The organism is Ruminococcoides intestinihominis (assembly GCF_040096285.1).
Lineage (GTDB): Bacteria > Bacillota > Clostridia > Oscillospirales > Acutalibacteraceae > Ruminococcoides > Ruminococcoides intestinihominis.
In genome coordinates this window covers 1-52,703 of sequence record NZ_JBBMEY010000014.1, presented here as the reverse complement: position 1 = coordinate 52,703, position 52,703 = coordinate 1, and the positions used below count along the sequence as shown (strand labels likewise).

General features: G+C 37.2%; 51 protein-coding genes and 1 other annotated feature. Of the genes, 43 read left to right on the top strand and 8 right to left on the bottom strand.

The window, feature by feature from the left end:
- The first annotated feature begins 268 nt into the window (after positions 1-268).
- The 12 genes from WMO18_RS05355 to WMO18_RS05300 all read left to right on the top strand — a co-directional run bounded on the left by WMO18_RS05355 (position 269) and on the right by WMO18_RS05300 (position 14,035).
- Positions 269-1,303 (top strand): hypothetical protein, encoded by a 1,035-nt coding sequence (locus WMO18_RS05355; protein ID WP_211148058.1) that lies wholly within the window; start codon positions 269-271, stop codon positions 1,301-1,303.
- Entirely contained in the window at positions 1,300-1,716 is a 417-nt protein-coding gene (locus WMO18_RS05350) for a restriction endonuclease (protein WP_211148057.1), read from the top strand. Before WMO18_RS05355 ends, WMO18_RS05350 begins: the two co-directional genes overlap by 4 nt.
- A 402-nt stretch (positions 1,717-2,118) precedes the next feature.
- Positions 2,119-2,313, top strand: a complete 195-nt coding sequence (locus WMO18_RS05345) for a hypothetical protein (RefSeq protein WP_211148056.1) — start codon at positions 2,119-2,121, stop codon at positions 2,311-2,313.
- A gap of 179 nt (positions 2,314-2,492) precedes the next feature.
- Complete coding sequence (gene kdpA / locus WMO18_RS05340; protein WP_211148055.1) at positions 2,493-4,304, top strand: potassium-transporting ATPase subunit KdpA; 1,812 nt, start codon at positions 2,493-2,495, stop codon at positions 4,302-4,304.
- A gap of 12 nt (positions 4,305-4,316) precedes the next feature.
- Positions 4,317-6,386 (top strand): potassium-transporting ATPase subunit KdpB, encoded by a 2,070-nt coding sequence (gene kdpB / locus WMO18_RS05335; RefSeq protein WP_211148054.1) that lies wholly within the window; start codon positions 4,317-4,319, stop codon positions 6,384-6,386.
- Between the two features lie 12 nt (positions 6,387-6,398).
- Positions 6,399-7,001: a potassium-transporting ATPase subunit KdpC gene (gene kdpC, locus WMO18_RS05330; RefSeq protein ID WP_211148053.1), complete on the top strand. Its 603-nt coding sequence runs from the start codon at positions 6,399-6,401 to the stop codon at positions 6,999-7,001.
- A 149-nt stretch (positions 7,002-7,150) separates the two neighbouring features.
- On the top strand, positions 7,151-7,696 hold the full coding sequence (locus WMO18_RS05325) for a potassium channel family protein (RefSeq protein WP_248004717.1): 546 nt from the start codon (positions 7,151-7,153) through the stop codon (positions 7,694-7,696).
- 22 nt (positions 7,697-7,718) lie between these two features.
- Positions 7,719-8,237, top strand: a complete 519-nt coding sequence (locus tag WMO18_RS05320) for a type 2 periplasmic-binding domain-containing protein (protein WP_211148052.1) — start codon at positions 7,719-7,721, stop codon at positions 8,235-8,237.
- A gap of 51 nt (positions 8,238-8,288) precedes the next feature.
- On the top strand, positions 8,289-9,200 hold the full coding sequence (locus WMO18_RS05315; RefSeq protein WP_211148051.1) for a magnesium transporter CorA family protein: 912 nt from the start codon (positions 8,289-8,291) through the stop codon (positions 9,198-9,200).
- Positions 9,201-9,215: 15 nt separating this feature from the next.
- Positions 9,216-11,918: an ATP-binding protein gene (locus WMO18_RS05310; RefSeq protein ID WP_211148050.1), complete on the top strand. Its 2,703-nt coding sequence runs from the start codon at positions 9,216-9,218 to the stop codon at positions 11,916-11,918.
- Complete coding sequence (locus tag WMO18_RS05305) at positions 11,911-12,612, top strand: response regulator (RefSeq protein ID WP_211148049.1); 702 nt, start codon at positions 11,911-11,913, stop codon at positions 12,610-12,612. Before WMO18_RS05310 ends, WMO18_RS05305 begins: the two co-directional genes overlap by 8 nt.
- Before the next feature lie 331 nt (positions 12,613-12,943).
- The gene (locus tag WMO18_RS05300; RefSeq protein ID WP_367286407.1) at positions 12,944-14,035 is read left to right on the top strand and encodes a hypothetical protein; all 1,092 of its coding nucleotides are present in this window, start codon (positions 12,944-12,946) and stop codon (positions 14,033-14,035) included.
- Positions 14,036-14,117: 82 nt separating this feature from the next.
- Here the strand turns inward: WMO18_RS05300 and WMO18_RS05295 are convergent, their stop codons facing one another.
- From WMO18_RS05295 to WMO18_RS05285, 3 genes are all read right to left on the bottom strand, one after another.
- Positions 14,118-14,420, bottom strand: a complete 303-nt coding sequence (locus WMO18_RS05295) for a hypothetical protein (RefSeq protein WP_211147553.1) — start codon at positions 14,418-14,420, stop codon at positions 14,118-14,120.
- A gap of 32 nt (positions 14,421-14,452) precedes the next feature.
- Positions 14,453-14,998, bottom strand: coding sequence for an ImmA/IrrE family metallo-endopeptidase (locus tag WMO18_RS05290; protein ID WP_211147554.1), 546 nt, complete (start codon positions 14,996-14,998; stop codon positions 14,453-14,455).
- Positions 14,999-15,295: 297 nt separating this feature from the next.
- Entirely contained in the window at positions 15,296-15,712 is a 417-nt protein-coding gene (locus WMO18_RS05285; protein ID WP_021882711.1) for a helix-turn-helix domain-containing protein, read from the bottom strand.
- Between the two features lie 60 nt (positions 15,713-15,772).
- Between WMO18_RS05285 and WMO18_RS05280 the strand changes: the two genes are divergently transcribed.
- The 13 genes from WMO18_RS05280 to WMO18_RS05220 all read left to right on the top strand — a co-directional run bounded on the left by WMO18_RS05280 (position 15,773) and on the right by WMO18_RS05220 (position 24,695).
- Positions 15,773-17,008, top strand: coding sequence for a DNA polymerase Y family protein (locus WMO18_RS05280; RefSeq protein ID WP_211147555.1), 1,236 nt, complete (start codon positions 15,773-15,775; stop codon positions 17,006-17,008).
- 10 nt (positions 17,009-17,018) lie between these two features.
- Positions 17,019-17,309, top strand: a complete 291-nt coding sequence (locus WMO18_RS05275) for a hypothetical protein (RefSeq protein WP_211147556.1) — start codon at positions 17,019-17,021, stop codon at positions 17,307-17,309.
- A 2-nt stretch (positions 17,310-17,311) separates the two neighbouring features.
- Positions 17,312-17,566, top strand: a complete 255-nt coding sequence (locus tag WMO18_RS05270; protein ID WP_021882714.1) for a hypothetical protein — start codon at positions 17,312-17,314, stop codon at positions 17,564-17,566.
- Positions 17,567-17,579: 13 nt separating this feature from the next.
- A complete protein-coding gene (locus tag WMO18_RS05265) occupies positions 17,580-18,302 on the top strand; it encodes an ImmA/IrrE family metallo-endopeptidase (protein WP_211147557.1) in 723 nt (240 codons plus the stop codon).
- A 461-nt stretch (positions 18,303-18,763) separates the two neighbouring features.
- Entirely contained in the window at positions 18,764-19,282 is a 519-nt protein-coding gene (locus tag WMO18_RS05260; protein WP_211147558.1) for a sigma-70 RNA polymerase sigma factor region 4 domain-containing protein, read from the top strand.
- 76 nt (positions 19,283-19,358) lie between these two features.
- Complete coding sequence (locus WMO18_RS05255; protein ID WP_211147559.1) at positions 19,359-19,925, top strand: type II toxin-antitoxin system PemK/MazF family toxin; 567 nt, start codon at positions 19,359-19,361, stop codon at positions 19,923-19,925.
- A complete protein-coding gene (locus WMO18_RS05250) occupies positions 19,867-20,124 on the top strand; it encodes a helix-turn-helix domain-containing protein (protein ID WP_211147560.1) in 258 nt (85 codons plus the stop codon). Before WMO18_RS05255 ends, WMO18_RS05250 begins: the two co-directional genes overlap by 59 nt.
- A 91-nt stretch (positions 20,125-20,215) precedes the next feature.
- Entirely contained in the window at positions 20,216-20,623 is a 408-nt protein-coding gene (locus WMO18_RS05245; protein ID WP_211147561.1) for a helix-turn-helix domain-containing protein, read from the top strand.
- Positions 20,613-20,822, top strand: a complete 210-nt coding sequence (locus tag WMO18_RS05240; RefSeq protein ID WP_021882721.1) for a helix-turn-helix domain-containing protein — start codon at positions 20,613-20,615, stop codon at positions 20,820-20,822. The genes WMO18_RS05245 and WMO18_RS05240 overlap by 11 nt, the downstream gene beginning before the upstream one ends.
- A gap of 4 nt (positions 20,823-20,826) precedes the next feature.
- Positions 20,827-22,200: a tyrosine-type recombinase/integrase gene (locus tag WMO18_RS05235; RefSeq protein WP_211147562.1), complete on the top strand. Its 1,374-nt coding sequence runs from the start codon at positions 20,827-20,829 to the stop codon at positions 22,198-22,200.
- 669 nt (positions 22,201-22,869) lie between these two features.
- Positions 22,870-23,346: an RNA polymerase sigma factor gene (locus tag WMO18_RS05230; RefSeq protein ID WP_211147563.1), complete on the top strand. Its 477-nt coding sequence runs from the start codon at positions 22,870-22,872 to the stop codon at positions 23,344-23,346.
- Between the two features lie 4 nt (positions 23,347-23,350).
- The gene (locus tag WMO18_RS05225) at positions 23,351-23,980 is read left to right on the top strand and encodes a zf-HC2 domain-containing protein (protein WP_211147564.1); all 630 of its coding nucleotides are present in this window, start codon (positions 23,351-23,353) and stop codon (positions 23,978-23,980) included.
- Positions 23,981-23,990: 10 nt separating this feature from the next.
- Positions 23,991-24,695, top strand: a complete 705-nt coding sequence (locus WMO18_RS05220; RefSeq protein WP_211147565.1) for a hypothetical protein — start codon at positions 23,991-23,993, stop codon at positions 24,693-24,695.
- A 370-nt stretch (positions 24,696-25,065) separates the two neighbouring features.
- Here the strand turns inward: WMO18_RS05220 and WMO18_RS05215 are convergent, their stop codons facing one another.
- The 3 genes from WMO18_RS05215 to WMO18_RS05205 form a co-directional block, all read right to left on the bottom strand.
- Positions 25,066-25,383 carry a hypothetical protein gene (locus tag WMO18_RS05215; protein WP_211147566.1) on the bottom strand — a complete coding sequence of 106 codons (318 nt, stop codon included), beginning with the start codon at positions 25,381-25,383 and terminating at the stop codon, positions 25,066-25,068.
- Positions 25,384-25,406: 23 nt separating this feature from the next.
- The gene (locus WMO18_RS05210; protein WP_211147567.1) at positions 25,407-26,027 is read right to left on the bottom strand and encodes a YczE/YyaS/YitT family protein; all 621 of its coding nucleotides are present in this window, start codon (positions 26,025-26,027) and stop codon (positions 25,407-25,409) included.
- A gap of 131 nt (positions 26,028-26,158) precedes the next feature.
- Entirely contained in the window at positions 26,159-26,947 is a 789-nt protein-coding gene (locus WMO18_RS05205; protein ID WP_211147568.1) for a putative ABC transporter permease, read from the bottom strand.
- A 292-nt stretch (positions 26,948-27,239) separates the two neighbouring features.
- Between WMO18_RS05205 and nrdR the strand changes: the two genes are divergently transcribed.
- A complete protein-coding gene (gene nrdR, locus WMO18_RS05200; RefSeq protein ID WP_022504777.1) occupies positions 27,240-27,695 on the top strand; it encodes a transcriptional regulator NrdR in 456 nt (151 codons plus the stop codon).
- 80 nt (positions 27,696-27,775) lie between these two features.
- On the opposite strand, the gene rnhA is transcribed toward nrdR, so the two are convergent.
- Positions 27,776-28,213, bottom strand: coding sequence for a ribonuclease HI (gene rnhA / locus WMO18_RS05195; protein WP_022504776.1), 438 nt, complete (start codon positions 28,211-28,213; stop codon positions 27,776-27,778).
- Between the two features lie 337 nt (positions 28,214-28,550).
- Here rnhA and WMO18_RS05190 point away from each other — a divergent pair, with 337 nt between their 5' ends.
- The 8 genes from WMO18_RS05190 (at position 28,551) to uvrA (ending at position 40,922) form a co-directional block, all read left to right on the top strand.
- Positions 28,551-30,425: a ribonuclease J gene (locus tag WMO18_RS05190; RefSeq protein ID WP_211147569.1), complete on the top strand. Its 1,875-nt coding sequence runs from the start codon at positions 28,551-28,553 to the stop codon at positions 30,423-30,425.
- Positions 30,426-30,474: 49 nt separating this feature from the next.
- Positions 30,475-32,433 carry a DHH family phosphoesterase gene (locus WMO18_RS05185; RefSeq protein WP_211147570.1) on the top strand — a complete coding sequence of 653 codons (1,959 nt, stop codon included), beginning with the start codon at positions 30,475-30,477 and terminating at the stop codon, positions 32,431-32,433.
- Positions 32,430-32,876: a 50S ribosomal protein L9 gene (rplI, locus tag WMO18_RS05180; protein ID WP_022504773.1), complete on the top strand. Its 447-nt coding sequence runs from the start codon at positions 32,430-32,432 to the stop codon at positions 32,874-32,876. Before WMO18_RS05185 ends, rplI begins: the two co-directional genes overlap by 4 nt.
- A 9-nt stretch (positions 32,877-32,885) precedes the next feature.
- Positions 32,886-34,253 (top strand): replicative DNA helicase, encoded by a 1,368-nt coding sequence (dnaB, locus tag WMO18_RS05175; RefSeq protein ID WP_211147571.1) that lies wholly within the window; start codon positions 32,886-32,888, stop codon positions 34,251-34,253.
- Complete coding sequence (gene tilS / locus WMO18_RS05170) at positions 34,246-35,574, top strand: tRNA lysidine(34) synthetase TilS (protein WP_211147572.1); 1,329 nt, start codon at positions 34,246-34,248, stop codon at positions 35,572-35,574. Before dnaB ends, tilS begins: the two co-directional genes overlap by 8 nt.
- A gap of 8 nt (positions 35,575-35,582) precedes the next feature.
- Positions 35,583-36,131: a hypoxanthine phosphoribosyltransferase gene (hpt, locus tag WMO18_RS05165; protein ID WP_211147573.1), complete on the top strand. Its 549-nt coding sequence runs from the start codon at positions 35,583-35,585 to the stop codon at positions 36,129-36,131.
- Positions 36,132-36,148: 17 nt separating this feature from the next.
- Complete coding sequence (gene ftsH / locus WMO18_RS05160) at positions 36,149-38,035, top strand: ATP-dependent zinc metalloprotease FtsH (protein ID WP_211147574.1); 1,887 nt, start codon at positions 36,149-36,151, stop codon at positions 38,033-38,035.
- 61 nt (positions 38,036-38,096) lie between these two features.
- Positions 38,097-40,922 carry an excinuclease ABC subunit UvrA gene (gene uvrA / locus WMO18_RS05155; RefSeq protein WP_211147575.1) on the top strand — a complete coding sequence of 942 codons (2,826 nt, stop codon included), beginning with the start codon at positions 38,097-38,099 and terminating at the stop codon, positions 40,920-40,922.
- A 124-nt stretch (positions 40,923-41,046) separates the two neighbouring features.
- Here the strand turns inward: uvrA and WMO18_RS05150 are convergent, their stop codons facing one another.
- The gene (locus WMO18_RS05150) at positions 41,047-42,126 is read right to left on the bottom strand and encodes a hypothetical protein (RefSeq protein ID WP_329978894.1); all 1,080 of its coding nucleotides are present in this window, start codon (positions 42,124-42,126) and stop codon (positions 41,047-41,049) included.
- Positions 42,127-42,498: 372 nt separating this feature from the next.
- On the opposite strand from WMO18_RS05150, the gene thyX reads away from it, so the two are divergent.
- The 9 genes from thyX to alaS all read left to right on the top strand — a co-directional run bounded on the left by thyX (position 42,499) and on the right by alaS (position 52,389).
- Positions 42,499-43,299: an FAD-dependent thymidylate synthase gene (gene thyX / locus WMO18_RS05145; RefSeq protein ID WP_211148152.1), complete on the top strand. Its 801-nt coding sequence runs from the start codon at positions 42,499-42,501 to the stop codon at positions 43,297-43,299.
- Positions 43,289-43,954: a dTMP kinase gene (locus WMO18_RS05140; protein WP_022505487.1), complete on the top strand. Its 666-nt coding sequence runs from the start codon at positions 43,289-43,291 to the stop codon at positions 43,952-43,954. Before thyX ends, WMO18_RS05140 begins: the two co-directional genes overlap by 11 nt.
- An 8-nt stretch (positions 43,955-43,962) precedes the next feature.
- Entirely contained in the window at positions 43,963-44,853 is an 891-nt protein-coding gene (locus WMO18_RS05135; protein WP_211148153.1) for a DUF2156 domain-containing protein, read from the top strand.
- Positions 44,850-45,683 (top strand): GNAT family N-acetyltransferase, encoded by an 834-nt coding sequence (locus WMO18_RS05130; RefSeq protein ID WP_211148154.1) that lies wholly within the window; start codon positions 44,850-44,852, stop codon positions 45,681-45,683. The genes WMO18_RS05135 and WMO18_RS05130 overlap by 4 nt, the downstream gene beginning before the upstream one ends.
- An 11-nt stretch (positions 45,684-45,694) precedes the next feature.
- Positions 45,695-46,237: a DJ-1 family glyoxalase III gene (locus WMO18_RS05125; RefSeq protein ID WP_211148155.1), complete on the top strand. Its 543-nt coding sequence runs from the start codon at positions 45,695-45,697 to the stop codon at positions 46,235-46,237.
- Positions 46,225-46,788 carry a 5-formyltetrahydrofolate cyclo-ligase gene (locus tag WMO18_RS05120; RefSeq protein ID WP_022505484.1) on the top strand — a complete coding sequence of 188 codons (564 nt, stop codon included), beginning with the start codon at positions 46,225-46,227 and terminating at the stop codon, positions 46,786-46,788. The genes WMO18_RS05125 and WMO18_RS05120 overlap by 13 nt, the downstream gene beginning before the upstream one ends.
- A 13-nt stretch (positions 46,789-46,801) precedes the next feature.
- The gene (mltG, locus tag WMO18_RS05115) at positions 46,802-48,205 is read left to right on the top strand and encodes an endolytic transglycosylase MltG (protein ID WP_211148156.1); all 1,404 of its coding nucleotides are present in this window, start codon (positions 46,802-46,804) and stop codon (positions 48,203-48,205) included.
- Entirely contained in the window at positions 48,205-49,434 is a 1,230-nt protein-coding gene (locus tag WMO18_RS05110) for a peptidase U32 family protein (RefSeq protein ID WP_022505482.1), read from the top strand. The genes mltG and WMO18_RS05110 overlap by 1 nt, the downstream gene beginning before the upstream one ends.
- A 38-nt stretch (positions 49,435-49,472) precedes the next feature.
- Positions 49,473-49,675 (top strand) — a binding site (T-box leader).
- Positions 49,676-49,740: 65 nt separating this feature from the next.
- Positions 49,741-52,389 (top strand): alanine--tRNA ligase, encoded by a 2,649-nt coding sequence (gene alaS / locus WMO18_RS05105; protein WP_211148157.1) that lies wholly within the window; start codon positions 49,741-49,743, stop codon positions 52,387-52,389.
- The last annotated feature ends 314 nt before the right edge of the window (positions 52,390-52,703 follow it).

Sequence of the window (52,703 nt, the reverse complement as noted above, 5' to 3'; positions counted from 1 at the left end):
ACAGTTTTAAGAGGGATGTTGTATTCTTTTGCAGTTCTACTTGTAGATTTGCCTAATTCACATATATCATATACTACACTTGCTTTTAATCGCTTATCATATTTTCTGCTCATGGTTTCCTCCATTGGAATATTGATTTTATTATATCATATTCCCCCTGTTACTCTATCAAAAATATGATAAACTCTCTAATCCAAATGTTTTTGTTCTTGTTACTATCAAAGAAACAGGCAGCGACATTGCAAAAAAGCAAGAGGTCGGACGTGGCTTGCGCTTACCTGTTGATGTATCCGGTGCAAGGTGTTATGACAGTGCTATCAATGAATTGACAATCGTAGCAAATGATTACTATGACCATTTTGCTGATTCCTTACAGAATGACTATAATCAGTCATCAGGATTCAATAAAGAAGAAGTTACTGCCGATATTATCAAAAGGACAATCATTGAAGCAGGTGTACCTGAAGATAAGGTCGAGGACGCTTATGACGCTTTCAAGCGTGAGCTTGTTGCTTCCAAATATGTCAAGGTAGATAAATCAGGCAAAATCATTATGCAAACATCAGAGGTTGACTTTACCAATATTGAATTTAATGATCCTGTTCTTATTGAACACGCAGAAATGATAAAAGAAACCTTTGTAAAGGCAATGAAGGAAAAAGGCAGCAAAAAGATTGAAATTGCTAATGGTGACGAGCCGCCCTTTGAAAACAAAACGCAGAAATATGTAACCGAAGCAGAGTTTTACAATATGTATCAAAAGCTCTTGTCAATCTTGCAAAAGCGTTCTGTATATCGCTACAAACTCGACAAGGACGAGTTTATACATAGGGCAACAGCCGGAATTGAAAACCAACTCTTACGCAAGAATGATTTTATTCAGTTTGAGATAACAAAAGCCGAGGTGGATTTCAACGATTCCCGAAAAATGAAGATGGCTAATGCACAAAAGCAGGTCGAAGATAGTGACACTCACACAATAACCTATGAGCCAAAGCCCTTGTTCGATCTTGTGAATGTTATAATGGCAAATACGATGCTGCCGAGATTAGCTATCATCAGGATAATAAAAGGTTTATCAGCAGAAGCAAGGAACAAAATTAACAATCAGGATTATCTTGAAGAAGCGATTAAAACAATTAACAAGCTGCTCAAAGAATTCAAGAGTAAGGAGTTTTTGACAGCCGAACTTATTGAGGGTGTTGGTGCTCTTGAAAAGGATATTTTCGAGGTAGATAAGATTGTCAACGAGGACGAGATTAAATATCTATTCACGCCAAATCCAGCTCACAAAAAGCGATGAACTTAAAATACAAGTTTGACAGCGAAGGCGAATTGAAGTTTGCAAAAGCTCTTGACGATGATTCGAATGTAATGCTATACACTAAGCTCAAAAAAGGCGGTTTTGTTCTTGAAACTCCGGCAGGAAATTACTCTCCTGACTGGGCGATTGTCTATCAAAAGGACAACGAGAACTTTGCTATGTATTTTATCGCAGAAACAAAATGGGATAAGGAAGCTGATGGACTTAATGATGATGAACGAATCAAAATAAAGTGTGCTACGAAACACTTTGAAGCAATCAATCAAAGTGTAAAAGAGGTCGTTAAGTATGCGTGGGTAAACGCTTACAAAGACACCACAAAGGGGCAGCCTTTCCCACAGGTGTTTACAGATGAGCGATACAAAGACACACTAATCCTTGAAAGATTATAAAATTTTCAGCGTTACGGCGATTATTCTCCGTAACGCTGATTTTTTAATATCAATTATTCTTTATAAATTAGCAAAAAGCGGCGGCAGGAAGATTCTATTCTTTCTGTCGCCGCTTTCCTTTTTGGTAGGTATGTTCCGCTAATTTAGGCTTTATTTTTTCTTAACAGTAATCAATGAGGTCTTTTTCCCGTTTTTATTTCTCCTGTGCTAATCTATAACTGTCATAGGTGGTCGAAACAGTGCTTAAATGCACTATTTCGCCCCCAAATCTTTGATTTGGGAGCAAATTTTCAAAGAAAATTTGACTATGCCCATTGCAATGAATATCGAGTGAATTCAAATGAACATTCATTTGAATTCACTTAAACCAATAGTCATTATAAGCGTAAGGAGGAATTAAATATGTCAACCATATTTAAAGCTATACACGAATTTGATAAGCGCATTGAAGCACGGGCGGAACATTTCGCATTCAAGCATCCGTATCTGTCCTTTTTTGCGGTATTTATCGGTATGCCGATTTGTGTTCTCGCTGCCGTGTTTTTCTTCACCGTAATTATTACGGTTCCGATTGCTTTGATTTTCGGATGGCTGTAAGCGTCTTAATATAGTTTTAATGTGCTGTATATTCTGCTAATCCCGATTTAATCTTTTTGCTGTTAAAATATCAAACAAGGAGGTAAGACTATGAATATTATAATCGGATTTATCGGTCTTTGTGCTGCGGCACTGCTGATCTACTATGTTTACATACTGATGAAAGGGGATGAGCAAAAATGAGTGCGGTAATACAATACATACTCTATCTTGCCGTTCTTATTGTTTTGGCGATTCCGCTCGGCGCTTATATCAAGAAAGTAATGAACGGAGAGAAAACCTTTCTTTCCAAAATTCTAACGCCCTGTGAAAACGCTGTGTATAAGGTTATGCGCGTCAAAAAGGACGAGCAAATGAACTGGAAAAAATATGCCGTTTCCGTTCTGATTTTTTCAGGCATCGGACTTATTTTTTTGTTTTTGCTTCAGATTTTGCAGGGAGTTCTTCCCGGAAATCCGCAGGGGATTTCGGGTGTAAAATGGGATTTGTCCTTTAATACCGCAGCCAGTTTCGTAACCAATACAAACTGGCAGGCATACAGCGGCGAGTCCACATTAAGCTATCTGACCCAAGCACTCGGACTTACCGTGCAGAACTTTGTTTCCGCAGCTACGGGTATTGCCGTGCTGTTTGCCCTGATACGGGGATTTATAAAAGTAAAAGCCGATGGATTAGGCAGCTTTTGGGTTGATATAACAAGAATCATCATTCATATTTTGATTCCGCTGAATCTTATCATCTCCCTTTGCCTTGTGGGCGGCGGCGTGATTCAGAACCTGAAAGGCGCTGAAACCGTATCGCTCGTTGAACCGATTGCGGTAAGCGCAGACGGCGAAATTCTTGAAAACGCCGAAATTGACCTTGATACAAATACCGTAACAGTTGACGGCAAAAAAATAGAAGACGCCGAAATTGTTACCGAACAGTTTGTACCTATGGGTCCTGCGGCAAGCCAGGTCGCCATTAAGCAAACTGGTACAAACGGCGGCGGTTATATGGGCGCTAACTCCGCTCATCCGCTCGAAAACCCGAATGCTTTTACAAATTTGATTGAAATGCTTTCAATTTTGCTTATTCCTGCGGCGCTGTGCTTCACCTTTGGCAAGGCGGTAAAGAATAAAAAACAGGGCGTTGCAATTTTTATGGCGATGTTTATATGCCTTGCGCTGGCGCTGGGCACGATTGCCGTCAGCGAACAGGTTGCAACGCCGCAACTTGCACAGGATGGTGTCAATGTCTCAATGACCAACCAGGCGGGCGGCAATATGGAAGGTAAGGAAACCCGATTCGGTATTGCAACATCCTCTACTTGGGCGGCATTTACAACGGCGGCTTCCAACGGCTCTGTAAACTCCATGCACGACAGTTACACACCGCTCGGCGGTATGGTGACAATGCTCCTGATGCAGCTCGGCGAGGTTATCTTCGGCGGCGTTGGCTGCGGTCTTTACGGTATGCTTGCCTTTGCCATTCTGACGGTATTTATAGCCGGACTTATGGTCGGCAGAACGCCGGAGTTTTTAGGCAAAAAGATTGAACCTTATGAAATGAAATGGTCTGTGCTTGTTTGCCTTGCAACGCCGATTGCTATTCTTATCGGCAGCGGACTTGCGGCGGTCGTTCCGAGTGTGGCGGATAGCCTAAACAACGGCGGAGCGCACGGCTTTTCCGAAATACTGTACACATATTCTTCCTGTGGCGGTAACAACGGCTCTGCCTTTGCCGGCTTTAATGCAAACACCGTATTTTTGAATGTTTCGCTCGGTCTTGTCATGCTGTTTGCCCGTTTCCTTCCGATCATAGGAACACTGGCGATTGCGGGCAGTCTTGCCGGCAAAAAGAAGATTGCAACAAGCTCAGGTACACTTTCCACAACAAACGGTATGTTTGTATTCCTGCTGATTTTAATCGTCCTTATTATAGGCGCACTCAGTTTCTTCCCGGCGTTGGCGTTAGGACCGCTCGCTGAATTTTTCAGTAATGTTATTTAAGGAGGCACTGTTATGGCATCAAATAATAAAAATGCTTTTGCCGATAAAAAGATGCTCGGCAGAGCCATAAAAGATTCATTTGTAAAACTAAATCCCAAAACACAGGTGCAAAACCCCGTTATGCTTTTGGTATATATTTCGGCGATCCTCACAAGCGGACTGTGGATTGTATCCCTATTCGGACTAAAGGACGCTTCAAGCGGATATACCTTGGCAATCGCAGTTATTCTGTGGTTTACCTGTATTTTTGCCAATTTTGCCGAAGCGATTGCCGAGGGCAGAGGCAAGGCGCAGGCGGACGCTCTGAGAGCTTCAAAAAAAGATGTGGAGGCACACAAGATACCCTCTGCCGATAAGAAAGAACAGATAACCGCTGTTTCTTCCGCATTGCTTAAAAAAGGCGACATTGTCATTGTGAAAGCAGGAGAGCAAATTCCGGGCGACGGTGAGGTTATTGAAGGAGCCGCTTCCGTAGACGAAAGCGCTATCACAGGCGAATCCGCACCCGTTATCCGTGAGGCAGGCGGCGACAGAAGCGCAGTAACTGGCGGTACTACTGTACTTTCCGATTGGATCGTTGTGCGGATAACAAGCGAAGCGGGCGAAAGCTTCCTTGATAAAATGATTGCCATGGTCGAGGGCGCTTCCCGTAAAAAGACGCCAAACGAAATCGCATTGCAGATTTTTCTTGTCGCCCTTTCCATTATCTTTATTCTTGTTACGGTATCGCTTTATACCTACTCCATATTCTCGGCAAAACAGGCAGGAATTGATAACCCCACCTCTGTTACTACCTTGGTAGCCTTGCTTGTCTGCCTTGCCCCTACCACCATCGGCGCATTGCTTTCCGCTATCGGTATTGCGGGAATGAGCAGACTGAACCAAGCAAATGTACTTGCTATGAGCGGAAGAGCTATTGAAGCCGCAGGCGATGTGGATATATTGATGCTTGATAAAACCGGAACAATTACGCTCGGTAACCGCAAGGCGAACGCATTTATTCCCGTAGACGGTGTAAGTGAACAAGATCTTGCCGATGCGGCACAGCTATCCTCTCTTGCCGATGAAACGCCCGAAGGCAGAAGCGTGGTTATTCTCGCAAAAGAAAAATTCAATATTCGCGGCAGAGAGCTTTCCGACAAGAACATGACATTTATTCCCTTTACGGCGAAAACCCGTATGAGCGGCGTCGATTATCACGGCAACGAAATCCGCAAGGGGGCCGCAGATACCATGGAAAAATATGTAACCGAAAGCGGCGGAATTTATTCGGAGGAATGCGACCGAATCGTTAAAGAGATTGCGAACAAAGGCGGAACTCCCCTTGTTGTAGCGAAAAATCATAAGATTTTAGGCGTTATTCATCTGAAAGACATTATCAAGCAGGGCGTTAAGGAAAAGTTTGCGGATCTTCGTAAAATGGGCATAAAAACCATTATGATTACAGGCGATAACCCGATGACCGCCGCCGCCATTGCGGCAGAAGCGGGCGTGGATGATTTTCTTGCCGAAGCAACTCCCGAAGGCAAGCTTCAAATGATACGCGATTTTCAGAGCAAAGGACACCTTGTGGCAATGACGGGCGACGGCACGAACGATGCACCCGCACTTGCACAGGCTGATGTGGCAGTTGCGATGAACACCGGCACACAGGCGGCAAAGGAAGCGGGAAATATGGTTGATCTTGATTCGTCACCGACAAAGCTTATTGATATCGTCCGTATCGGTAAACAGCTTTTGATGACAAGAGGCAGTCTGACCACCTTCTCCATAGCGAACGATATAGCAAAGTATTTCGCCATTATTCCCGCATTGTTTATGGGACTGTATCCGGGTCTTTCGGCACTTAACATTATGGGACTTCATTCCCCGCAAAGCGCTGTTTTATCGGCAATCATCTACAATGCGCTGATTATTATTGCGCTGATTCCACTGGCACTCAAAGGTGTGAAATATCGTGAGGTTCCCGCAGGCAAGCTTTTGTCCCGCAACCTGTTAATTTACGGTCTCGGCGGTTTGGTGGCACCCTTCATCTTTGTTAAGCTGATTGATATGCTGCTTGTACTGTTCGGATTGGCATAAGGAGGTTTTATAATGAAAACATTAAAAAATATATTGCCGAAAGCGGCTGTCATTTTCATGATTTTCACGGTAATTTGCGGTATTGTTTATACGGGTGTTGTAACAGGGATAGCACAGATCATTTTCCCTGATAAAGCAAATGGTAGCATTATAGAGGTTGACGGGAAAAAATACGGCTGTGAGCTGCTCGGTCAGCAATATACAGATGACGGACATATGTGGGGACGCATTATGAACATTGATGTTTCAACCTACAAGGATGAAAACGGGAAAACTCTGATGTATGCTTCTCCGTCAAACCTTTCTCCTGCAAGCGAAGAATATGAGGCTTTGGTAAAAGAGCGTGTGGAAAAATTGCAGGCGGCAAACCCAGATATGGGCGAAACAACAATACCCGTTGATCTTGTAACCTGTTCCGGCAGCGGACTTGATCCGCATATTTCCCCCGCTGCTGCCGAATATCAGGTGGCAAGAATAGCAAAAGCCAATAATATGACAGAGGATGAAGTGCGGGAAATTATTGATGAATGCACGGATGGCAGATTTTTAGGTATCTTTGGTGAAGAAACAGTAAATGTTCTTAAAGTAAATTTGATGCTGGACGGAATTCTGTAATAGTTTTAAGGCGGAAGAGTTTCGGCTTTTCCGCCTCTACCTTTATGCAATCTTAATATCGTCTTTATCTTGCTTACGCCGATTTAATGCAGATTAAGATAAAACAAAGATAGTCTAAATTTGATATTAAGATTGCGAAGGTATCCGTTATGATAAAACGGCAAAATCCAAAACACAAGCACATTACATCGTTCCAGATTATTATATTAGGCTTTCTGTCTGTGATAATTTTAGGCAGCATACTGTTAATGCTGCCCGTTGCAACAAGGGTCGATTTTCAAAGCTCGCTTGAAACGACATCTCTATTAAAGAAATTGGATGCCAAAAAGATAGTTTCCCGTGCGACACGGGATGTACACGCAAAATTCCTTCTGCGAAACGGTGCGGATGAAATCGTATATCCCGAAAGGCAGCTTGCGGATTGGACGGCTATCCGCTATACTGCCGACCATATCCTCGATTACATAGAGTTGGACAGCGATCATGCAATTTTTGAAATTGCCGTACCCGAAAAATGGATCGGAAAAACCGTTATTGAAGCAGATGTGCGTAAAAAGCACGGTATCAATATTATGGCGATTAAACGCGACGGTAAAATGAATCTAAATTTTGTGCCTGAAACAAGCTTTATACCGGGTAACACTATTTTGGTGCTGGGTGATACCAAAAACATACAAAAGTGTTTTCACATATAAATTACGAAAGAAGACGAAAAGCATGAAAAAATTATTGTTAGTGTGCGCAGTGGCTGTCATGATTGTGTTCGGTTACTTTATAATGAAAAGGCTTGACGATTTTTTAGCAAATAACCACCACTTAATTGACGAAGAAATTGCAGAAAACAGCCTTTTTATTGCGTTTGATAATCCTATGATCTTGGATTCGCTGATACCGCTATTTGAAAAGTTTTCAAAAGGAAAGCCGAATTGTCAGCTTCATTTCCTGTTTGGAAATACAGAGGATATATATGATAAGCTAAACAAAAATCGCATTGACTTTGGCTTTATTGAAAACAATGCTTCTGCAAATGACGATACATACCGCTGTCTTATCATTTCTACAAAGCAAAATAGTATTATCTGTGAGAAAGCAGGATGTACGATAAAACCGCTGGATCCTTCCGTAATTCAGACCGCTGTGATATGGAAAAAGGCTTCAAATAATGCCTTTGCAAATAGCTTCTCTGATTTTCTCTTTTCAAATCAAGCGGTGATCAATGCGGAATATGTAAAGTAGAAAATACTTTTATACTTGTGATATAATAAAAAGTAGAAAGGGGGAGTTGTAATGCAATACTTTATAAATTCAAAAGACGGAAGTCTGCAAGCCGCCCAAAACTGCGGCGATAAAAAGCCGTTTTTTACATTTATGAGTACGGCGGAATTTCACGAATGTAAAAAACAACTACCGTATTATAAAGAACTTCTTCACTGTCTTGGATCGATTCGTTATTGTAAAGCAGAGGTTTTCAAAAACTGCATCATCGGAACATTACGCCTGCCTCAAAAAAGCGAACAGCGTTCACCGCAGCTTTCCTTCAGCTTTTATTTGACGGGACAGTCGCTCTTATTTGTGGAAGATGTAGGCGATTTGAAATTATGGGTAGACAAACGGATAAGTATGTTTCAGGAGCTGAACAGTCCGGCTCATCTTCTTTTGCAGTTTATGGAGCAAATGATAGAGGATGATGTTCTCTATCTTTCTCACATCGAGTCAGAAACAGAAAAAATGGAAGAAAATATCGGCTCCGGCGGTTCGGCAGACTTTTTCCCGTTGCTTACAAAACACAGGCAAAAGCTGTCCGAATTAAATGCTTACTATGAACAATTGACAGATATCGGAGAGTTGTTTCAATCCCGCGCGTGTTCTTCATTTGCAGACGATACCGGGGACTGGGAAAAATTTACCCACCGTGCCGAGAGATTGCAAAATCATGTTCAGTTGCTTCGTGAAAATATGCTTCAGCTTCGTGAGCTTTATCAGTCAAAGCAGGATGCACGGCAAAATAAGATTATGGGCATTCTCACAATCGTCACCACCTTTTTCCTGCCTCTTACTTTAATTACGGGATGGTATGGAATGAACTTTGCTTATATGCCGGAGCTTGAGTGGCGATACGGTTATCTGTCGGTGATTATTGTTTCTCTTATTATCGCAATAGGAGAAATCATCTACTTCAAAAAGAAAAAATTCTTTTAATCAGGAGGTGTTTTTATGGACGAAACAAGGCAAAGCCCGGAACAGATTTTAAAGCAAATTGAAAAGGAAGAGCAAACTCTTAATCGCGGGCATTTGAAGATATTTTTTGGATATGCCGCAGGTGTAGGTAAAACCTATGCAATGCTGAAAGCCGCACATTCGGCAAAAAGGCGAGGTATTGATGTCGTTGCGGGTTACATTGAGCCCCACGCCCGTCCGCAGACCTCCGCGCTTGTAAACGGATTGGAATGTCTTCCGAATCTTGTTTCGGAATATAACGGAATTACTCTTTCAGAATTTAATCTGGACGCTGCACTTGCCAGACATCCACAGTTAATTCTTGTGGATGAGCTTGCCCATACCAATGCCCCCGTGTGCCGACATACAAAGCGTTATCAGGATATTGAAGAGTTACTTAATGCGGGAATAGACGTTTATACCACGATAAACGTTCAGCATATTGAAAGTATAAATGACACCGTTGCATCTATAACGGGCATTATGGTACATGAGCGAATCCCCGATTCGGTATTTGATAACGCAAGTCAGGTTGAGCTTGTTGATATTGAGCCGCAGGAATTGATTGAACGGCTGCAAGCGGGCAAAGTTTATAGCCCGACTCAGGCTGAGCGTGCTACAGAGAATTTCTTTACCGTAGAAAATCTAACGGCGCTTCGTGAAATTGCTTTGCGACGCTGTGCAGACAGGGTAAATCTTCTTACCGAAGCCGTAAAAATAAAAAGCCACAGTGATTATCATACGGATGAGCATATTCTTGTATGCCTTTCGTCGTCACCGTCGAATGCAAAAATAATTCGCACTGCCGCCCGGATGGCGAATGCCTTTAAGGGCGCTTTTACCGCGCTGTTTGTGGAAACTCCTGATTATCAGGTTATGCCTGAAGAAGATGTAAAACGCCTGCGAAGCAATATGCGTCTTGCAGAACAATTAGGCGCTAAAATTGAAACCGTGTACGGTGAAGATGTTTCCTATCAAATTGCCGAATTTGCAAGGCTTTCGGGAGTCTCAAAAATTGTGATAGGAAGAAGCTCCGCAACCCGAAAGAGCATATTTTCTAAACCTACTCTTACAGAAAAACTGATTGCAAACGCACCGAATTTAGATGTGCATATCATACCCGATACTGACGGTAAAAACACCGCATACCGCGCCAAAAAAGCAAGGAAGAAAAATGGAATCGTGTTTTCGGTTTCCGATCTTTTAAAAAGCGTTGCCATTTTAATTTTGGCAAGCTGTATAGGAATGCTGTTCAGGCAATTGGGGTTTGCAGAGGCAAATATCATCACGGTATATGTTCTCGGCGTTCTTGTGACCTCAGTCGTTACAAGACATCGGATTTACAGCCTGATTTCTTCTATTGTCAGCGTTTTGGTTTTCAACTTTTTCTTTACCGATCCGCAGTTCACACTTCGGGCTTACGATCAAGGATATCCTGTCACCTTTTTAATTATGTTTTTGGCGGCACTGCTCACAAGCTCGCTTGCCGTGAAGTTAAAAGAGCATGCGAAACAGTCTGCAAAGGCTGCTTACAGAACAAAGGTGCTGTTTGATACAAATCAGCTTTTGCAACAGGCAAAAGACAAAAACGAAATCGTTTCCGCAACGGCAAATCAGCTTATAAAACTGCTCGGAAAGGATATAGTGTTTTATCTGACTGAGGGCGAAACACTCGGCGAAGCTCATATTTTCACAGTTTCAGGTGAGAAAACAGACAAAGAAATAACGGATACAAAGGAGAAGGCAGTGGCGGAGTGGGTGCTAAAGAATAACAAGCACGCAGGCGCTACTACAGAAACGCTTTCAAATGCAAAGTGCCTATACCTTGCCGTAAGGGTAAACAGCCGAGTCTACGGTGTTGTCGGTATTTATATAGGCAATGAGCCGCTTGATGCGTTTGAAAAGAGTATCCTTTTGTCTATACTCGGTGAGTGTGCTTTGTCGCTGGAAAACGAAAAGAACGCAACAGAAAAAGAAGAAGCGGCAATTCTTGCTAAGAATGAACAGCTCCGTGCTAATCTCCTGCGGGCTATTTCGCACGATCTGCGAACACCGCTTACTTCTATTTCGGGGAACGCAAGCAATCTTATATCAAACGGCAATTCCTTTGATGAAGCGACAAAGAATCAGCTTTATACAGATATTTACGATGACTCTATGTGGCTTATCAATCTTGTGGAAAATCTACTTTCGGTAACAAGAATTGAAGAGGGACGGTTGAATCTTCATATTACAGAGGATTTAGTGGACGATGTCATTACAGAAGCGCTTCATCATGTGAACAGAAAAAGCGTAGAACATCATATTACCGTTCGGCAGAAAGAAGACTATCTTCTTGCCAAAATGGACGCAAAGCTGATGGTGCAGGTTATTATAAATATTGTGGACAACGCCATTAAATACACGCCGAAAGGCTCCAATATTCTGATTAAAACCTGGAAGCAAGGAGATAAAGCCGTTATATCTATTGCCGATGACGGCGACGGGATACCGGATGAAATGAAAGCGCGGGTATTCGATATGTTTTACAGCGGAGCGAATAAAATAGCCGACAGCCGCCGCAGCTTAGGCTTGGGATTATCTCTATGCCGTTCCATTGTAAATGCGCACGGCGGCAAAATAACCGTTTCGGATAATACACCGCACGGCACGGTGTTTACCATTACATTATCTGCCAGGGAGGTAGAAATTCATGAATAAACCATTGATATTGGTTGTTGAAGATGATAATTCGGTTAAAAATCTTATTACGACAACCCTTAAAGCACACGATTACAGATACTTAACTGCGCCAAACGGCGCCACCGCCATTTTGGAAGCGTCATCGCACAATCCTGATATTGTCCTCTTAGATTTAGGACTTCCCGATATTGACGGTGTTGAAGTAATCAAAAAAATCCGCACTTGGTCGAATATGCCGATTATAGTCATAAGCGCACGAAGTGAAGATACCGATAAAATTGACGCACTCGATGCGGGGGCCGACGATTATCTGACCAAACCGTTTTCTGTGGAAGAATTATTGGCAAGGCTCAGGGTAACGCAAAGGCGGCTTAATATGATACAGAACGGGGCCGCCGCCGAAGCGTCTGTTTTCACAAACGGTCAGCTTCGTATAGATTATGCCGCAGGATGCGCCTATCTCGGCGACGATGAACTGCACCTTACACCTATTGAATATAAGCTTTTGTGTCTGTTTTCAAGAAATATCGGCAAGGTTTTAACCCATACCTTTATTACCCAGAACATTTGGGGCAGCAGTTGGGATAACGATATTGCTTCCTTGCGTGTTTTTATGGCAACGCTCCGCAAAAAGCTGGAGAAGGACGCAGATTCTCTCCAATATATCCAAACGCATATCGGCGTAGGCTACCGAATGATGAAGGTTGAATAATCTGTTAAACAGAAAATGAATAGCAAAAACTGTGCTGTAAATCCTTTTGATGTTTACAGCACAGTTAATCTTTTATGAAAAAATCAATTCATTTAGCAATAAGGTTGTTTCGCATTTCGTTCAAGCAATTCACGACCACCCGCCGTTCAGAATCATCAAGTGCTATGTAATACTTCTTACCTCGCATATCAAAACCTCCTTTGATTTTCTACCATAATTGTACTCAAAGGCGGTTTAATAGTCGAATGTATGAAATTATGATTTGACCTTTAAGCTACTAATTGTTAATTGCTTAAAATTATGATATAATGTTTTCAAAGAGGTGAAAAAGATGTTTGATGATATGGTTAATCTCTTTAATTTGGGGGCTTTTTCGGATGAGGAAAAAGAATTGCTCAGAACCGATTTTACATATAAGAAGCAAATGAGTCGACTTTTAAAAGAAGCACGTCAAGCTGCAAAGAGAGATACTTGTTATTTTTGCGGAAAGAGCGTTACAAGTTTTTGTAATTCGCATTCCGTTCCGAGGTTTTGTCTTGAAAACATTGCCACAAATGGCGATGTATTAACATTAAATACCGTTGTGGATAATCCTTTGATGGATACTGAAAATGGAGTGAATAAAGCAGGAACATTTCATTTAATTTGCAATGATTGCGATAGTAAAATTTTTTCAGACTATGAGAATCCTGATAATTATTCAAATCAACCTACTCCAAAAATGATTGCCCAAATGGCATTAAAAAATAGTTTGAAATCTATTAGCAAACGTTTTTTTGAAATTGAACTCTTTAATATTTCCGCTAAAAAAACAGATGCTGCTCGGATGTTTAGTGATGCAAAAAACGCCGCAAATGAAATGGATTTAAAGGAATATGTGGACAGTTATAAAAAAGCAAAGAAAGCATTAGAAAAAGGCAGTTCAATAGACTACTATGTATGCTATTACGAAAAACTAAATTATGTGGTTCCAATTGCATTGCAATGTTCGTTAGCATTGGCTGTTGATTTTAACGGTAATATCATCAACAACATTTATAATCCATCTCCTGAGTACCGAATACAAAACATTCATATAAGCATATTACCTTTGAAATCGGAAACTGTAATCGTGATGTTTATTGAGGATGGAGATAAACGTTATAGACAGTTTTATAAGCAATTTAATAAACTTACATTAGATGATAAACTTGCCGCATTGACATTGATTATGTTTATGTATTCAGAAGATATGTACTTTTCAAAATCTATTGAAAATGAGGTTCGTGAAAGCAAGGCTCTTTGTGAAGCGGGAAAGACCGGGCAAGACATTATTTCATTTACACCATTCTTCGATCCTTTGGAAATACTCAGAGAATCACATTCTTTAGATAAAAGGCACGAGATTCCAAACTTACTTTCAGAAAAATATAAATTGTCATAACAAAACCGCCACCTTAGAACTTAATCTAAGATGGCGGTTTTCTGTTTCGTATTAGAGCATCACCTTGACGGCAAAGCCGCCACTAAAAAAGTAGGTGTTCGTCCAATACACGTTTGGTGGAGGAGCATTTAGCAAAGAGAAGGAAAAGGGAGATAATCACGGCAACAACCGCAATGATGGTTCCGCCCTTTGTGCCCTTGCTATTTGTTGAATTGTTGTTAGTGTAACTGTACTTCGCAGGTTTGTGATAAGAAGATGAGAAATCGTTTTCTTCCTTAGTTGTTTTCTCGTAGATTTTGTAAGCCACATACTGCTCGTATAATGTTGTTTTGCCGTTTCCGTCAAAGTCAAACATTCCGCCCATAAAATCCTTGTCGTTGAACATAAAATCACCTATGTCCTTTCACGGAGAATGATTCAGTTCAATTCATTGCTGGTCAGTGTTTGCGGCTTGCGGAAGAAAAAGCTATCGGCTTCACAAGGAACTCTAAAATCATAACCGAGTTTGTTAAGCTCTTGAAGTTTTATCAAAACGAGATTGATATTCACATTTAGCATTTTTGCCATCTGAACGACATCGTACTTATCCTTACTCATTGAATAAATGTCATCATCGTCAATTATCAGATGTGCTGCAAAAGCGTTGGCTTCATATTCCGTTGTGTCTTTCATATTGAAAAGCACAAACTCTTTAAGCCCGTCGCCTTTGGCTATATCTCTATGAAGGGCATCGTGTCCAAGCTCGTGAGCGCAGACCATTCGTGCCATTATTTCCTCCATCTTATCATTAAGAAGGATAATTCTGTGCTTCCAGCGATATGTGTAAAGTCCCAACAGTTTATCTAATTCATCAGAATAACGGAGCATAACACCTATTTCGGAAGCAATCTTCATAGGATTGCGAGTGCCTGTTTGCTTAACCATTTCGGTCGCCTTAGAGTAAATGTAAAATGAATCAATCATAATATCACCACCCTAATAAGAGTAATTAAGTTGATTAAAACATCAGAGAGGAATAATCTTATAGATTCCTTTTAATCTCTGTACAACAGTCAGAATAATACTTACACCATAAGCAATTATGACTGCAATGTTTTCTTGAAATGAACAAGTGTTTAAGTCGTTTTATGAATTGCAATAAACTCACCTCTTAATTAACGCTTACCGAAAACAGCAAATTCGAGAAAATTCAGCCCGAATTTTTTACTGTCTACTATAATTATAAATCAAGAAGTGTCCCAAAAAACGGACTTTGCTCCGCTACTCGTTAGATTCTTTTAATTTTTTTGGAGTATATTTTTCACGGTTTTCTGCCTTGCACTCCCAATATATATCTTGGAGAGCTTTCATAACGCCATCCATTTCATCATCGGACAGCTCACCGCCTGCAAATAAGCCGCCAATCTCCTGTACAAGCTGATCGGCTTGTTGCTTACCTCTATATCCATATTTTTCAGATGCTTCAGTAATAAACTCCTCATTTTCATTTCGGAGATAATTAACGTCAACCTCAAGGATCTCTGCGAGTATATCATATACTTCTCTTTTCTTGGGATATGTTTTTCCACTTTCATAATTACTAATTGTGTTTAGTCCGAGATTTGCTGCTTTGGCAAGCTCGCTTTGTGTCATTCCCTTTTTCGCTCGGCTTTCACGAAGTTTCTCACCAAATGTCATTATTACAACCTCCTTGATTTCACAACTAACTTGTGAATTAAGTCAAGAGGTATTACAAAAATGGCACGAAATATTTTGCATTGCGATATGAATAACTTTTATGCTTCTGTCGAATGTATGCTAAGCCCTGAATTGAAACAGTACCCCGTTGCTGTTTGTGGATCAGTTGAGGAACGGCACGGCATTGTACTTGCAAAAAATTATAAAGCCAAAGCATTCAAGGTCGCAACAGGTGACGCAGTATGGCAGGCAAAACAGAAGTGTCCTGATTTAGTTGTTGTACCACCTCATTACGAAGAATACTTGAAGTATTCCAAATTGGCAAAAGCAATCTACTGTGATTATACCAATCAGGTAGAGCCTTACGGTATGGACAAGTGCTGGCTTGATATTTCCGGCACAAAAAAGCTGTTTGGCAATCCGGTAGATGTTGCTAATGAGATTCGTGAGAGGATAAAGTTTGAACTTGGCTTGACCATCTCCGTCGGCGTTTCTTTCAATAAGATATTTGCAAAGTTAGGCTCTGATTATAAAAAGCCTGACGCTGTAACAGTCTTTGAAAAAGAAACCTTCCGGGAAAAGATTTGGGGCTTACCTGCTTCTGATTTACTCGGTGTAGGGAGAGCTACGACAAGAGTCCTTAATAACTACTGCATACGAACAATCGGTGACTTAGCAAATTCTGACTATGACTTTATAAAAAGGATATTAGGCAAGAACGGAGTATCACTATGGTTATATGCAAACGGTAGAGATAATTCTACGGTTAAGGATATTAAGTTTGTTTCACCTGTTAAGAGTATCGGACACGGAATCACAACGGTTGTAGATTTGAGTAACGAAGAAGAAGTTTGGCGTGTTTTCTTAGAATTGACACAAGGCAACGGACATAAGCTGCGTGTACATCAAAAGGTTGCAAAAGCCGTTGCTATCTATGTTAGGGATAATACCTTGTTCTCAAAGCAGTGGCAGACGCAAATGCAGATGGTGACGCAATTACCATTGGTTTTAGCACAATATGCTTTTCAGCTATTCAAAAAAAGATATGATTGGAGAAATCCTATTAGATCGGTAACTATTCAGGCGATTAACCTGTTTCCGCAGGATATGCCGCAGCAGATTGATTTGTTCTGCGATTATGAGCGAGCCGAGAAACAAGAAAAGCTGGATGGCTGTGTTGAAAAACTTTGCCAGAGGTTTGGTAAACGCTGCATAAGAAATGCTGTGTTGCTACAAGAGCTTGGAATGCCGATGGGTAATGTTGAGATCACTGTGCCAACAGGATTAGTCAAATAGGAGGTTGCCTATGTTCGCTATTAAAACAGAATCAATCAAAAGCTATGTTGAAACACCAAAGTCTTTACTGAAAGAACATCATAATTTGATCGCCTTAATTGCCGATAATGGAAATCATTTTCTTGCTTATGGAATAGTTGAGGGAACTACTTTGTATATTGATTTAGACGCAGAATATGAGGAAAACACACTATTGTGTTTTATCAATAAGCAAGGGCAATTCAAACTGTTTATATGTGAGCTTGAAGGATATGATTATGTCGGCAGGATTATTGCTGCTTATAAGTCTTACGAGGTATAGATATGCAACAGGAAAGGAACAAAGTTTATGTATTAGTAAACGCAGACCACAATCCCGACGGGACTTGTCGTCCCCGGTTCATTACGCTGGAGGACGGACGCAAATTTGAGATTGACCGTCTGATTCATCGATGCCGTGCGGCAGCTACAAAAGTTGGCGGTACGGGTATCCGTTATACGGTATCTATCTGCGGAAAGCAAACCTACCTTTTTGACGAAGAAAACGGCAAATGGTTTGTAGAGTTTAAGACTGTTTAGGAGGAACATATAATTGAATTATTTGTCACGCAAAGATATTGAAGCTATTGGTGAACGAGTGACAAAAGCATATTTCCGATTACCTGACTTAACGGGCAAAACAGTATATAAGATAACACCTGACAAGCTAATTACTGATTTGTTAGGAGTTAATCTTGAATATCACCACTTATCTTTAGATGGTTCTGTCCTCGGACTTACATCATCGTATGGTGCTGTAACATACAAAGTATTTGATTACGCTGATGAGGAGAGTTATTGCTATCTTGACGGCAAAACAATATTCATCGAGCGTGATCTGAATGAGGACATTTCGCAGATTGGCAGATGTAATTTCACCAAAGCGCACGAAGCCGGGCATCAGATTCTGAAAATTCTTTTTCCTAAAGAATATGGCGGCGATAACAGAAAACTGCATTTCTGTTTAGCACACCCACCGAAGCAACGAAAAATGGATTGGTTAGAATGGCAGGCTAACGCTATTGCGTCCGTGATTCTTATGCCAAAAGAAGTTATAGTGCGAGCGCTGTTCTTGTTTGGTTTTGGTGAGCGGATAGAAATGATAAATAAGGTATATGCTACTTGGGAATACGAAAGGTTTTCGTCTATGGCGGTTTTTTTAGGTGTATCCAAAACAGCCTTATCTATCCGGCTTACTCATCTCGGATTGGTTGACAGAAACTATTTTGGTAATCCCTACGACTTAACAGATATATATTGTGATGGAGGTATTTGAATTGGCAAAGTTTAACGCAAAAGAAAACGATCCTGAGCGCTATGCAAGGGTGAAAGAAGAACAGGCTAAGTTGCAGACACGGTGCAAGTCAGAGTTGAGATTAGCTCGTCTGTGTCCGTATTGCGACTATAAACTGTCTATCGCAATTAAGGGCGAACACAGTTGGACAAGCGAAAAATGTCCTAATTGCGGAGAGGTGGTCTATTTTCCACCTATATCGTTCAGAAAGTCGTCCAACAACTAACAAAAACCAATTTTTTCAATATTATCCAATAAAATCAATTATTAAAAAACTATAAAAAGCAAGTTTGAGCTTTGGAGCCGCTTGATGCGATGATTCCTACCGCCACTTGATTTAGATTTTATCCTTTTACAAGGGATAGGTCTATCTTGTGGCAGTAGGCGACGCATCAAGTGGCTTTTTATCTTTTCATCAGGTGGCTCCGTGAAAGGAGTTACTGATGAAAACAATTACTGAAAGCAATGAAAACTATTCCATTATCGACCTGACTCTTGAATATGAGAATTGGACAGGTACAGAGAGATATGCTGTTATTCCTGATTTCGATCAGGAATATCTTGAGCAAAACTATTCTTCTGAACTCTCAGCATTCAAGCCGTATTTATTTATGACGAGTGAATTCCTTGATGTACGAAGGAACTTCCGAAATAACAATAAGAAGTTTGAAATGCGTGAGTTGCTCTATCACGCAGTATATGATTATCAAGATGGGATAACTGAGGGCGCAAATCTTAACCTTGTAGCTGATGACTTTGTTGATAAACTGATTGAATCAGGAGAATTAAAACGTGCATTAACTGTTCTTTCACAAACCGAAAAGGAGCGTTTGTTGGAATACCATATAATCGGAAAGACACTTAGTCAAATTGGAGAAGAACAAGGCTGCTCAGCTGCGGCTGTAAAGTATTCTGTAGACCGTGCAATAAAAAAATTGAAAAAATTTTATAATTTGACTTAAAAAATGACCTCTCCCATTGGGTATAGGTGAAAGGGTTAATTACTTTCAACAATACTTAATGAAAAGAGGACTTAAAATGAACAACAGAAATGAAAGAAAAATCAAAAGAGGAGATATTTATCTCTACGATTTTGGTGACAACGAAGGCTCAATCCAATGCGGATACAGACCTGTTGTAGTTTTGCAGGCAGACAATTTCAACGCCAAAGCTCCGACCATTATGGTTGCGGCTGTCACCACAGCTATCAGAAAGACATTTCTTCCTTCACACATCTTGGTAGAGGATAAGTATGGACTGACAGAACCTTCTATGATTATGCTGGAACAACAGAGGGCAATTAACAAGGATGAATTAGTTAATTACGTCGGTCATATTGACGACAACAATGTTCTCCGCAAGATTCACAACGGCTTAATGAAGCTGTATGGATATTGGGACTACGCCCGTTATAACAAAGTAAATATCCGCTGTTTGTGTCCGAGCTGCTTGAACAAGTACAAATATGTGCCGGAGCTGATTGTAAAGCGAGTAGATCCGCTTAACAGTGTAAAAGAGAAATGTGACCAGTGTCAGGGATACGGGTATGACTATTTTGTATATGAGCGTTCCCCTCGTAAAAAATGGGGTGAATCTTTTGACTAACAATAATCGTGTCTATACTGTTGAGGAGATTCAAGCAATCTTGGGCGTAAGCAAGAATACAACTTATGCTCTTGTCAAATCCGGTGTTTTCCATTCTGTGAAAGTTGGAGGACAGTACAGAATATCCAAAAAGAGTTTTGATGAATGGCTTGATAACATCGGCATAGCCTCAGATGTTTGTCAAGTGTGTGACGAATAAAATCGCATCATTAACAAAACCATTCTTTTCGTCTATGATAAATCCAAGCTCAACAGCTTGGATTTATCATAACGATTTGGAGGTGTTGTATTTGGATAAGATAAGTATATCTGTTCCTGAAATGCGCCGTATTCTCGGTCTTGGAAAAACTGAATCTTATTGGCTTATCAAAAAGGGATATTTCAAAACGATTATGCTTTTCGGAAAGATCAGGGTGATGACGGACAGTTTTGAAGAATGGTACGCTAATCAGTTTCATTACAAAAAGACGGACGGAACGCCGCCGGGACAGAATTGGCGGCATACAATGTCAATTCGTGAAACATCCGATATACTCGGAATTGCTCCGACAACGGTTTACTCTCTAATAAGCAAGAATTTGTTTACCGTGCTGACCATCAGCGGCAAAAAGCGAATTGAAAAAAAGAGCTTTGAAGAATGGTATGCTAATCAAAGCAAATATCACAACGACGACAAGGAGGTTATTGATGATGTTTGAAGAGAAAATCGCAAAGCTCAATAGCCAGCAAGACAGAAAGAAAAGCTATTCCGTCCCAGAAATCCAAAAGATATTGAAGGTCGAAAGGCATACTGTTTATAAGTTGATCAAAGAAGGACACTTCAAAGCTGCCTTTATTGGCGGCAAATGGAGAATTTCAAGGTTGAGCTTTGATTTATGGCTCGACGGAAAGGAGTAAATATATGGCTTCGATTATTAAGAGAAAAAACAGTTACTGCGTTGTATATCGCTATACTGACGAAAAAGGCAAATCACACCAGCGCTGGGAATCATTCCCGACTAACGCAGAAGCGAGGAAACGAAAAAATCAAATTGAGTACGAACAGGACAACAATGTTTTTACCGTTCCCGAAGCAAGAACGGTCAGAGAATTGCTTGTAGATTATATGGAGATTTACGGCGTGAACAAATGGGCAATGTCCACTTATGACGCAAAAAACAGCTTGATTAATAATTATATCAATCCGATTATCGGTGATATTCCTCTCAGCGACCTGAATCCCCGAATGATGGAAAAGTATTACCTTGACCTTTTGAAAGTTAAATCAAAGGTTATCAATAACCGTAAACCGGATCACCAATATCTTACGCCGTCAAGAATCAGAGAGGTACACAAGCTCTTGCGGAATGCCTTTAATCAAGCCGTGAAATGGGAATTGATGACAAGGAATCCTGTTGAACACGCTACAATACCCAAAGAGAAGCCTAAAAAGAGAGCTATGTGGGATTTGCCTACATTCAAGAAGGCTCTTGAGCTTTGTGACGATGACGATTTATCGTTAGCGCTAAACCTCGCTTTTTCCTGTACGCTGCGTATGGGCGAAATGTTGGGCATCACGCTTGACTGTATTGATGTGTCAGAGGATAAAATCGAAAATGGTACGGCTTCCATTTTCATAGAGAAGGAATTGCAAAGGGTAAAGCGAGATGTTTTTGAAAAGCTCAACCAGCGTGATGTGCTGTTTGTCTTTCCGAGATGTTTATCCGGCGGCAATACGGTACTTGTGCTGAAAGAGCCGAAAACCGAAACAAGTAAACGCCGAGTGTATCTCCCAAAAACCGTTGCAAAAATGGTATTACAGCGCATTAAGGATATTCAGGAGATTAAGGAATTGCTTGGTGATGAATACCACGATTACAATTTGTTGTTTTCAAGCTCCACAGGCAGACCGATGGAGGGACAGATAATCACAAGGGCGTTAAAAAAGCTGATCAGAGATCACAACTTGCCTGATGTTTGCTTCCATAGTCTGCGTCATTCGAGTATTACATATAAGCTCAAATGGTCGGGCGGTGATATAAAAGCCGTTCAGGGCGATTCAGGACACGCAAGGGCTGATATGGTAACAGAGCAGTATTCTCATATTCTTGATGAAGATAGAGTTGCCAACGCCAGACGAGTTGACGAACAGGTATATAACCAGCAACCACAGAAGACACAAGCGGATAACACCACCGATATGAATCCGACGGAGCTTCTCGGACAGATTTTCTCAAATCCAGAAATGGGCAAAGCGTTTCAGGCTTTTCTCCAGCAGTATCATAATAACGCATAAAAGCTATATATAAATGTAAAAGGACGTTCCGCTTGGAGCGTCCTAATTTTTCCTTGCCTATGTTTTATATTTGTGTTATACAACTATGGCATAATAATTTCTTAAGAAGTACATCCCAAAACTACCACCTTATGCGACAACTTTTTTAGAGGGTGTGCTAACACCTTGCTAACAGGAATACACACAACTCGTTAATGTTAGCACATTTTAGATGGTAACAGACTACCTCTTTACTTGTTGAAAACCGCATCAGAATGGGAAAATTTGAGATTCGTTAAGCTCCAAAGGGAGCCTTCTGGAGGAACTCCTAAGCGGAACGTCCCCGGTTCGAATCCGGGCAAGCGCGCCAAAAAGTGCCGAAAACACTGTGTTTTCGGCACTTTTACTTTTTATTTCTCAATCATTTTTCTTGAGTGAGTTTTATTGTTTTTGGGGAACAAATCAAAATCGAACTTTTACCGTTCCCCGACCTAAATCTTGCTAATTACAATTAGCAGAAAATCGCCGTTTTGCTAATTGTCTGCTAATCAAATATTTGGCAAAATTCTGCTAATTTGAGCAGGCGTATGTTACATCCATAGACTTTGTGAATTTTTGAAGAAAATATGTTATAATTTTTGTAACGTTTTGTGAGTTCCCAAATCTAATAGTTGAAAGAACGGTGAAAATGTGACTGATTTTGAAAAGCTTTTCAATGAAAACCGAGAATTCATTTTCAAATATCTTATGAAAATGACACGGGATATTACGCTATCCGAAGAGTTGACACAAGAAACTTTTTTTCGTGCATATATGAACTATGCTTCTCTTAAAAACAAGGAAAAGGCTTCCGTGTGGCTGTGCCAAATCGCAAAGAATACATATTTTGCGTGGTATAACGAACAAAAGAAAAAAGATTCTCTCGACGATCTCGAAGTGGCAAGCTGCGATGTAAGCATAGAAGATGCCATTGTTCAAAAAGAACTTTCCCAAAAAGCACTTATATGCTTGCACGAATTAGAAGATCCGTATAAAGAAGTTTTTATGCTTTCGGTGTTTGGCGGTTTCTCACTAAAAGACATTAGCTCGATCTTCGGAAAAAGTGAAAGTTGGGCACGAGTTACATTTTACCGTGCCAAACAAAAACTATCAGAAAGAATGAGGTAACGATATGAATTGTAATATTGTTAAAGATTTGATCCCACTGTACATTGACGGATGTTGCAGCGAGGAAAGCGAAAAGATTGTTAAAGAACATATTAGAGATTGCGACGATTGCAAGAAACTTCTTGAAGATATGAAATCGCCCTCCGATATTGTTACTGTTTCGGAATCACCAAAAACATTTAGTAAGCTCAATGATTGGAAGGCTTCTGTTTTACAGTCGGTTTTGTTGTTTCTTTCATTTGCTTTGATTACCGTTGGAGTTGCCCTAGAGGCAAGAACACCATCGGGTATTGGAAATGGTTTTTGGGCGTTGAATCTCGTTATTCCGGCAACCGGATTTATGCTTTCTTTGGCAAACTGGTATTTTATAAGAGTTTATAAAAGCAGAAAATGTTTTTCCAATTATTCTTTAATTGCAACACTTGGCATTACATTAAGTGCTTATATATGGTCGGGTTTCCATTACGAAATTAATCTTTTTGACCTATTTGCAGGAAATGATTTTGCTAATGTTTTAGAAATTCTGCACGCATTATTACTTCTAAATGGAATCGGCATATTGTTGACAGTTGTATTTTGCACTTTATCCAAGACACTCTCAAACCAATACGCAAAGATGTTGGGGAAAGAGTAAGGTGATATGTATGAAAAAAGCAATATCAATTTTGATGTGCGTACTATTATCACTGACAATACTGTATCCTGCAGGCATAGTAATAACAGCGTGTTTCGGATATAGCTTTGAACTTATCAGTGTTTCGGCTTTTGCAATCGCTATTGCTGTATTATCAGTTTGTATTGTTATACTCGACCTTGTTTTCAAAAACCAACTTGAAAGCAAAATGGTACAGATTCTACCGGCTATTATAACGCCATTATCTTTAATCAACGCTGTGTTTTATATTTTTGAGTGTCCGCAAATTTGGGTAATAGCAAGCGTATTGCTTTCTGCAGGGTGTTGCTGTTACTTAACGGTTAAATACGGAAAACCCTTGACACTCAAAGTTGTCACATTGGTTTTGTCTGCACTAATGATTTTGCCTATTTGTTTCTTCAGTTTTATTGCCTTAATTTTCGGCAACATTGGTCAAAACACAGTTGTACAAACTGTTGAATCTCCCAGTGGAAAATACTACGCTCAAGTTATTGACAGCGACCAAGGTGCTCTTGGCGGAGATACCCTTGTTGATGTTTATAAGAAAAGCGGAATCAACTTAATTCTTTTTAAAATCGAAAATAAACCTCAACGAGTTTACTTAGGTGAGTGGGGAGAATTTGAAAATATGCAGATCCATTGGAAAGACGATAATTACTTGGTAATCAACTCAGTTGAATATAAAATAGAATAACACGAAAGAATACTGCGAGTAATATGGGAGCATTTTGTAGCAGTATTACCTTTACCCTAATTCAGTCGTTCTTGCTAATTGCTTGCTAATCAAATGAGTTAAAACAGCACAATATCATCGGTAACGGCGTAACATGAAATAACACCTTAACCTTAAAATCCCCTGACATAAGGGGATTTTGAGGTATTATAAGGGATGCCGTTATCATTTCCATCGGTATCTCCTAAGCAGTAGGTTGGGTGTTCGAATCACCTCGGGAACGCCATAATAAAACGCTAGTAGAATTTTTAATACTCTACTAGCGTTTTTGTAATCTATAGAATTACTAAATTATTATTCCTATGTTATTCAAAATTTCAATAAATTCAGCCTAATTATTTGGAAACATATTTCTGCCTTTACAATATATAATCGCAGAATTAGTTTTAATTCTTAATAACCAATGGGTAGATGGGAAAAAGTCAATATTAGACTGAAAGTTTTTGTTGTGCCATCCTAAAAACTCAGATTTGGAAATATCATTGCAAAATTTATCTACTTTATCGGTAATGTTTATGCATTGCTTTTTACCATAGTTATAGGTTAACATAGATGTTTCCTTTTTATTTGTTTGAAGAATTATATATTTATTTGGCTTATTAGAATAGCCATCATAAAATTCATATTTAAATTCAAAAATATTTGCCATATTATCACCGTTATGACTTAAAATTACAATTTAAAAATCTTTTTAGAATTAGTATTTACAAACTGTATTATCGGACCGGAAACAATGACAGTAACAATTGTACAAACTCCAAACTTACCACCAAGGAGAACACCTATAACAACCATCAGAATATCTAATACAATACGAACAATCTTAACTTGCCAATTATTCTTTTCTGCTAATGCAAAGGTAACTGCCTCATATGAGCCTCTGCCAAGAGATGCTGAGGCATATAAACCTGTTCCAACTGCAAACAAAACCACACCTAACAGCATAATAAAGAAGTTTATCCACATATATTTACTGTATATGTGGCAATTTGCAAATAAATCTACACATAAACTATATACCACTTGATATATAATTGTTCCAATATGAATTTGCCTTCTGTCATATATTAATGAAAATATAATCATTATAATGGCTACTATAAATGAGGACATACCAATACTTATATGGAATGTTCCGGAAATGCCTTGCCATAAAACTGCTAATGTTGCACCACCAAATCCTGCATATAATGCAAGTGTAATTCCATAGGCAGAAACAATTGAACCAATTACAATTATTATAATCTTCTTTAATAGATCTTTGTACAATTCTTTGTTTTTATCTACAAACATAAAATATCACCTTTTTAATTTATTTCATTGTACTACAAAATAACAGAAAATTCCATAATCCTATATATGAATTTTATCAAAAATAACCACCTACATAATTGCAGGTGGTTAATGGTAAAATTGAATTAAAACTATTTTCTTCTTTTAATTTTTAGTTTTTCTTTTAGGTCTTCTAGGACTTCGTTATAATTAATTGATTTAAATTTAGGGAAGGCTTTCAACATTCTTTTTTCTTGGAAGTTAAATTTCTTAGCTAAATTTTCTTGAATATCGGAAAATACACTTGGAACTTGAATGTTGGTTTTGCTTTTGATATTTTCTGTTCTAGCCTTAATATTTTCAGAAAGCTTTTCTGTTTGAAGTTTTAATTCATCAGCAAATTTCTTGATTTTCTTGTCAAAGTGACAGAAACCTGCAATAGTTATAACATTGTCTGTAATGAAAATAACTGCAAGTGCAATAACAATTGTGTGGAATAAAGTGTCACTCATCATACCAATCATTTTCAGTACAAGTGGATGAACTAACTTTATCAGTATTAGTGACAATGTACCGAATACTACTGCACCGATTAAGCATACTCTGCCGTTAATGTTGAACTTTCTGTTTGAATAATCCCACCATCTTGCATGGAATAGCTTTTCCATAAGGTATGATGTTATATATTCAAGGGTGCAAGTTAGAATTGCACTTAATACAAATAACAGTATAGGGTTCTTTATCCATCCTAAAATTAAAATATCAAGTATTGCACCAAACCCATAAATAGGACAGTAAGGACCGTTAAGAAAACCTCTGTTGACAAATCTTCTTTCTGTTATTGAGCATAATGTACTTTCATATATCCACCCAATAACACTGTAAATTATTAACCATAGGAATATATTTTCTATGGTATATACACTAATGTGAAAATCCATATCTCATCACCATTCTTTTTATATACATTATATTATTCTTTAATAATAATTCAATAACCATTTGTTAATACAGATGTATCTTATTCGTCAAATTTCTACAAAAAGTTGATTAATATTAGGCACAATAGAAAATTACCTTGTGTATATTGAATAATATAGATAAATCCTGAGAAAAAGTGATATATTGTAACCTATTTGTAATGAAACTTTAACTTGTTTCTACTATATATTGTGGTATAATTTTATTATAGAATTATAAACACATAGTTTAGTTATATTTTGGAGTGGTAATATGAAGTGTCCTTACTGTGGTTACGAAGAAAGTAAAGTTATTGATTCTCGACCTGCTGATGATGGTGAGAGAATTCGTCGTCGTAGAGAATGTTTAAATTGTAAGAAGAGATTTACAACACATGAAGTAATCGAAAGTGTACCGATTATTGTTGTAAAGCGTGACAAGTCAAGAGAAGTTTTTGACAGAAATAAGCTAACTGCAGGTATTCTTAGAGCTTGTGAGAAGCGACCTGTTTCTCTTGAACAAGTTGACCAAATTGTTGATTCTATCGAAAGTACACTTCAAAGTTCACTTGATAGGGAAGTAACTTCTCAGTCTATCGGTGAGTTAACAATGGAAAAGTTAAAATCTGTTGATGAAGTTGCTTATGTTCGTTTTGCTTCGGTTTATCGTTCTTTTAAGGATATAAACACATTTATGGAAGAGCTTACTAAGCTACTAAAAGAAAAATAATATTTTAGGATTTTTAGGTATATAGAAAGAGGTTATCTGTTTTTTAGATAACCTCTTTTCCTCTGTAATATTAATTTTAATTATAGGTATTGCTGATAAAAATTAACTGCTAAAGTGTCACATCTTTCATTTTCAGGATGACCGGCATGACCTTTTACCCAATTGTATGTTACCTTGTGTTTTTCGCAAAGTGCATATAGTTCTTTCCATAGGTCAGGGTTTTTAACTGATTCTTTCTTGTTTCTCATCCAGTTATTTGCATGCCACTTTTTTATCCAACCAAGGTTAAAGGCATTGCAAACATATTGTGAGTCGGAATAAAGCATAACCTCACAAGGTTCTTTTAGTAACTTTAGTGATTCAATAACTGCAAGTAGTTCCATTCTGTTGTTTGTGGTTTCTTTTTCACCACCACTTATTTCTTTTTCGTGACCGTTGTACCTTAGTATTGCTCCATATCCACCGGGACCGGGATTACCGGAACAAGCACCGTCTGTAAAAATTTCTACTTTCTTCATAGCTACCTCTTTTCTATATTTTGTATGGTATCATATTAAATAAAAAATATCAACAACTTATATTTATAGAAATTAAGCCAATACTACTTTTATCCATTACTTGGTAAAATAGTTTTGTCAGGGTGTAGTGGTCTTGACTTTAAATATAAATAATAGTATTATATAATATAACTATATTGTGGAGTAGTATCATTAGTTACTTAATACTAACTCATCGGTATTTTTTAATTTAGGTTGATAGTGAATTGATACATCTGTACGGAATTATTAGAGTGTCATCACATTAATACATATATTTTTTAATATAAAGATTATAAAGAAAAACGGAGGACAGTAAGTGAATTCAGAAAATAATGCCAAGAGAAATAATGGTAATAACAGAAGAAACAATTACCATAACAAAAATCAGTATAAGAATCGTAACAACAATGGCAAGAACAGTAGCAGAAACAACAGGGGTAACGGTAAGAAGTACTTTAACAGTAATAGTAAAAGAAACAGTAACCGAATTAATGTTAACGGCAAAAAGTATAACAAGCCTATTCAAAAGACAAAGCCATCAATTAAGATTTCATTCCTAGGTGGTCTTAACGAAATCGGTAAGAATATTACACTGTTTGAATGTGAAGATGAAATTATTGTACTTGATTGTGGTATGGCTTTCCCTGATGGTGAAATGTTAGGTGTTGACCTTGTAATACCTGACTTTACTTATCTAATTCAGAACAAAGATAGGGTAAAGGCTATTTTACTGACTCATGGTCATGAGGACCATATCGGTGGTTTACCATATCTACTAACAGAAATGTCAGCACCAATCTACGGTACACCTTTAACTTTAGGTCTTGTAGAGAATAAACTTAAGGAACATTCTCTATTACAAAGCACAGAACTTATTACAGTTCAAGCCGGTGATAAAGTTAAACTAGGTAAGATGACTGCTGAGTTTATCCATGTTAACCACTCAATCCCTGACGCAGTAGCAATTGCTCTTCATACACCTGCAGGTACTATTGTTCATACAGGTGACTTTAAGATTGACTGTACACCAATTTCAGGTGGTATGATTGACCTTAACAGATTTGCAAGACTTGGTGGTGAGGGTGTCTTGGCTTTAATGTCAGACTCAACAAATGCATCAAGAGAGGGTTATACACCAACAGAACATACTGTTTATGATAGCTTTAAAAACCTTTTCCAAAAGGCAGAAAAAGAAAGAATCATTATTGCAACATTTGCAAGTAATGTTAACAGAGTACAGCAGATTATTAATTGTGCTAAGAAATTTGGCAGGAAAGTTGCTTTTTCCGGTAGGTCAATGATTAACTATATGAAAGTAGCTAATGAACTTGGCTATATTGATATTCCGGAAAATATTATTATAGATATTGACCAAATTCCACAATATACACCACAAGAGATTGTTCTTGTAACAACAGGTTCACAGGGTGAACCAATGTCAGCTCTAACAAGAATGGCATTCTCTGACCACAGAAAGATTACTGTTGGTACAGGTGACTTTATTATTATTTCAGCTAACCCAATTCCCGGTAATGAAAAGTCAGTGGGTAATGTTGTTGATGAACTTCTCAAAAAAGGTTGTAGAGTTGTTTATGAGTCAATGTATGAAGTTCATGTTTCAGGTCATGCTTGTGCTGAAGAACATAAGATTATTACAAGTCTTGTAAAGCCAAAGTACTACATTCCGGTACATGGTGAACAAAAGCATTTAAGAAAAAGTCAGGATATTGCAGTTTCTCTTGGTATTGACAAGAAGAATACCTTTATAGCTGACATTGGTACTCAGCTTGAACTTAACGAAAACTTTATGAAAGAACTACCAAAAGTACCGGCAGGTAAGGTATTTGTTGATGGCTTTGGTGTTGGTGATGTTGGTAGTATCGTATTAAGAGACAGAAAGCACCTTGCTCAGGATGGTTTGATTATTATTGTTGCATCCCTTGATGTATATGACGGTCATGTTATTTCCGGTCCTGATATTGTTTCAAGAGGTTTTGTATATGTAAGAGAAAGTGAAGACCTAATGAAAGATATTAAGTCAACTGCTTTATATGTACTTGATGATTGTTGTGACAATAACATTCACGAGTGGGGCGTTATTAAGAATAGAATTAAAGATGATGTTTCAAAGGTTATCTTTAACAAAACAGGCCGAAGCCCTATGATTTTACCAATCTTAATGGAAGTATAATTTATATTAAAATTTTTGATTGAATTTTTAGCCGAAAGGAGGCAGTAAATTGAACAGAAAAAAATGGTCATTAACACCTATGTTCTTGATTTTTGCAGTGTTAATGTGCTTAATGTCTTTTATCTCAATTAGATATAATGTTTATCTATTTATAGTTGAATTTGTTGTTTCCTTGGCTAGTTTAGCCTTTGTCCTCATAATGAATTTAAAATTCAGAAGATATGTTAGAGGACTGATAAAGGGTGCAGTTGAAAGAACTGCTGATGTAGATAAAGTATATTTGGAAAATTTTGATTTTCCTATAGTGATTGTTGGTCCTCATAATGATATTATCTGGACTAACAGTAGTTTTACAAATGTATTGTCAAAGGGCAAAGACCCAATAGGCTATAAGATAGATACATATATTGGTACAAGAAGATTAAGGGACTTTATCTCTAAAAAACCCATTAAACTTCATATTAATGATAAATATTACAGAGTGTTTGGTAATTTATCTAAGGAAACTACTGTACTTTACTATATTGACGATACATATTATAGAAATATTGAAAATGATTTTTACAACAAAAAAGCCTCAGTAGCATTTGTGCTATTTGATAATGCAGATGACTTTGATACTGACTCAGATGGTGAAACTGAAGGTGAAATTCTTTTGGCAGTTGAACGAACTGTTCAGAAGTGGGCAAGTGAGAACAACGCTATGTACACCAAAATTTCACCAACAAGATATATGCTAATCTTTGAAGAGTCAGCTATTAAAGAAATTACTGAGGGTAAGTTTAAAATCCTTGATACAATCAGAGATATTAAACTTGAAGGTAAAAGTGCTACAGTTTCTATCGGTATAGGTAGAGGTAAAGACAGTATCAGAGAAAGTGATATGGCTGCTAAGAAAGCACTTGAAATGGCACTTGGCAGAGGTGGTGACCAGGTAGCAGTTTCTATTAATGATGAATATGAGTTTTATGGTGGTGTTTCTGCCGGTGTTGAAAAGCGTAGCAAAGTTCGTACAAGAACCTTTGCCGGTAATATTAAGAACACTATCCTAAAAGCTGACAATGTAATCTTAATGGGACATAATTACAGTGACCTTGACTGTGTAGGTGCATCAATCGGTATGTATAGCACAATCACAAAGTCACTTAACAAAACGGCTTATATAGTTTGTAACGAAAGAACAAGTAATGCAAGGCAACTTATTGACTCAGCAAAAGAAAATGGCCTTGAAAATGCTTTCATTACACCTGATGAGGGACTTAAGAAAATAAATAACGGTACTTTGTTAATTATCTTAGATACTCACATCAGTACATTTATTGAAAGTAAAGAAATTTATAAAAAGTGTAAAAAGGTTATTGTAATTGACCACCATAGAAAAATGGTTAACTTTATCAATAACGCACTAATCTTTTTCCATGAACCACTTGCTTCTTCAGCTTGTGAAATGGTTTCTGAAATTATTTCATATATCGGTGACGATTATTTAAGTGGTTTTGAAGCCGGAGCATTACTTGCCGGTATTATGCTTGATACAAAGAACTTTGTTATTAAAACAGGTGTAAGAACCTTTGAGGCAGCAGCTTATCTAAAGCAGAAAGGTGCTAATACTATTAATGTTAAGCGACTTTTCTCAGGTGATATTGAGGCCTACAGAACAAAGTCTGAGATTGTTTGTAATGCAAAAGTTATTGATACTATTGCAATTTCTCACGCAAAGGATGGTGTACAAAATGTTAGAGTAGTTGCTGCTCAAGCAGCAGATGAACTACTTAGCTTTGAAGGTGTAAATTCATCATTTGTAATATTTAGAATAGATAGTAAAACCGTAGGTATCTCTGCACGAAGTTATGGTAAACTGAATGTACAGGTAGTTATGGAGGCTCTGGGTGGTGGAGGTCATTTAACAATGGCAGCTTGTCAGCTGGAGGTTGAAAATCAAGAAATAGCAGAAAATATGTTAATTGCAAAAATCAAAGAACTTAGGAAGAAAGGAATTTTAAAATGAAAGTAGTTTTAAAACAAGATGTTAGAAATTTAGGTAAAAAAGGTGAGCTAGTAGAAACATCTGACGGTTATGCTCGTAATTTTCTTTTCCCAAGAAATCTAGCTGCCGAAGCTGATAACAAGGCTATGAATGAACTAAAGAATGCTGAAAGCAGTAAGCAGTTTAAGATTGATACTCAGATTAAACAGGCAACTGCAAGTAAGAACAAGCTAGAGGGTCAGGTCTTCAAAATGACTGCAAAAGCCGGTTCTAACGGCAGACTATTCGGTTCTGTTACATCAAAGGAAATTGCTCAGGAAATTAAGAAACAGTATGCAATTTCTGTAGATAAGAGAAAGGTTACTCTTGATACAGATATTAAGGCTTTTGGTACATACAATGCTACAGTAAAGCTATATAACGGTATTGTTGCAAATATTAAAGTACAGGTAACAGAAGCATAAGAGGTTATTATGGCTGAAATAGGTACAATAGGTCCTTATGACAGTATGAATTTGCCATATTCACCTGAGGCTGAACAAGCAGTCCTAGGTGCACTTGTAATGGAACCCAGTTGCCTTGATAGTATAATCGAGATTATTCCTAATCCTGATTATTTCTATATTCAAACCCATAAGGTTATATACGGTAAGATGACCGAAATGTTTGCAGAGTCCAGACCACTTGACTCTGTTACACTTTTGGAGGCTTTAAAGTCTGAGAAGGATTTTGATGAAGCTACCGGCAAAACCTATTTGTTTGATTTGGCAAACAGTTGTCCGTCAATTACAAATGCAGTTGAATATGCAAAGCTGGTAAGGGACAAATTTAATTTAAGACAGCTAATTGAAGCGTCAAGAGATATTATAGAAACAGCAAGTTCCGGTACTGTTGAACCGGATAAACTGATTGATGCTGCCGAACAGAAGATTTTTGATATTCGTCAAGGTAAAACAGTAGATGGTCTTGAAAGAATTGACAGAGTTATCTATCAAACATTTGACAGACTTGAAAAGCTAAGTAAAGAGGATGAAAATTACAAGGCTATTTCTACAGGTATTTCTGACCTAGACAGAGTTATCACAGGTCTTAACCGTTCTGACTTGATTCTTCTTGCAGCCAGACCCGGTATGGGTAAAACTTCTTTTGCTCTTAATATAGCAAGAAGTGTTGCAGTTCAAAGTAAGAAGAAAGTTGCCTTCTTCTCTTTGGAAATGACAAAGGAACAACTGGCATCTCGTTTACTTTCTGTTGAAGCACTTGTTGGTGGTGTTAAACTTAGAACAGGTAAACTTAATGATGAAGAGTGGCAGAGAATTATTTCTGCCAGTGATGTTCTTGGTAAAACAGAAATTTATCTTGATGAAACTTCAGGCATTACTGTTCCGGAAATGAAAGCTAAGTTAAGAAGACTTAGAGGTGTTGACCTTGTAATTATCGACTACTTGCAACTTATGAGTTCAGCAAAAGCTACTAACAACAGAGTTCAAGAAATTTCAGAAATTACAAGAAACCTAAAGATTATGGCAAAGGATCTTAATGTTCCGGTAATTTGTCTTTCTCAGCTATCTCGTGCAAGTGAACAAAGACCTGACCATAAGCCTATGCTTTCTGACCTTAGAGATTCCGGTTCTATCGAACAGGATGCCGATATTGTTCTTTTCCTATACAGAGAAGGTTACTATGCAGATAAGGGAGAAGATGCTGCAAACGCTCAAGTAGACCTTAATTCAGCAGAATGTTTAGTTGCTAAGAACCGTCATGGTGAAACAAGTGCAGTTAAACTTCATTGGCAAGGTGAGTTTATGCGTTTCTCTTCATTAGAACATAACTATGAATAATTTAATTGAATTAACAATAAATCAATATAATATGGTCGATTATGGAGATACTGTAATTGTTGCACTTTCAGGTGGAGCAGATTCGGTTTGTTTACTCCATAATCTTGTTTTGTTAAAGGACAAGTATAATTTTAAGGTTATGGCTTGTCATCTTAACCACCATTTGCGTGGTGAAGAGTCAAATAGCGATATGGAGTTTTGCAAGGAACTTTGTAGACAAAACAACATTGAGCTTTTTGTAAAAGAAGTTGATGTTGATAAGTTATCAAATGAACTAAAGATTAGTCACGAGGAATGTGGCAGAAATTGCAGATATGAATTTTTTAATTTTTTAGCAGAAAAATACAATGCTAAAATTGCAACTGCTCACAATTCCGATGATAATTTAGAAACAACAATTTATAATATGACCAGAGGTGCTTCATTAAAAGGACTTTCCGGTATTCCAAAAGTTAGGGATTATATTATCAGACCACTTATCAATACTTCAAGGGAGAAAATTGAAGAATATTGTAAGGGCTACGGTTTAAAATATGTGACAGACAGTACGAACCTTACTGATGAATATACAAGGAATAAAATTCGTCACAATGTAATCCCTGTGCTAAAAGAAATTAATCCATCTGTTGAAAATACTGTTTTGCAAATGAACAGTACATTAAGTGAAATTGCAGAATATATTGAGAAAAGTGGTCAGCTGCTTTTAAAGATAGCTCAAAGTGGGGAAGGCTACTTAACCAATAAGCTTAAAGATGCCAATATTGTTGTGTTGAAAGAAGTAATTGCAATTTTGTTTAGACAGAATAATTTTACATATTCTAGGAAACATATAGAAGAAACTTTGACTATTATAGAAAATGGGGGTAAAATAAATTTAAAGAAAAATTTATCTGCCATTAACAAACAAGGACTTTTTAGAATAGCAAAGACAAATGATAATGAATTTTATTCAGCAAAAATAAACATAGAAAAGCCAATTGTATATAATGACAAAGTTATTTCCTTTGAGAATGTGAAAATTAACGGAAAATTTGACAAATTCGCTAGTAAGAATTATATTAGTAGTGATATAATTACCCCAAGTCTTCGACTTCGTAACCGACTTGCAGGTGACACAATTTTTCTTGCAAAAAGAAAGATTACAAAAAGTCTAAAGAAACTGATGAACGAACTGAAAATTCCTGAAGAAAAGCGAGATAGCCTTCTTGTTTTAGCTGATGGAAACCAAGTTCATTGGATAGAGGGCATAGCAGTTTCTGAAAAAGCTGTTGTGAAAAATAATATGAAAGAATGTGTAAAGATAATAATTACACAAAATTGAGGTTCACTATGGAAAATGATATTAAAGAAGTTTTATTAACTCCGGAACAAATTACTGCTATTGCCAAGGATATTGGTACTCAAATCAGCAAAGACTATAAGGGCAAGAACCTGGTTTTGCTTTGCCTACTAAAGGGTAGTATCTGCTTTATGGCTGAACTTATGAAGTATATTACTATTCCTTGTGTAATTGACTTTATGGCTGTGTCATCATATGGCTCAGGTACAGAAAGCAGTGGTAGAGTAAATATCGTAAAGGATATGTCCACACCTGCTGAAAATATGGATATCCTAATTGTTGAAGATATTATTGACAGTGGCAACACATTGTCATTTATGTTACAGTATTTTAAGGCAAAGAACTGTGCATCTGTTGAGATTGCCACACTTCTAAACAAGCCTAGTCGCAGAAAAAAGGAAGTACCGGTTAAATATTCCGGTCAAGAAATTGATGACCTTTTTGTTGTTGGCTTTGGTCTTGACTATGCCGAATATTACAGAAACCTTCCATACATAGGTGTTCTTAAGGAATCTGTATATTCAGATACTGAGGAATAAAGAGCAAGGAGAATCATATGAAGAAAGATAATCTGAAAAAACTGATTTACATTGCTATTCCGGTTTTGGTGTTACTTGTAATGTTCTTTATGTTTAGTAACAGAAGTACATCAAACTGCACATATAGTGATGTTGTTTATCAGTTCCAGAAACAAAATGTTGAGAGTTTCACCGTAAATGACGGTACAGGTGAAATCGAAATGAGGCTGATTGATAAGGTTGATAACAAAAGTACAATGACCTATAAGTTAGCATCAACTCAACTATTTATTGACAAGGTTGACCAGTACATTACTGATTACAACAACAACCATAAGGATAAACCTATGGAATATGATATTCAGAGAGCTGCCGATAACTCTTTACTATATAATATTCTTCCAACAATTATTATTATGGTTATACTTATTTTCGTTTGGGTACTTGTATTCCGTAAAATGGGCGGAATGGGCGGCAAAGAAATGCAGTTCGGTAAAGCCAAGTTTAAGAACGAAAATGATGAAAAGCGCAAAACAACATTTGATGATGTTGCCGGTGCTGATGAAGAAAAAGAAGAACTTGAAGAAGTTGTTGAATTCCTAAAGAACCCTGCCAAGTTCCAGGCTTTAGGTGCCAGAATTCCTAAGGGTGTGCTACTTGTAGGCCCTCCGGGTACAGGTAAAACTTTACTTGCAAAGGCTGTTTCAGGTGAAGCCGGTGTACCATTCTTCTCAATTTCAGGTTCAGATTTTGTTGAAATGTTCGTTGGTGTTGGTGCATCAAGAGTTAGAGATTTGTTCCAGACTGCTAAGAAAAATTCACCTTGTATTATTTTCATTGATGAAATTGATGCAGTAGGTCGTCAGAGAGGCACGGGCCTTGGTGGTGGCCATGATGAAAGAGAACAAACACTTAACCAGTTGCTTGTTGAAATGGATGGTTTCGGTGCAAACGAAGGTGTTATCCTAATTGCAGCTACTAACCGTCCTGATGTTCTTGATCCGGCTCTAATGCGTCCCGGTAGATTTGACAGACAGGTTGTTGTTTCTTACCCTGATGTTGCAGGTAGAGAAGCTATCCTAAAGGTTCACGCAAGACAAAAACCACTTGCTCCTGATGTTAACCTAAGAGATATTGCCAAGACTACTGCCGGTTTTACAGGTGCTGACCTTGCTAACCTACTTAATGAAGCAGCACTTTTAGCAGCAAGAAAGAATCTAAAGGCAATTACAATGGAACAGATTCAAGACGCTACAATGAAGGTTGTTGTTGGTGCAGAGAAGAAGTCCAAGGTTATGTCCGATAAAGAAAAGAAACTTACTGCTTACCATGAAGCAGGTCATGCTATTGCATTCCATGAATGTGAAACACAGGATCCTGTTCATGAAATTTCAATTATTCCAAGAGGTATGGCAGGTGGTTACACAATGCCATTACCTTCAGAAGATAAGTCATACAACAGTAAACAAGAAATGCTTGAAGATATTATTGTTTGCCTAGGTGGTAGAGTTGCTGAGGCTCTTATTATGGGTGATATTTCTACAGGTGCAAGTAACGATATTGAAAAGGCTACAAATACTGCTAAGAAGATGGTTACTAAGTTTGGTATGAGTGATAAGCTAGGCCCAATCCTATATGGTAGTGGTAACCAAGAAGTATTCATCGGTAGAGATATGGGTCAGGTTAAGGATTATTCCGAAAAGACTGCTGCTGCTATTGATGATGAAATTCATACAATTATTACTGATGCTTATGATAAGACTGTTAATATTCTTAAGACGCATATTGACAAGCTACATCAGGTTGCTCAGTACCTAATTAAGTATGAAAAGATGAATGGCGAAGACTTTGCTGCTGTAATGGACGGCACATTCGTTATGCCAATGGAAGAAACAGAAGAAAATAATTCTGTTGAAGAAAATTAATAAATTTGAGGCAGACCTTTCTTAGTCTGCCTCTATCTGTTTTTATGTGGGTAGGAGAATTATGAGTCTTGATAAAATTGTAGTAAAAGGTGCAAATGAACATAATTTAAAGAATATTGATGTTACTATCCCTAGGGATAAACTTGTAGTTATTACAGGTTTATCGGGTAGTGGCAAAAGTTCACTTGCTTTTGATACTATTTATGCTGAGGGTCAAAGAAGATATATGGAGTCACTTTCTTCATATGCAAGAATGTTTATCGGTCAAATGGAAAAGCCTGATGTACAATCTATTGAGGGACTTTCACCATCAATTTCTATTGACCAAAAAACAACTTCCAAGAACCCTAGGTCAACAGTTGGTACTGTTACTGAAATTTACGATTACTTGCGACTACTTTATGCAAGAATAGGTGTACCTCATTGTCCTGTATGTGGCAAGAAAATTGAGCAACAAACTATTGACCAAATTGTTGATTCTGTAATGGAAATAGGAGAAGGTACAAAGTTCCAAATTCTGGCACCGGTTGTTAGAGGAAAGAAGGGTATGCACCAAAAAGTTCTTGAACAAGCCAGAAAAAGTGGTTTCTCAAGAGTTAGAGTTGATGGTAACATTTATGACCTATCAGAAGAAATTTTATTAGAAAAAAATAAAAAACATAATATAGAAATTGTTGTAGACAGACTGGTGGTAAAAGATTCTATCAGAGGCAGACTTACCGACTCTTTAGAAACAACAATGAAACTTGCAAAGGGTATTGCAGTTGTAGCCATAGTTGGTGGTGAAGAAATCACATATAGCCAAAACTATGCTTGTCCCGAGCATGGTATTTCTGTAGAAGAAATTACACCAAGAATGTTTTCTTTTAATAACCCATTTGGTGCTTGTCCTAAGTGTACAGGTATCGGTGTATTTATGAAAATTGACCCTGACCTAATTATCCCTGACCCTAGTAAGTCAATCAGACAAGGTGGTCTAAAGGGCAGTGGTTGGGCATTAGAAGGCAATACTATTGCCGAGGCATATATGGTTGGTCTTGCTGACCATTATGGCTTTTCTCTTGATACACCTATTGAAGATTTACCGAAGGAAATTGTTGATATTTTACTTTACGGTACTAAAGGTGAGAAGTTCAAAATTCATAGATTTTCTCAGAGAAAAGGTTTTGAAAGTTACGAAACCGATTTTGAGGGTATCATAGGGAATCTTGAAAGAAGATATAGAGAAACCAATTCAAATTGGATTAAGGAAGAAATCCAAGGATATATGTCTGAACACCATTGTGATGAATGTGACGGTAAAAGACTAAGAAAAGAAAGTTTAGCTGTTACGGTTGGTGGCAAGAATATTTCAGATTTTTGTGATATGTCGGTAGTTGAGGCTGTGGAATTCTTAAAGAATTTACAACTTACAGATAGAGAGAAATTTATCGGTAAGTCTATCCTAAAGGAAATCAATTCCAGACTGTCATTCTTAAATTCAGTAGGTCTTGAATATTTAACACTATCTAGAAGTACAGGTACTCTTTCAGGTGGTGAAAGTCAGAGAATCAGACTTGCAACACAAATCGGTTCATCACTAATGGGCGTTGTGTATATTCTTGATGAACCGTCAATCGGACTTCATCAGAGAGATAATGACAAACTGCTTGATACTCTAAAAGCACTTAGAGATAACGGTAATACTGTACTTGTTGTTGAACATGATGAGGACACAATGAGAGCATCTGACTACATTGTTGATGTAGGTCCCGGAGCTGGTATTCATGGTGGTGAAATTGTAGCACAAGGTACTTGTGAAGAAATTATGGCAAACGAAAAGTCCATAACAGGTCAGTACCTATCAGGGAAAAGAACAATTCCTGTGCCAACTGAAAGAAGAAAGGGTAACGGCAAGTTCCTAAAAGTTATCGGTGCTCAGCAAAATAATTTAAAAAATATCAATGTAAAAATTCCACTAGGAGAGTTTGTTTGTGTTACCGGTGTTTCCGGTAGTGGTAAAAGTTCACTAGTCAATGAAATTCTTTATAAGAAATTAGCAAAAGAACTTAACAGAGCAAAGTGTAAAGCCGGTAAGCATAAAAAAATTGAGGGTATTGAAAACCTAGATAAGGTTATCCAAATTGACCAAAGTCCAATTGGCAGAACACCAAGAAGTAACCCTGCAACATATACAGGTGTATTCGGTGATATTCGTTCACTTTATGCCAATACAAATGATGCCAAAATGCGTGGCTATGGTCCCGGTAGATTTAGCTTTAATGTAAAAGGTGGCAGATGTGAGGCTTGTCAAGGTGACGGTATTAACAAGATTGAAATGCACTTTTTACCTGATGTTTATGTACCTTGTGATGTTTGTAAAGGTAAAAGATATAACAGAGAAACTCTTGAAGTTAAGTATAAAGGTAAGTCAATTTATGATGTACTTGAAATGACAGTAGAAGAAGGTTGTGAGTTCTTCCAAAACATTCCTAAGATTGCTCGAAAGCTACAAACTCTTTATGACGTAGGTTTGGGATATATTAAGATTGGTCAGTCCTCAACAACACTTTCAGGTGGTGAGGCACAGAGAGTTAAACTTGCAACCGAACTTTCCAAGAGAAGTACCGGCAAGACAATTTATATCCTTGATGAACCAACAACAGGTTTGCACATTGCCGATGTTCACAGACTTATTGAGGTACTTCAAAAGTTAGTTGATACAGGTAACACAGTTGTGGTTATTGAGCATAACCTTGATTTAATCAAAACTGCTGACCATATTATTGACCTAGGTCCTGAGGGTGGCGATAGAGGTGGTACTCTTGTTGCTACAGGTACTCCGGAACAAGTAGCCAAAGTTAAGGAAAGCTATACCGGTCAGTATCTAAAGAAAATGTTGGAATAATTTTAAGTCTATATAAACAACAACTTAATATTCTCTAAAAGAAAAAACCTGCTCTCATAACGAAAGCAGGTTTTGTACTACTTAATAATTTGTATAAATGCAAACTATAAATTAATTAAGGGTGTTATTTTACATTTGCAATTTTATATGTTATTGGGAAGTCCTCAATATTTTCAACTCCATAAGCAACAGTACTATTAGCAAAGTTAATTGCAGAAATTCGTTTACCGTTATTCTTATCAAGAATACTTAACTTACCACCATTTATGTTGATTTTTAGTAGCATATGTGTAATATCTTCATATTGGTTGTGTGAAACAACAAAGCAAACATTACTCTTTGTTATAACAACATCTTGAACATTATTAAGAATATTTTTACTGTCAAAAGGCTTTTTGATAACTGATTTTAGTTTTTTCTCAATATCAGTTGTTGTGCAAAGTTTATTTGCTTTTTTGTTAGCAGTTTTTCTGTAGAATATTTCATTACCAGATTTATCTTTCTTTGAAAATACAACAGTAGCACCATTGTTACAATTATAAACTTTGTAAATATTCTTTGAAATAGTTTTCACTTTGCCGTTAATGTCAATGTTGTTTAGATTGTTGTTATTAATGTAATAAGCATTTGTCATACCACTAACAAGATTTTTACCTTGCAAAGTTGTTGACTTGTTGGTCTTTAGATTAAAGATATAATATTTGTTTTGACTTTTATAACTACAATATAGTTTGTCACCCAACAATGCTGAAACATAGCTAACATTAGTTGGTAAAGTAGTGACTTTATTTATCTTACCGTGAGCATCTATTTTGTTTATAACTTTGCCTTTTTGTGCAATAGTGTAATTGTTATAACCACTAATTAAATTACCAATGTTGTTTGCAATTTTCTTTTTGTTTTTACCGTTTGTTGAAACGCAATAAAGATTTTTGCTTTCGACAGTAGTATAAAAAACAGTCTTACCTTTTACATAAAAATCAGCGTATATTTCACTACTGATATTGACAAGTGTGACTTCCTTGTTTCCTACTTTAGATAAAATCTTGTTTCCTTTTCTATATACAGTACTATAAGGGTTGCCATAAATAGTACTACTAGCTTTGTAAGTTGTTTTATTAGATGTTGCAAAAGTACTTGGTACTATTACAAATGCAGTAGAAAGGATAAGTGCTGATAATAAAATTGACAATAATTTTTTCATAACAATACCTCCTAAATATGTTTTTTAATGTTTATTATATTCTAATTTTTTAATCAATTTGTCCTATCACCTCTTTATTTACTTATCTTAATTATATTCTACCATATATTGCAAAAAAATAAATAATGATTATATACAAAAATAAATATGGGAATTTGTAATTAGTTACAAATATTTTGTTATATTTTTAACAAGAATATTTTGATGAAAAATAATAAATTTAATATGTTTTTCAGGGCTTTTCTAGTATGTTACAAGTCTTTACATAAAGAATGAACTGTGTTATAATAATGTGTAATTTATAGTATAGTATAACTATTAGTATGTCATAATGTCATACTGGAATTATAGATAGTATTAAGGAGTAGGAAAATGTCAGTAAAAGTAACTTTGTTAACCCACACACCAAACCCTGAGCAAGTTGTGGCTATGGCTGCAAAGCTTTGTTATTCACCATCCGGTATTGAAGATTTGAGAGATGGTTTAACAGAGGAAAAAACTACTTCTTTCTTAAATATGCTTAGCGATTTAGGTCATGGCAGTCCAACAGAACATGTATCATTTACTTTCGGTATTGAGGGTATCTCAAGAGCCTGTTCTCATCAGTTGGTACGACATAGAATCGCTTCATACAGTCAGCAGTCCCAGAGATATGTTGACGGTACTTCTTTTGAATTTGTAACACCACCTGAAATCAAGAGTTGCCGTGAGGCTTATGAAGAATATAAAAAGGTAATCGATTTACAGAGTGATGCTTACAGTAAAATTCGTGATGCACTTGTTGTAAAGTACATTAAAGAATTTAAAGGTGAAGAACTATCCGGTACAAATGATGAAATAATTAATTCTTTTAAAGAAGAAAACAAAAGACAGTGTAACGCTTTCATTAAGAAAGCAAACGAAGATGCAAGATTTGTACTTCCAAATGCTTGTACTACAAAGATTGTTTGTACTTTCAATGCTCGTTCACTTCACAACTTCTTTGCTCACCGTTGTTGTAACAGAGCTCAGTGGGAAATTAGAGAAGTCGCTGAACAAATGTTACTACAATGTCTAGAAGTTGCCCCAACATTATTTAAGAATTGTGGTCCATCTTGTCTGTTTGGTCCTTGTCCTGAGGGCAAAATGAGTTGTGGCAAAATGAAAGAAATGAGAGAGAAGTATGGCAGGTAAGATTATTGTGATTGAAGGTCTTGATGGTAGTGGCAAAGCTACCCAAACTGACCTTTTATATAAAAAGCTATTATCAGAAGGAAAGAATGTTAAGAAACTTACTTTTCCTTGTTATGATAGCGACAGCTCAGCACTGGTAAAAATGTACCTTAGTGGTGAACTTGGGGATGACCCTAACTTGGTAAATCCATATACTGCATCAGCTTTTTATGCAGTTGATAGGGTAGCCTCATTCTTAAAAGATTGGAAAAATGACTATGACAATGGCACAATCTTTCTTTGTGACAGATATAGTACATCGAATCCGATTTATCAGTTAAGTAAATTAAATGAAAATGAGTATGATGAATATTTAGAATGGCTCAATGATTTTGAGCATATTAAGTTGGAAATACCTGCACCGGACTTTGTGCTTTACTTAAATATGCCAATAGAAGTTAGCCAGAAACTAATGGCTAAAAGGTACAATGGTGACGAAAATAAAAAGGATATTCACGAAAAGAATATTTCTTTTTTAGAAAAATGTCATTCTTCAGCTAAGTATTGTGCAGACAAACTTGGATGGGAAGTTGTTGATTGTGCTTTTAACGGTGAACCAAGGTCTATTGAAGAAATTTCTAATGAGGTATATTCCAAAGTAAAAGGAAAAGTATAAGGATATTTATGTTAGAATTCAGGAAACCAAAAATTGAAGATAAAGAAAAGTATCAAAATGCTTTAGACAAAACCAACTTTATGGATGGTGAATGTTCATTTGCCAATACTTATATGTGGAGTGAACATTACGATACAAGAATAGCGTTTAAGAATGACTTTGTTTTTAGATGTTATTTTGAAAATGACAAACCGATTGGTTACACAATTCCATTTGGTGGAGAAGATTTAAAGTGGGCAGTAGAAGAACTTTTGCAAGATGCAGAGGACAGAAATGCTACAGAATTTGAACTTGGTTTGTTAACAGAAGAAGTTAAGGAAAAGCTGGAAACATTATTCCCAAATAAATTTGAATTTACTGAAAATAGGGATGATGCAGATTATATTTATTTGCAAGAAGATTTAGCAAACCTTTCCGGTAAGAAATATCACGGCAAGAGAAACCATATCAGTCAGTTCAAAAGAGTAAATCCTGATTATGTTTATGAACCATTAACCAGAGAGCATTATTCCGATGCACTTTTAATTGCTGCTAAGTGGGCATCTGACAGAAATGAAATTGATGGTGAAGAATATGGTGCTGATTATGTGGCAATAGAGGATTGTTTCTTACATTTCCATGAACTTGATTTGTTTGGTGGCATTATCTATGTTGACAACAAAGCTGTTGCAATGACAGTTGCATCAAAAATTCGTGATGGTATCTGTGATGTTCATTTTGAAAAGTCTATAATTGACAACGGTTATCCGGTAATTAATAATGAATTTGTTAAGACACTAACTGATTTTAAATATATAAACAGAGAAGAAGATATGGGACTTGAGGACTTAAGAAAAAGTAAATTGTCCTATAAGCCAAATATAATTTTAATGAAATATAACGCAAAGGTTAAACAATGATTGAATATTCTAAAGGCTCAATGGCTGACTTAAAAGAACTGAAAACACTTTGGATTGCATCATTTAACGATACACTAAAAGGTTTCAAAACTTTTATGAAAAACAACAAAAATAAAATGAGAATTTATGTAGCAAAGGACGGTAATCGTACTGTTGCTATGTTGTATCATATTCCTTGTAAATTTCTTGAGTATAAGGCACACTACCTTTATGGTGTTGCTACTGAAAGCAAGTATAGAAATAGAGGAATAATGAAAAATCTTATTGATTTTAGTTTAGAAGATGCCAAAACTTTAGGTGAAGAATTTTCTTTCTTATATCCTGCTGATGACCACCTATACGGTTATTACTATTCACTTGGTTATGAGAGAAATTGCTTTAGAAAGCAGGCTACTGTTTCTAGGGATAAGCTAATGCATATTGCAGAATACAGTCCGTTTTGTATGTCACTTAGTGTAACCGGTATGGGTAAGCTGAGAGAAAATTATCTAAAGGGAAACTCATTGCAGTTTAGCCAAGATTATATAAAATATTCTGTTGCCAATGTTAAGAATTATGGTGGTTATGTAATTTGTAGTGGTGACGGTTATTGCTTTGTTGATGAAGATGAATACAAGAAATGTGTTGTATCGGAACTTTTTGCTAAGGAAGATGATATTTTTCCTTTGCTTGGTGAAATGTTAAAAGAGTCTGATGCCGATACATTTGTTTTTAACTATTCACCAACATTAAATATATTTGATAATGAAGAAATTGTACCTGATGGAATGGTAAAATTTCTGGGTAATACAAAAGTAAATGAAGCCTATATCGGACTTCGCAATTTGTAAAGGAGATTATTATGGTATATGTTTTTATGGCAGATGGCTGTGAAGAAATTGAAGCACTTGCACCTGTAGATATGCTACGCAGAGGTGGTGTTGAAGTAACAACTGTTGGTGTTACAGGAAAAACTGTTACAGGCAGTCATAATATTTCTGTTAATACAGATATTTCTTTAGAAGAAGTAAACCTAAGTGATATAGAGGCTGTTGTTCTTCCGGGTGGTATGCCTGGTACACTTAACCTTGAAAAGAATGAAAAGGTACAAGAAATTGTTGAGTATGCTTATGATAAGAAGTTACTTATCTGTGCTATTTGTGCCGCACCGTCAATCTTAGGTCATAAGGGTTACTTAAAGGATAAGAAAGCTACTTGTTTCCCGGGTTTTGAGGACTCATTTGACGGTGGCGAATATACAGGTGAAGTAGTTACTGCTTGTGGTAACATTATTACAGGCAAAGGCTGTGGTGCAGGTATTTATTTTGGTCTTGAAATTCTAAAGAATATTAAAGGCGAAGAAACTATGAAAAAGGTGTTTGATTCATTACAATGTCCCAACTAACTAAAGATGAAATGAGAAAAAGTCTTAAAAAAATAAGACAGAGTATCACCGGAGAAAAGAAAAAAGATTATGACCTTGAGATTACTTGCAGATTCCTTATGACTGAGGAATATAACAAGGCTGATACTGTCCTTTGTTATGCAGGTACTAAGGATGAAATAGATACAAGGTATCTTATTTATGCTGCTTTGGCTAACCACAAGAGAGTAGGTCTTCCTCGTTGTAATGGGGATATTCTTGACTTTTATTATGTTAGAGGTCTTGATGACCTTATGGTTGGTTCATTTGGTATTATGGAACCTGATGTTAGAAAATGCAGTAGAATACTTGATTTTAGAAATAGTGTCCTTGTTGTGCCGGGTTTGGGCTTTAGTCCCGATGGCAAGAGAATCGGCTATGGCAGAGGATATTATGATAGATTTATTTCCCATTATAATGGGAAAGTTGTTGGTATGTGTTACCATCAGCAAGTGAAAATGAATATTCCTGTGGAAGAAACCGATGAAAATATCAATGTTTTAATCACAGAGCAATATACCAGAAACATCTGATTGAAGGTGCAATATGAGTAATAATAATTTTGAAAATGAAGAGTTAAGACTTAAGAAAGAAAGAGAAAAGAAGGTAGCTTCTTTCCATCTACATATTGATGAAGATGAACTTGACAGACCTTATCATAAAAGGGAAGAAAGACCAAGAAGACAAAGAGTAGATAGAGAAACTATGCCAAGGCTGACTGATAGTCAAGAGCTTAATTCCTTTAGTGGTGGCAAAACCAGAGCTGAAGTAGAAAAGGATATGAAGAAAGCTGACAAGAAACATCAGAAAGAAGCCAAGAAAAGGGAAAAGCGTAAGTCTAAGAAGAATAAGCGTATCTTTACAATTATTTGGCTTGTAATGGTTATTATGGCCGGTGTGGTTCTTTCTAAATATATGCTAACAGGTGTAGATGACCTACTTGCTATTTCTCGACCTGAAGCAAATGAGGTTACTGTTAAGATTGAAAAGACAGATACTTTTGATGATGTAATTGATAAGCTATATGATAAAGGTGTTATCAAGGACAAGAAGTTCTTTAAGTTCTATGGTAGTATGAAACATGTTGATAAGTACCTTGAACATGGTACTATTAAGCTAAAGACTAACCAAGACTATGAGGCTATTATTAATACTTTGGAAAGTCCATACGACAATGTTAAGTCTGTTGAAGTACAGATTACAGAAGGTATGAACATTAACGAAATTGCCAATAAACTAGTTAAGAAGAAGGTTCTTTCTGATAAGGATGAGTTCCTAAGCTTATGTAACAGTGATCAGTTTGATGATGATTATGCTTTCCTAAAGGTTCTGGGCAAGGCTAAGTCAAATGGTAGATACTATAAGCTGGAAGGTTATCTATATCCTGATACATATACTTTCTATGAAAACGAAGAACCTTCACTAACTGTTAGTAGAATGTTAAGTAACTTTGCTGAAAAGAATGTTAATACTCTAAGCAAGGCTGACGGTTATTCTAAGAAAGTTTCTGTTGAAGATAGAGCAGAAGATACAGGTTATACATTTGACCAGATTATGACTATAGCATCTCTAATTCAAGCAGAAGCTGCCGATAAGGATGATATGTACAATGTAAGTTCTGTTATTCACAACAGACTTGATTCAGGTAATGCATCCGATTATGCAAAGCTGGGTCTTGACTCTACAATTTACTATCCTTATCGTGATGCAAAGCATGTACCTGCATCTAAGGGTGGCAAAAAGTATAGCAGTAAATACAACACATATAAGATTAAGGGACTACCAAGTGGTCCAATATGTAACCCAAGTTCAGAGGCTATTGAGGCTGCTATTTATCCAAATAGCACAAGCTACTACTACTTCTGTCACGATACTAAGACAGGTCAGGCTTACTATGCTTCTACAGCAGAAGAACATGAATATAATCTATCTATAAGTGGTAACAAATAATGAGTAATATTGAAATTAAAAGACCGGAAATTTTATCTCCTGCAGGAGATATGGAGTGTATAAAGAATTCACTAAAGTTTGGTGCAGATGCAGTTTATCTTGCCGGTAAACAGTTTGGTATGCGTACTGCATCCAAAAACTTTGACAATGATGAGCTTAAGAAAGCAGTAGAACTTGCCCATTCTTATGGCAGTAAACTTTATGTAACTTGCAATACTTTGCCTAGAAATAACGAAATGGCAGTACTACCTGATTTCCTTAGTTATGCTGATGAAATCGGTGTTGATGCTTTTATTATTGCAGACCTAGGTGTTTTTGAACTTGCCAAGAAATATGCACCGAATGTTGAAAGACATATTTCAACTCAGGCAGGTATTGTAAACAGCGATACTGCAAATGCTTGGTACAATATGGGTGCAAGTAGGGTTGTTCTTGCAAGAGAAATGACTTTTGACGATATTGTTGATATTAGAGCAAAGATTCCTAAGGAACTTGAGATTGAATGTTTTGTACATGGTGCAATGTGTGTTTCATTCTCAGGTAGATGTTTAATCAGCAGTTACCTAACAGGCAGAGATGCCAACCGTGGTGACTGTGCTCAGCCTTGCAGATGGAAGTACCATCTTTATGAAGAAAATAGGGAAGGTCAGTTCTTCCCTGTAGAAGAGGCTGATGGTGGCACATACCTATATAATAGTAGAGATATGTGTATGATTGAGCATATTCCTGAGCTTATTGAAAGTGGAATTTCTTCCCTAAAAATCGAGGGTAGAGCAAAGAGTGCTTACTACTGTGCAGTTACTACTAATGCATATCGTCATGCAGTAAATGACTATATGAAAGAAAGAGAAAACTACACTCTAAAGCCTTGGATTAAAGAAGAACTTGAAAAAATCAGCCATAGAGAATACAACACAGGTTTTTACCTTGGCAAAGAACCTGGACAAGTTACTTCAAACGGTGGCTACATTAGACATTATGATGTAGTGGCAGTTTGTGAAAGTAATGAGGGTAATGTGTCAAATATCACTCAGAGAAACAAATTCTTTGTTGGTGATACACTTGATGTTTTGCCACCTTCCGGTATTCCATTTACAACAGTTTGTAAGGAACTAAAGAATAAATATGGTGTTGCAGTTGAAAGTGCACCTCATGCAATGGAAGAACTGATTATGACTACAGATAAAGAAATTCCACCTTCTTCTGTAATTCGTAAAAAGCGTTCTTGACAAACCATTTTTGCTGGTTTATAATACTAAAGGAATATGAAAAAGCTGTGAGTAGGAAGAATGTAAAATGTTCTTTTTTAGAGAGAGTAGGGTTGGTGAAACTACTTAAAGAATTTTTACAGGGCCAACCTATTAGCTCTGTGTGATGAACACAGCGTATCTCTGCGTTAAAGAGTCCGAGAGGGAGAGCATTATTGCACTTCAACTAGGGTGGTACCACAGGAATTATCCTGCCCCTAATTTTAGGGGCAGGTTTTTTATTTTTCATAAACAATTATTTTTTATATTAATTAAGGAGAGAAAACAATGCAGTGGACTGGTCTTAATGAGTTAAGAGAAAAATTCTTATCATTTATGGAATCAAAGGGTTGTCTAAGACTTCCTTCATTCCCACTAATTCCAAAGGATGACAAAAGCTTACTACTAATCAACAGTGGTATGGCTCCAATGAAAAAATATTTTACAGGTGAAGTTACACCTCCTAAGACAAGAGTTACTACTTGTCAGAAGTGTATCCGTACTCCTGATATTGAAGAAGTAGGTATCACTGACCGTCACGGTACTTACTTTGAAATGCTAGGTAACTTCTCATTCGGTGATTACTTTAAGAGAGAAGCTACTGCTTGGGCATGGGAATTCTTTACTAAAGTTCTTGAAATCCCGGCAGAAAAGCTATATATTTCAGTTTATCAAGATGATGATGAAGCATTTGATATTTGGACTAAAGAAGTAGGTGTTGACCCTAGCCATATGGTTAGACTAGGCAAGGCTGATAACTTCTGGGAACATGGTAGTGGTCCTTGTGGTCCTTGTTCTGAAATCTATTACGATAGAGGGGAAGAACACGGTTGTGGTAAACCTGACTGTGGTGTTGGTTGCGAATGTGACAGATTTATGGAAGTTTGGAACTTAGTATTTACTCAGTTTGATAATGACGGTCACGATAACTACACTCCACTTGACCATCCAAACATTGATACAGGTATGGGTCTTGAAAGACTTGCTTGTGTAATGCAAGGTGTTGATAACCTATTCCTAGTTGATACTGTTCAGAACATTATGAAGCATATTTCTTCAATTGTTGGTGTTAACTACGGCGAAGACCCTAAGACAGATATTTCACTTAGAGTTATTACTGACCATATTCGTTCTACAACATTTATGATTGGTGATGGTGTTATGCCATCAAATGAAGGCAGAGGCTATGTTCTGAGAAGACTGCTTAGAAGAGCAGCTCGTCATGGTAGAATTCTTGGTTACACAGACCCATTCCTATATAAAGTTGCCGATACTGTTATTAAAGAAAACGAAACTGCTTACCCTGAACTTCGTGATAAGCGTGACTTTATCGTTAAGGTTATTGAAGCTGAGGAAGATTCTTTCAGCAAGACAGTTAAGCAAGGTATGCAGATGCTTGAAGATATTATTGCTAAAGCAGATAGCAAGGTTCTTTCCGGTGATGATGCATTTAAGCTAAACGATACATTCGGTTTCCCAATTGACTTAATTAAGGAAATTGTTTCTGAAAATGAAATGTCAGTTGATATTGAAAGATTCCAGGAACTTCTACAGGAACAGAAGGATCGTTCAAGAGATGCCCACAAGAATGCCGGTGCTGAGGCTTGGCTATCAGATAGCATTGACTTCTCTGATGTTGACAAGACAGAATTTAAGGGCTATAAGGTAACTTCTTGTGAAAGCAAGATTCTTGCTATGGTTAAAGACGGTGAGAGAGTTAAGGCTCTTACCGAAGGTGAAGAAGGTCTTATCATTCTAAACAGAACTCCTTTCTATGCTGAAAGTGGTGGTCAGATTGGTGATACCGGTGTATTAGTTGCAGACAACACAGTTGTTACTGTAAATGACACAACTAAGGATGCATCAGGTATCTTTATGCACACAGTAAAGGTAGAAAAAGGTGTTGTTGCAGTTGATGACGCTGTTTTTGCTAAGGTTGACAGTAAGAGAAGAATGAACATTACTCGTAACCATACAGCAGCTCACTTACTACAAGCAGCATTAAGAGAAGTTTTGGGTACTCATGTTGAACAGGCAGGTCAGTTAGTTTCTGATGATTACTTTAGATTTGACTTTACTCATTATGAAGCTATGACTGATGATGAACTAGAAAAGGTAGAAAACCTAGTTAACGAAAAAATCCTAGACCAGTTAGATGTTGTTTCTGAAGAAATGGACATTGAAGAAGCTAAAAAGCTAGGTGCTATGATGCTATTCGGTGAAAAGTACGGTGACAGAGTTAGAGTAGTAAACGCAGGTGATTTCTCAATTGAATTCTGTGGTGGTACTCATGTTACTAATACTGCTAATATCGGTCTATTTAAGATTAAGTCTGAAAGCTCAGTAGCTTCAGGTGTTAGAAGAATTGAAGCCGTTACAGGTGAGGGTGTTCTAAATTACCTAAACAGCATTCTATTTGTTGTTAATAAGTGTACTGAAGCACTAAGAATTAACAACCCTAAGGAACTTGTACAGGGTAGTATCCGTATTGCTGAAGAAATGAAAGCAAAGGATAAGAAGATTGAAGAACTAAATCAGAAACTTGCTAAGAATGCAACAGAAGCAGTATTTAAGAATGCTAAGAGATACAAGGGTATCCGTATTATCTCAGTTGCTATCAATGGTGCAACAGTTGACCTACTTCGTGATATGTCATCTAGAGCAGTAGATACTGACCCAACAACAGTTATTGTTCTTGCTAGTATCAATGGTGACAAGGTAACATTTATCTGTGGTTGTGGTAAAGATGCAGTTGCAAACGGTATTAAGGCCGGTGATATTGTTCGTAAGGTTGCTCAAATCGCAGGTGGTAACGGTGGTGGTAAGCCAAGTATGGCTATGGCCGGTGCTAAGGATGTTACTAAGGTTGATGACGCAATTATTGCAGTTGAAGGTATCGTTAAGGAAATTGCAGATTCTCTAGGCCTAGAGGACTAATATTTTAATTCTTCAATTTTGATTAGACTTAATTTTGGTTATTGAATTTTTGTTATTTTATAATGAAATTCAACAAATTTAAATCTTTCAGCTTTATTGTGAGTTAAGTAAAAAATAATAAATAATATAAAAAAGTAGCAGATTTTTTAATTTATCTGCTACTTTTCCTTTTGTTTTTTCAATTATGATTTTGCGATAAGATTAATTTGATGAATTAGGGTTTGTGGGGCTAAATGCAAAGTGTTAAATTTTAGCAAATAAGGCTCCCTTGTGTAAAGGGAGCTGTCGCTTGTAAATTGGAAGAATGACAATTT

Bases quoted from the DNA above. Each gene is read 5' to 3' on its own strand.
- uvrA (WP_211147575.1), top strand. From the start codon at position 38,097: ATGAGTCTTGATAAAATTGTAGTAAAAGGTGCAAATGAACATAATTTA.
- WMO18_RS05315 (WP_211148051.1), top strand. From the start codon at position 8,289: ATGCAATACTTTATAAATTCAAAAGACGGAAGTCTGCAAGCCGCCCAA.
- alaS (WP_211148157.1), top strand. From the start codon at position 49,741: ATGCAGTGGACTGGTCTTAATGAGTTAAGAGAAAAATTCTTATCATTT.
- WMO18_RS05255 (WP_211147559.1), top strand. From the start codon at position 19,359: ATGAACAACAGAAATGAAAGAAAAATCAAAAGAGGAGATATTTATCTC.
- kdpA (WP_211148055.1), top strand. From the start codon at position 2,493: ATGAGTGCGGTAATACAATACATACTCTATCTTGCCGTTCTTATTGTT.
- WMO18_RS05120 (WP_022505484.1), top strand. From the start codon at position 46,225: ATGTCCCAACTAACTAAAGATGAAATGAGAAAAAGTCTTAAAAAAATA.
- WMO18_RS05225 (WP_211147564.1), top strand. From the start codon at position 23,351: ATGAATTGTAATATTGTTAAAGATTTGATCCCACTGTACATTGACGGA.
- WMO18_RS05320 (WP_211148052.1), top strand. From the start codon at position 7,719: ATGAAAAAATTATTGTTAGTGTGCGCAGTGGCTGTCATGATTGTGTTC.
- WMO18_RS05150 (WP_329978894.1), bottom strand. From the start codon at position 42,126: ATGAAAAAATTATTGTCAATTTTATTATCAGCACTTATCCTTTCTACT.
- WMO18_RS05210 (WP_211147567.1), bottom strand. From the start codon at position 26,027: ATGTTTGTAGATAAAAACAAAGAATTGTACAAAGATCTATTAAAGAAG.
- WMO18_RS05295 (WP_211147553.1), bottom strand. From the start codon at position 14,420: ATGTTCAACGACAAGGATTTTATGGGCGGAATGTTTGACTTTGACGGA.
- WMO18_RS05140 (WP_022505487.1), top strand. From the start codon at position 43,289: ATGGCAGGTAAGATTATTGTGATTGAAGGTCTTGATGGTAGTGGCAAA.
- WMO18_RS05300 (WP_367286407.1), top strand. From the start codon at position 12,944: ATGTTTGATGATATGGTTAATCTCTTTAATTTGGGGGCTTTTTCGGAT.
- tilS (WP_211147572.1), top strand. From the start codon at position 34,246: ATGAATAATTTAATTGAATTAACAATAAATCAATATAATATGGTCGAT.
- thyX (WP_211148152.1), top strand. From the start codon at position 42,499: ATGTCAGTAAAAGTAACTTTGTTAACCCACACACCAAACCCTGAGCAA.
- rplI (WP_022504773.1), top strand. From the start codon at position 32,430: ATGAAAGTAGTTTTAAAACAAGATGTTAGAAATTTAGGTAAAAAAGGT.
- WMO18_RS05250 (WP_211147560.1), top strand. From the start codon at position 19,867: ATGACTATTTTGTATATGAGCGTTCCCCTCGTAAAAAATGGGGTGAAT.
- WMO18_RS05310 (WP_211148050.1), top strand. From the start codon at position 9,216: ATGGACGAAACAAGGCAAAGCCCGGAACAGATTTTAAAGCAAATTGAA.
- WMO18_RS05260 (WP_211147558.1), top strand. From the start codon at position 18,764: ATGAAAACAATTACTGAAAGCAATGAAAACTATTCCATTATCGACCTG.
- WMO18_RS05130 (WP_211148154.1), top strand. From the start codon at position 44,850: ATGATTGAATATTCTAAAGGCTCAATGGCTGACTTAAAAGAACTGAAA.
- WMO18_RS05280 (WP_211147555.1), top strand. From the start codon at position 15,773: ATGGCACGAAATATTTTGCATTGCGATATGAATAACTTTTATGCTTCT.
- WMO18_RS05110 (WP_022505482.1), top strand. From the start codon at position 48,205: ATGAGTAATATTGAAATTAAAAGACCGGAAATTTTATCTCCTGCAGGA.
- hpt (WP_211147573.1), top strand. From the start codon at position 35,583: ATGGAAAATGATATTAAAGAAGTTTTATTAACTCCGGAACAAATTACT.
- WMO18_RS05350 (WP_211148057.1), top strand. From the start codon at position 1,300: ATGAACTTAAAATACAAGTTTGACAGCGAAGGCGAATTGAAGTTTGCA.
- mltG (WP_211148156.1), top strand. From the start codon at position 46,802: ATGAGTAATAATAATTTTGAAAATGAAGAGTTAAGACTTAAGAAAGAA.
- WMO18_RS05270 (WP_021882714.1), top strand. From the start codon at position 17,312: ATGCAACAGGAAAGGAACAAAGTTTATGTATTAGTAAACGCAGACCAC.
- WMO18_RS05240 (WP_021882721.1), top strand. From the start codon at position 20,613: ATGATGTTTGAAGAGAAAATCGCAAAGCTCAATAGCCAGCAAGACAGA.
- WMO18_RS05305 (WP_211148049.1), top strand. From the start codon at position 11,911: ATGAATAAACCATTGATATTGGTTGTTGAAGATGATAATTCGGTTAAA.
- WMO18_RS05220 (WP_211147565.1), top strand. From the start codon at position 23,991: ATGAAAAAAGCAATATCAATTTTGATGTGCGTACTATTATCACTGACA.
- rnhA (WP_022504776.1), bottom strand. From the start codon at position 28,213: ATGAAGAAAGTAGAAATTTTTACAGACGGTGCTTGTTCCGGTAATCCC.
- WMO18_RS05285 (WP_021882711.1), bottom strand. From the start codon at position 15,712: ATGACATTTGGTGAGAAACTTCGTGAAAGCCGAGCGAAAAAGGGAATG.
- WMO18_RS05235 (WP_211147562.1), top strand. From the start codon at position 20,827: ATGGCTTCGATTATTAAGAGAAAAAACAGTTACTGCGTTGTATATCGC.
- WMO18_RS05205 (WP_211147568.1), bottom strand. From the start codon at position 26,947: ATGGATTTTCACATTAGTGTATATACCATAGAAAATATATTCCTATGG.
- kdpB (WP_211148054.1), top strand. From the start codon at position 4,317: ATGGCATCAAATAATAAAAATGCTTTTGCCGATAAAAAGATGCTCGGC.
- nrdR (WP_022504777.1), top strand. From the start codon at position 27,240: ATGAAGTGTCCTTACTGTGGTTACGAAGAAAGTAAAGTTATTGATTCT.
- kdpC (WP_211148053.1), top strand. From the start codon at position 6,399: ATGAAAACATTAAAAAATATATTGCCGAAAGCGGCTGTCATTTTCATG.
- dnaB (WP_211147571.1), top strand. From the start codon at position 32,886: ATGGCTGAAATAGGTACAATAGGTCCTTATGACAGTATGAATTTGCCA.
- WMO18_RS05135 (WP_211148153.1), top strand. From the start codon at position 43,963: ATGTTAGAATTCAGGAAACCAAAAATTGAAGATAAAGAAAAGTATCAA.
- WMO18_RS05290 (WP_211147554.1), bottom strand. From the start codon at position 14,998: ATGATTGATTCATTTTACATTTACTCTAAGGCGACCGAAATGGTTAAG.
- WMO18_RS05275 (WP_211147556.1), top strand. From the start codon at position 17,019: ATGTTCGCTATTAAAACAGAATCAATCAAAAGCTATGTTGAAACACCA.
- WMO18_RS05125 (WP_211148155.1), top strand. From the start codon at position 45,695: ATGGTATATGTTTTTATGGCAGATGGCTGTGAAGAAATTGAAGCACTT.
- WMO18_RS05325 (WP_248004717.1), top strand. From the start codon at position 7,151: ATGATAAAACGGCAAAATCCAAAACACAAGCACATTACATCGTTCCAG.
- WMO18_RS05215 (WP_211147566.1), bottom strand. From the start codon at position 25,383: ATGGCAAATATTTTTGAATTTAAATATGAATTTTATGATGGCTATTCT.
- ftsH (WP_211147574.1), top strand. From the start codon at position 36,149: ATGAAGAAAGATAATCTGAAAAAACTGATTTACATTGCTATTCCGGTT.
- WMO18_RS05345 (WP_211148056.1), top strand. From the start codon at position 2,119: ATGTCAACCATATTTAAAGCTATACACGAATTTGATAAGCGCATTGAA.